Below are 57,368 nucleotides of genomic sequence, written 5' to 3'. Positions count from 1 at the left end.
GCTACCACATTTCGGTAGCTGGCCTCTCTCCGACCTGGCCCATCACATGAGTGTTGCGGTTATTATCTGAATTCAGGCAATGACATGGCTTCTATTTTTATAAGTGCCTGCATCTCTACAGCTAAATCCATTCCGGAAGCGGCTATCTCAGAAAGGTGATCAGTGATTTCACTTCTATTAGCGGTGTGATCATTTTGAATAGATGACACAGGGTACGAAAGCACTTCTATTATGCGTAGATAGGATTCTCGGATACCACTAAATACAAAAAAACGTAATATAAGTCCATTTTCACGGCCCTGTTGGAATTTGAAAAGTCCCTTAAGGGTGAAACCAATTATCAAAGACAGGGCTAATACCATAAATATAAAAAGTATAAAGTACTGCCAGTAATCACGATAAAAAATCAAATGCGTAGGGGTGGGGAGCTCGAGTGACTGGAATAGCCCTAGAAAAGTAGGTGTTACTTTAAACTGGTAAATTAGGCTTATGATAAAGAAAATAAAGGTAACATACGCCAGGTAGATAGTGACTCTTTTGAACTGCAGGGGCTCAGATAAGTGTTGTAAAATGTCAATTTTACTATAAATAGCAAAAGCTTTTATTGCTTCGCCTTGGTCCTGAATAGCACCGATTTTGTTTAACAGGTTTCGGCTCAAACTCTTGCGGCTAATATCTTCTCCATATAGCCGACAACTGGATTCGTTTTCAATTCGAGAGATGCATTCAACAACAGACTCTTCAGCCTTAAGTGATCCTTTCGCTTTCCGGCAAATATAAGCAAATCTGTCCCATGTCATGTTATGAGCTTCCTTGATAGTGAAACGTAATCTTCTTGAGCCTATAGGGTTAATTATTCACCCAACGACCAGGTTGCAACTGATCAAACGCCTAATGCCAATGAGATTAGTTCAAATGCGCCTGGCGCGAAAGGTGCGCCCTTTAATTTTCCCTAACTTCAACTGTTCCAGCGCGTCGGCGGCTATACGGCGATGCACCGCGACATAGCAGGCGTGATCGGTGATATCGATCTTGCCAATCTGCTTACCATCTATGCCACCGGCACGTGTCAGGGCACCGAGTATATCACCTGCACGAAGTTTGTCTTTGCGTCCGCCGGCAATGCAGAGTGTGGCCATCTCGGCGGCGGCCGGGTTGTTATCCGGTGTGGCTGCTGGCAAGTCATCAATCGCTGTGATGGTCTGAGATTGCAGTTCTTCGATACGCTGTAATCTGTGCTTATCGCGCTCGCCGCACAGGCTGATGGCGATACCCTGGCGTCCGGCTCGCCCAGTGCGACCTACCCGATGGGTATAGACGGCCGGGTCTTGCGGCAGATCGGCATTGATCACCAGATCCACCGCATCGATATCCAGTCCGCGGGCAGCTACATCAGTTGCCAACAGGTAGCGGCTGCTGCCATTACTGAAACGGATCAGCACTTGATCGCGTTCGCGCTGTTCCAGGTCGCCATGCAGCGACAAAGACTTGAGATCATAGTCTCGCAGCGCATTGGCCATGTCGTTGCAGCCCTGTTTGGTATTACAGAAAATAATTGCCGCTTCCGGGGCAAAGTGTTGTAACACGGCCGCCACAGCCGCGGCTTTGTGTTTGCTGTCGCAGTACCAGACCTTCTGATCAATAGTAGAGTCATCATGCTGAGTATCGATGCTGACTCTGACAGGATCGTATTGATACGCCGCACTGATGGATTCGATCTGCTCCGGGTAGGTAGCCGAAAATAACAGGGTCTGACGCTTCGCGGGCGTCGCACCGATAATAAAGCGGATATCGTCTTCGAAGCCCATGTCGAGCATGCGATCAGCTTCATCCAGCACCAACATGGTCAGGCGATCCAGCTGCAGGGTTTCCTTACGCAGGTGGTCACGCAAACGCCCAGGTGTGCCCACAATAATGTGCGCGCCGTGTTCCAGTGAGCCGATTTGTGGGCCGATGGGCTGACCACCACACAGGGTAATGATTTTGATATTGTCGAGGTAGCGCGCCAGCTTGCGCAGTTCACCTGCAACCTGTCCAGCCAGTTCACGGGTAGGGCAGAGCACCAGCCCTTGTACAGCAAACAGACGGGGGTTGAGCTTTTCCAGCATGCCAATGCCAAACGCCGCAGTTTTACCGCTGCCGGTCTGAGCCTGGGCAATCAGGTCTCGACCCGACAGCACCAGGGGCAGGCTCTGTTGTTGAATCGGCGTCATCTGTTCATAGCCCATCTGGGATAGATTGGTCAGGGCAGCGGCTGGGAGGTTGAGATTATTGAACAGAGAGGTCGTCACGGGTCATCCACAGATCAAAAATAAAAATGCATTATAACATGGCTTGCGGTGGATAGGTTTGACAACTTATTCAACTGCCGCTAATCTGCGCGGACTCTTGGGGGAGTAATCGCCCGACTCAGGTCGGGGTATCAGCCAACATACTTGAGCCACATGCTCATGGTTGATACACCCTCTGCATGTAGATCTATTGCAGAGCGACTGATGAGACCTAAGGTATAGATGCACAGACCGGGGTGGGATGTGTGGCTATGCCTTTTGTATTTAACAGTCCTGCCCCGGAACACGTCAATGGATGCATTTTTCCTGTCAACGCTAGCGGTAACTATCGCTGAAATGGGCGATAAGACCCAACTCCTATCCTTACTCTTGGTAGCTAAATTTCGTCGGCCTTGGGCAATTACTTTTGGTGTGACCCTAGCTACACTACTGAATCATGGACTTACTGCTGCCCTGGGTGATTGGTTGGCGGATTATCTATCGGGCGATATATTCCAGTGGCTGCTGTCGCTAAGTTTCTTGGCAATGGCTGCCTGGGTATTAGTTCCAGATAGTGATGATAATCTGAACGGACGCCTGGTGAAGTACGGCGCTTTTGTCACCACACTGGTGCTGTTTTCTCTGGCTGAAATCGGTGACAAAACCCAAGTGGCCACACTGATGCTGGCGGTTAAGTTTGAGTCGCTGGTGTTGGTAACCCTGGGCACAACGCTGGGGATGCTACTGGCCAATGTGCCGGTCATTTTTGCCGGAGAGTGGGTGCTTAAACGTATCAATATGAATGTATTTCGCATCGCGGCGGCGGTGTTATTTGCTGGCTTTGGTCTATGGGGAATAGCGGATCTGCTAATATAAGTGGTTAATATTTCTTATACTCACAGTTCAATTGATTGAGGTGGTGTGATGAATCGGTGGCGGATGTTGGCGGGTGCCTTGTGGGTGGCGGTATTGTTGGTGGGGTGTGGCGACCAGGCCGAACCAGACAAGGGAGCAGAAGAGGCAGCATCCAAGGCTAAAGATGCGGTTGTGCTCGAAGATAAGGGTTCGGCTCAGGTGCTGTCAGTGAGAGATGTGTCTGAACTCGACGTTGCTGGTGCCAGTGCGCTGGTGGTGTCGTTTTCGGCGCCGCTCGATCCGGATCAGCGTTTTGATACCCTGTTGACTCTCGCTGATGCGCAGGGCAGTCGTCTCGAGGGCGGCTGGATGCTAGCCGACAACCTTCAGGAGCTACGCCGACAGCCAATCGAGCCCGAGCGTACACTCAGCCTGCAGATCTCGGCCGACATCCGCAGTGTGGCTGGGGTGCCGCTGGGTAAGGGTGAAACTCACCAGCTCACCACCCGCGCTCAACCGCCGTCGCTCGGGTTCGCCAGTCGTGGTTCGTTACTGCCGATGCGGCTGGCGGATGGCCTGCCGGTGATCGCTGTCAATGTCGATAAGGTTGATGTGGAGTTTTTCCGCATCCGACCGGAACGCCTGCACGGCTTTCTGTCCGAGTGGAACCGCCAGTCTGCGATGGATCTGTGGCAGCTCGAGGATATGCCCACTAACGCGCAACTGGTCCATACCGCACAGTTTGCGCTGAACCCGCCAGCCAATACGCGCGAACGCTTGATGTTACCGCTCGATGACATTGCCGCGCTGGCCGAGCCCGGGGTGTTTGTGGCGGTGATGCGTCCCAGCGGGACCTTTGCATACAGTCTGCCGGTGACGGTGTTCAGCCGTAGCGATATTGGTCTGAGCGTGCGCCGCAGTGCCACTGGGCTTGATGCCTTCGTGCAGTCACTGGATGAAGGATTGCCGCTCGCTGAGGTCAGGTTGGAACTGCTAGATGCGAAAGGTCTGACCCTCGCCGAGGGCCGCAGCGGCAGCGATGGTCATGTTCGCCTGCCAATGCATAAGGATGCCCGCTTGCTGCTCGCCACGCGTGAGCGCGCGACCACACTGTTGCGCCTGCAAGATGCTGCTCTGGATCTGGCCGAGTTTGCGGTCAGTGGGCCGCAGGCGGAGGCGCTCAATTTGTTCTCCTTTGGTCCGCGCGATCTCTATCGGCCCGGTGAGACTGTGCCAGTGAATGCGCTGTTGCGTGATGCTGATGGCCATGCTCAACCGCCGCAGCCGATTCCGACCCGCATCCTGCGGCCCGATGGCGAGGTGGTGCGCAGTTTTGTGTGGCAGGCCGATGCTGAGGGGCTGTATCAGTATCGCTACCCCCTGTCCGAGAGTGCCCAAACCGGGCGGTGGCGGATGCAGATGGATCTGGGGGGCGAGACTCCAGCGGTGTATGAGTTCCTGGTTGAGGATTTTCTGCCCGAGCGTCTTGCGCTTGAGATCTCACCAGATGCCACTGGACCTCTTGCACCACACGACGATGCACACTTTACCCTTGAGGGGCGCTATCTGTACGGCGCGCCTGCGGCGGGCAACCGCCTGATCGGGCAGCTGTTTGTTGAACCACTGCGCGAGGCGGTGCCTGATTTGCCTGGTTTCCAGTTCGGCGACACCACTGAGGCAGAGCCGAGTCGGGTGATTGAACTGAGTGAGAGCTGGCTGGACGATGCTGGCGTGGGCGAGTTGAGTGTGCCCAGCGAATGGGCAGAACGACGCTCACCGCTGGCGCTGACCCTGCAGGCGAGCGTGCAGGAATCCGGCGGTCGGCCGGTGACGCGGCGAGCGACACTGCCGATGTGGCCGGGCGAGCATCTGCCGGGTATCCGACCTCTATTCGCTGACGGGCGCGCCGATGCGTCGAGTGAGGCGCGTTTCGAGATCCTGGTGGCCGATCCGACTGGAACACGCTTGGCGGTGAACGGGCTGACTGTGCGTCTGGTGCAGGAGCGACGCGACTATTTCTGGCAGTTCTCGTCCAATGAGGGCTGGCGTAGCAGCTTCAACCAGAAGGATCTGGTCCTGTCGGTGCAGCGCCATGATATTGCCGCCGGAGAGCAGATCGAAGTGGGCGTGCCGACCGAGTGGGGTTGGTACCGTCTTGAAGCCGAAGACCCCGAAACCGGGCTGGTTTCCAGTGTCCGCTTCCACGCTGGCTATAGGTGGCAGGAGAATGCCGAAGAGGGCAACGTGCGCCCTGACAAGGTCCGCCTTACCCTGGATAAGCCGCGCTACCGCGCCGGCGAGGTGGCGAGCGTTGGAGTCGAGGCGCCAGCCGCCGGGCAGGGGTATCTGATGGTGGAATCAGCCGAAGGGCCCTTGTGGTGGCAGCCGATAGATGTGCCCGCCGAGGGTGCGCATTTCGAACTGCCGATTCCTGAATCCTGGGCGCGCCATGACCTCTACGTGAGCGCGCTGGTGGTGCGCCCCGGTGAACGCGCTGCCCATACCGTGCCGCGCCGCGCTGTCGGGCTGTTGCACCTGCCGCTCGATCGCGAGGATAGACGCCTCGCGATCGAGCTGGATGTACCCGAAAAAATGCGTCCTGGCCGTACACTGCCGGTGCGGCTCAGCCTGCCGGAACAGGCGGGTGAAACGGTGCGGGTGATTGTATCGGCGGTTGATGTCGGCATTCTCAATCTGACTCGCTTCGAGACCCCTGATCCCTTTGCGGCCTTTTTTGGTCGACGTGGCTACGGCATTGATCACCTTGATATCTATGGACAGCTGATCGAGGTGGGTGACACGCGCCGTGCTGAGCTCAATTTCGGTGGCGATCAGGACAGCGATCGGGGTGGTGTTGCACCGATTACCTCCATTGAACTGGTGGCCCTGCAATCGGCTCCGGTGACGGTGGCAGCCGACGGGTCGGCTGAAGTCAGTCTGGAGATTCCTGATTTTAACGGTGAACTGCGCATCATGGCGCAGGCATGGAGCGACAGTGCCTACGGCATGGGTGAGGCGCATACCATCGTTGCCGCACCGCTGGTCGCGACCCTTGCGGCGCCGCGTTTTCTGGCGGGCGGTGACCAAACCGAGGTGGCGATTGATCTGACCAACCTGACCGATCAGCCGCAGACGTTGCAAGCGCAATTAGAAGTGGGTGGCCTGTTGACGGCGTCCGGTACGTGGCCCGATAGTATTCAGCTGGCACCTGGTGCACGCACCACGCTGCGTATGCCTGTCGAAGCCGGTGCGGGTCTCGGCGAAGGCACGCTCAGCCTCGTGGTGGCTGGCCTTACCCTGCCGGATGAGACCTTTGCACCGCTTGAGCAGCATTGGCAGATCGGCGTGCGGCCCGCCTGGCCAGCGCAGACGGTGAGCTTCGTTGCGGCCCTTCAGCCCGACACTAGCGCCTGGTCACTGCTGCAATTAGCCCCTCAATATGATCAGTTGGATGCACGCAGCGTTGCGGTATCCCTGTCCGCTCGCCCGCCACTGGACCTGGCCGAGCATGTACGCGAGCTGTTCGCCTACCCCTATGGATGCGCCGAGCAGACTACCAGCGGGCTCTATCCATCTCTCTATGCGCGGCCGGAACTGCTTGCCAGTCTGGGTATTCGTGGGCAGGACGCGGAGACTCGCCGCGCCCGCATCGAGATCGGCATCGAACGCTTGCTCGGGATGCAGCGTTACAACGGCAGCTTTGCGCTCTGGAACAGCGATGGCGAGGAAGAGTTCTGGTTGACCGCCTACGTCGGGGACTTCCTCCTGCGTGCGGTGGAAGAGGGCTTCGCCGTACCCGAAGCGGCATTGGAGTCGCTGCGTAAGCGCCTGCTGGTGTATCTGCAAAACCCGGCCCAGATTGAAGCGCGTTATACTGACAATGCCGAACGCACCCGCTTCGCGGTACAGGCCTATGCCGCTTATGTGCTCACCCGCCATGGTCAGGCGCCGCTAGGCAGTCTGCGTCAGCTTGCTCAGCGTCGCGAACACGCGCCATCCGGACTGGCCCTGGCACAACTGGGCTTTGCATTGCAGCGCATGGGTGACGGTGACCGCAGCGACACCTTGCTCGATGCCGCCTTGCAGCACCAGCGCGACCCTGGTCGTCGCGGCTGGATTGGCGACTACGGCAGTCCTTTGCGCGATATGGCGCTGACTCTGGCCTTGTTCGAGGAGCACTCCCTGCAGGTGAGCGCGCGTGACCAATTGCACCTGATGCTTAGCGAGCAGTTGCGCGAGCGCCCGTGGTTATCGACTCAGGAGCGCAATGCCCTGTTCCTCGCCGGTCGTCATGGCCTGTCGCGTGCCGGTGAGACCTGGCAGGCACAAGTCACAGCGGCGGCGACCAATCGTGTCGAGGGCGATCGTCCGCGCGCGCTACGTTTTGGCGAAGCCGAGCTGGGGACAGATTTCCAACTGAGCAACCCGGGCACCTCGACGCTGTATCAACGCACCACCCTGACCGGCTATCCGCGCAACGCGCTGCCAGCGGATGAACACCAGATCGCAGTCAGTCGTCGTATGTTGCGACTCGATGGCAGCGACGTCACTGGGGAACTCGATAGCGGCGAGCTGGTACTGGTACATCTGACACTGCGTGCCCGTACCCGTGTGCATGACGCCCTGGTGGTTGATCTGCTTCCGGCCGGGCTGGAGCTTGAAAACCAGCGTCTGGACGGCTCCGCACGCCTGCCCAGCGCCAGTACTGAAATCAATGAGCTGCTGCAGCGCCGGGGTGAGCATACGCCCCGTCATGAGGCCTGGCTGGGTGATCGGTATGTTGCCGCGGTAGACCTTCGTGAGGGAGTGCGCACCGATCTGCTCTATCTCGCCCGCGCGGTCACGCCCGGTGTCTATCGCGTTCCGCCGCCGCTGGTTGAGTCGATGTACCGGCCATCGCTACAGGGCCGTGGAGCGACCCCGCCAGACCTGCGCGTGCTGGCGCGCTGAGTGGGCAGGTGGGCGCCAGCACGATAGTTAGGGATAGTGCGAGGGCCGGTCGGGGTAGCGAACACGGGCGCCGCCTGACCGTTGCTGCCCTGCTGGTGCTATTGCTGAGTGTGATGTTAGCCTGGGTGGCTGACCGCCTGTGGCCGCTGCCTCTCCCTGATGAGGACAGCGCCCGCATCGTGCTCGCGCAGGATGGTACGCCGCTATGGCGTTTTCCCGATGACCAGGGGGTGTGGCGCCATGCCGTGCGGCCTGACGAAGTGTCGCCCTTGTATCTCGAAGCCTTGCTCGCTTACGAGGATCGCTGGTTCTATAGCCATCCAGGTGTTAATCCGGTGGCTCTGGTACGGGCCGCGTGGCTCAATCTGCGCGCTGGGCGCATTGTTTCCGGCGGCAGTACCCTGTCGATGCAGGTTGCGCGCCTGCTCGACCCCCACCCGCGCACACTGCCTGGCAAACTCCGCCAACTGGCGCGCACGCTGCAGCTTGAGTGGCATCTGAGCAAGGACGAAATTCTTACCCTGTATCTCAATCGTGCACCCTTTGGTGGCACCCTCGAAGGGGTTGCGGCGGCAAGCTGGACGCTACTGGGTAAGCCCCCCGGCACCCTCACTCCAGCGGAGGCCGCTCTGCTGGTGGTGTTACCCCAGGCGCCCAGCCGTCTGCGCCCGGACCGTTACCCCGAGCGTGCAACCGCCGCACGCGATAAGGTGCTGATGCGCATGCGCGACGGCGAACGCTGGTCACAACAGCGGGTGGATGAGGCGCTACAGGAGGCTATCATGCTGGCGCCGCCCGATCCGCCTGGGTTGGCACCTCTGTTTGCGCGTCGGGTAGTGGGTGAGCGTAGTGGTGCACGCCTGCTCACCACGGTGGATGCCCGCTTGCAGCGCCGTCTTGAAGCGCTTGTGGAAGGCTGGCGCGGTCGCTTGCCGCCGCGCACCTCAGTAGCGGTTGTGGTGGTCGAACACGAAAGCATGGCGGTACGCGCCTATCTCGGTTCGGCTGATTTTAACGATAATCAGCGATTCGGCCATGTTGATATGGTGCGTGCGCTGCGTTCGCCCGGTTCGACCCTCAAGCCGTTCCTCACCGGCTTGGCCCTGGATGCGGGACTGGTCCATTCGGAGTCATTGCTGCAGGATGTGCCACGCGTCCATGCCAGTTATCGCCCCGGCAACTTCGCCAGCGGTTTTTCCGGCCCGGTATCAGTGGCTGAGGCGCTTGCGCGCTCGCTCAACCTGCCAGCGGTACAGTTGCTCGAAGCCTATGGAGCGCGGCGCTTTTACGCCGAGTTGGTGCAGGCGGGTGTGCCGATGGCATTGCCAGCTCACGCCGCCCCTAATCTGGCGGTGATCCTCGGGGGAACCGGCACCCGTCTGGAAGACTTGCTGGCTGGCTATCGTGCCTTTGCGCAGGGTGGGCGTGTTGCTCCTTTACGTTGGTTTGAGGATGACCCCTTGGTCGAGCGCCGGCTTATGTCTGAGGGGGCCGCTTGGATTGTGCGTCAGACTCTGCTGGGTCGGCGCGCGTCGGGCCAGCCGTTATCCATGGATGCCGCTACGCATCCGACCCTGGCATGGAAAACTGGCACCAGCTATGGCTTTCGTGATGCCTGGGCGATCGGGGTTGGGCCACGCTATTTGATCGGCGTGTGGATTGGTCGCCCCGATGGCACACCGGTGGCGGCGCAGTTCGGAGTGAGATCGGCGGCCCCTTTGCTGTTTCAGACCCATGATCTGGTGCGCGGGGGTGATCCCAACTGGCGCGAAGCCGCGCCTGCTGAGGTTGGAGTGCGTGACATCTGCTGGCCGGGAGGTCAGGTGCTAGCCTCAGATCACCCGGATTGCCGCCAGGTGCGACAAGCCTGGGTACTCGATGGCGTTGTGCCGCCCACGCTGCCATTGGCCGATCACCCGACCGGCGGTGCACAGCGCCTGGTCCACTGGCTGGATGGTGAGGGACAGCGGGTGGCACCCGACTGCGCCAACGCGCGTCGCGTCGAGAGCCTCTTGTGGCCAGCCGCGCTGGATGCCTGGTTGCCCCCGCAGGAGCAGCGTGCGCACCGCTTGCCACCGGTTTCGTCGATTTGCCCACCGCCACCCGATCCGCGTGCTAGTGCTCCACTGCAGATCATCGGTCTGCGCGATGGCGACATGATACGGAGGGTCGGTGGCCGCAAAGGGCCTGTGCCGGTCAGTCTTAGAGCCAGCGGCGGAGAGGGGCTGAGACGCTGGTTCCTGAGTGGCGAGCCGATCGGGAAGAGTGTCGGTGAAGCACCTTTGGCGCTGAGCCTCGACAGACCTGGCGAGCACCAGCTAAGCGTAATTGACGAAAGTGGTCAGGTTGGGCGGGTGACGATCCGGGTACTGGGGCGGTAAGTCTGGTAGCGCTGCAGGCCTCTATCCGAAATCATTAAGCTTTCGGGGGCTCAGCTGGGAGGGTCTATCTGGGCATTCAGGGAGTTATTCACTCGGAACCAACCGGCAATGCTGTATCTGTCCCGCTGGGTAGGCAGTACCTCATGTGGAAAGCGGTCACTCAGAAAAACCAGCAGCGTACCGGTTTCGGGCAAGACTTGTTCCAATAGATGATCGCCACTGTCATTGTAGAGCAGCAGTTCGCCGCCCTGATCCTTCTGCCAGTGATCATTCAAATAGAACACCGTGGTTAATACGCGGTTGGTGCGACCTTTAAAGGCATCCAGGTGTTGCTTGTAGAAGGCACCGGCCGGGTAATGGGCAAAATGACATTCATAGTCGAACAAGCCCATAAATAAACGTCGGTTAATCCCCTGACGCAGGCCGTCCATCCAGTCTAAATAGGCCGCTTCAGCGGTATTGCTGTGGCGTAACCAGCGGATCTTATCGCGGCGGACATCGCTGTTGAGCTGGTGATCCTGATCACGCCCTATACCCGCGCGTTGCAGGGCATCTTCCGCATCCAGCTGCAGTATACGTTGTTGCAGCGCAAGGATTGGCAAGTCTGGCAAGCTTGAGGTACTGTGATAGTAACCTTGATCAACGAGGGCATCGGCAATCGTGTCATAAAGCGCAGCGCAGGAGTCAGTCATGAAGGCCCTCAGATCAGGCAAGATTTTGTGCTTTATACACGGAACCGGGCACAGGGTCACGCAGATTTGTATAAGGCTCAGCGCCTATTTGGTTCACTCATTGCGTAACCCACTGTCTATTGCCTGACTGACCAGCCAACGGCGTAGACGTTGTATGCCGACTTCATTGCGGCGCGCCAGTTTCCAGGCAAAATAGAATTCATCGCCGGTGGTGAGTTGATGGCAGGGCAGGCGTACAAAATCATCATCATCATGCAGTGGATTAAGCATGTAATCGTTGGTCAGTGCAATGCCCTGATGAAAACGTGCCGCTTCCAGGGCTAAGAGCATATGGCTGAAATGTTGAACGCGTTGTTGCGTTGGCAAATTCATATTGGCCGCTTTGTACCAGGCTTCCCAGTCCCCAGCTGCACGATCGAAGATGCTATGTGTGGATAGCAGCGGGTAACTGGCCAGCAGTTTGGGGTCTAACTGGGTGGTAGAGGGTTCCAATTGCTGTTCCCGACAAATTTTTTGCCAGTATTCCTGGCTGCACACCGGAAACAGGCGTTCTGTGTAGAGCAAGTCATAGGCAAATGCTGCTGAGGTTTTGCGGATGGTGATAAAGCAGTCAGCAACCCGGTCTGATAGTTGTGGGTTTTCACCAGTCATCTCCAGGGATAGATCAAGCTGCGGGTGTTGTCGGCTGAGCTCTGGTAAGCGCGGCACCAGCCAGCGCACAGCAAAGGAGCTGAATACGGATAGTCGCAGACGTGCGGCTTCCTGCCCCAGTAGTTGCTCACTGGCGCGTTCTATCTGCAGCAAGGCAGAGCTGATCGCTTCCAGGTATTGGCGTCCCTCTTCGGTCAGGGATAAATAGCGGCCAGTGCGTTGAAACAAGGGCTCGCCTAAATAGGTTTCCAGTTGCTTGATCTGATGACTGACTGCGCTCTGACTGACCGCCAGCTCATTGGCAGCCAGCGAAAAGCTGTTTAGGCGTGCGACGGCTTCAAATACGGGCAGGGCTTTGAGTGGCGGCAGTTTCATTATCTAAATATCTAATAGTTAATTAATAAAGATCATTTTATCAGATAAATAACAGGGTTTAGACTCTGGGTCCGATTTTTAGTCAGTGTTTGAGTTATCAAGGTCGTTACATGTCAGGTAAAACAGTTAATAGCGCCATTTTTTTGCTGGTGATCGGTAATGCGATGGCGTTAATCTCGGATGTGTTTGTCAAACTGGCGGAGCCGGATGCGGCGGTGTTCCTGTTTGCATTTATGCGCAGTCTGATCACGCTGCTGCTATTGCTACCTTTTTGTATCAGCATTAAATCTGAAGGCTTTTTTAAGGGTGCTCGAGTGCACTTCCTGCGTGCGCATATTCATTTTGGCGGTATGGTGTGTATGGTGATTGCCTTGACGCACTTGCCCCTGGCGACGGCGAATGCGTTGTTTTATGCCGCACCGATTCTGGTGATGCTATTGTCGGCTGTGCTGTTTGGCGAGCGCCTGAAAAGCTTGAGTTTATTAGCTGTTTTCAGCGGATTTGCCGGTATCCTGGTTATTCTGCGCCCGGTGGAGTTTAACTGGGCGGCCTGGGCAGCCCTGGGCGCCGCTTTGGCATTAGCACTGGGGGCTCTGTTGGTTCGCAAGCTTCCAGAGCAACAGTCTACTGGGCATAAACTCCTGCTTAACTACCTGCTGCTTTTACCTGCTGCCGGGTTTATGGCCTGGTGGGAAGGTGCTGAGTGGACGACACAACTGCTGTTGAATGCGTTGGGATCGGCTGTATTTATCCTCGGGTACAATATCAGTGTGTTACTGGCTTATCGTCAGGTGGATGCCAGTCAGGTGACCAGCGCTGAATACACCGGGTTGATCTGGGCCGTGGTGCTGGGTTGGGTGATGTTTGCCGAGCAGCCGGATCTGTGGTTTTTGACCGGCAGTGCCATGATTGTGATTCCATTAGTGATGATTGGCGTGCAGCAGGGGCGTCAGAATCGACATAGAATCCGCATCTGAATCAGCTGCGGATCAGGTCTAACGGAAACTGCCGACCCTTGAGGTCATCCTCAATCAGTTGCATTACCAGGTCGCTTCTTAAGCGGCCCTGTTGCTGTAGTTGGGTGATTTCTGGCAGGGTTAGCCAATGGCAAGCGATGATATCGCTGTCTAACTGATCTGTAATCTGCTCCAGTGCCTCAGCTTTGAAACCAAAGCGGTAGTAGATTTTTTCGTTATGCTGCAGGTTTAGCAGATAGATGCCAATCAAGTGTTGTGGGCGGGCTTGCCAGCCGGTTTCTTCAAGGACTTCTCTGATACAGGCATCAAAGGGTGTTTCCCCGGCTTCGATATGACCGGCTGGCTGATTGAATACCGGATTCTCCGGATCGCCTTCTTCAACCAGCAGGTAACGGCCCTGGCGTTGGATTAAGGCGGCAACGGTAACGTGGGGGTGAAATGGCATGGGTATGGCTCCTGATCAGATCCTTTGTGAGTCTTTACGGTTCAGACTCACAAAGGGATGACAGGGATACTACTGGGGTCTGCCGTTTCAGGCAAACCCTCGCTACGCCTTTCAGGCCGCCAGGCTTTGCTCAGCACGTAGCTGTTGTGCGGCTAGCACCAGATTTTTCAGTGCCGGAGCCACTTCTTGCCATTGGCGGGTCTTGAGGCCACAGTCCGGGTTAACCCACAAACGCTCGGCTGGAATCCATTGACTGGCTTTACGCATCAGCGAAACCATCTGCTCCACGCTGGGCACATTGGGGCTGTGAATATCATACACACCCGGTCCTATCTCATTGGGGTAGGCAAACTTGGCGAATGCATCCAGTAGCTCCATATCTGAACGTGAGGTCTCGATGGTGATGACGTCGGCATCCATGTCTGCAATCGCATCCAGAATGCCATTGAATTCGGAATAACACATGTGGGTATGGATCTGGGTTGAATCCTGTACCCCGGAGCAGCTCAGGCGGAAGGCTTCAGCCGCTTGCTGCAGGTAGGTCTGCCAGTCGCAGCGGCGCAGCGGCATGCCCTCACGGAAGGCTGGTTCATCCACCTGAATCATCTGAATTCCAGCAGTTTCCAGGTCCTGAACTTCATCGCGCAGTGCCAGGGCTATCTGCAGAGCGGTCTGGTGGCGTGGCTGATCATCACGCACGAACGCCCACTGCAGCATGGTAACTGGTCCTGTCAGCATGCCCTTGACCCATTTTTGGGTCAGTGATTGGGCATAGACTGTCCAGTCAACGGTCATTGGGACTGGGCGTGAGACATCACCATAGATAATCGGTGGCTTAACACAGCGGCTGCCGTAGGATTGTACCCAGCCAAAGCGGGTAAACGCATACCCCTGTAACTGCTCACCAAAGTACTCAACCATGTCGTTGCGTTCAGCTTCACCATGTACTAATACATCCAGACCATAGTGTTCCTGTTCCTGGATGGCATAAGCAATCTGCTCGCGTATGGCGCTGACATAGTCATCTGTCGATAGCTGTTTCTGCTTGTACTTCAGACGTGTCTGGCGTATCTCCGCTGTCTGTGGGAAGGAGCCAATAGTGGTGGTCGGGTAGAGGGGTAAACGAAAACGCTCATGTTGCAGGGCCGCGCGTTGCGGGTAGCTTGACTGGCGTTGTAACTGATCCGGTTGAATACTGGCAAGGCGCTCTTGTACCGGGCGTTGAGTGACCTGCGCTGAACTGCGACGGCTTTCGATGGCGCGTGCGTTGGCTTCGAGCTCGGGCAGCACGGCATCACGTCCCTGTTCGAGTGCACGCCCAAGCAGTGCCAGTTCATCCAGCTTCTCACTGGCAAATGCCAGCCAGCTGCGTAGCTCTGGATTCAACTGATCTTCTTCGGTAAGTGACACAGGCACGTGTAACAAGGAGCAGGAGGGTGCCAGCCAGAGTTTATCGCCACGCGCCGCATACACCGGCCCCAGTTCATTCAGCAGGGCGTTAATATCGGTGCGCCAGATATTACGTCCATCAATCACACCCAGTGACAGTACTTTGTCTGCTGGCCAGTGCTCCAGTAGTTTGGGCAGTTCGGCTTTTCCTCTAACAGCATCAATATGGAGTCCGGCAACCGGTAAAGATACAGCGGTTTCCAGGTTGTCGAGCAGTGGGCCGAAGTAGCTGGTTAGCAGCAGATTGGGGCTGTGCCCAACCAGTTGGTCATATACACGGCTAAAGGCGGCTTTCCAAGAACTCTCCAGATCCAGTGCCAGAATCGGCTCATCCACCTGGACCCAGTCGATACCCTGGGCTTTCAGCTCGGCCAGGAGTTCAGCATACACCGGCACCAGACTTTGCAGCAGACTGAGCTTGTCCAGAGAGGCTTCTTTACACTTACCCAGCCAAAGGTAGGTGAGGGGGCCGAGTATCACTGGTTTTACGGCACAGCCGATTTGCTTGGCGCGTTCAATTTGAGCCAGGAGTTTTTCAGCGTGCAGGCTGAAGTGGGTATCGGTATCGAATTCAGGGACGATATAGTGGTAGTTAGTATCAAACCACTTGGTCATCTCGCCAGCACTGACCGGCTCGCCCTGGCGAGAGCGGCCACGGGCTACGCGAAAATACTGATCCAGCTCCGGGATAGGTTGGTCGGTATGAAAACGCTTGGGTAGATTACCCAGCAGGAAACTGGTATCAAGCACATGGTCATAGAGGCTGAAATCACCCACAGGTAACAGGCTCAGGCCACTGTTTTGTTGGTGTTGTAGCTGTGCATCGAGTAATTGGTTGGCTGTATCAGTCAGAGAGTCGGCATCCAGATCGCCATGCCAGTAAGCTTCTAAGGCAAACTTGAGTTCGCGCTTGGGTCCTACGCGGGGAAATCCCAGGTTGTGTAGTGTTATCATGAATATATCCCTATTTAATTAAACTTTTAATGAATTAAATTCAGGATAACTCTAGCAGTGATTTATTATTAGTAAAATTGATTTATTTTTATAAAATCATGAATTTTTTGCACCTTAAATGACGCCACTCCTGCGCATTCATGCGCTCGTGGCATATCGTACATCCTGTACATAAAAAAGCCCGCCAATAGGCGGGCTTAGGTCACTCAGAAAGTCAGGATCAAGTTTGGCTTAGGCGCCGAACTTGGCCTTGGCTTCGATACGACGACGATGCAATACCGGCTCAGTATAACCACTAGGCTGCTCGCGGCCTTTGAAGACTAGCTCACAGGCGGCCTGGAAGGCGACGCTGCCGTCAAAGTCTTCCGCCATGGGGCGATAGAGGGCATCGCCCGCATTCTGGCGGTCAACCACGGCGGCCATGCGTTTCATGGTTTCCATCACCTGTTCTTCCGAACAGACGCCATGATGCAGCCAGTTAGCGATGTGCTGGCTGGAAATACGCAGTGTAGCGCGGTCTTCCATCAGCCCTACGTCGTTAATGTCGGGTACTTTTGAGCAGCCGACACCCTGGTCTACCCAGCGCACCACGTAGCCGAGAATACCCTGCGCATTGTTGTCCAGCTCCTGACGTATCTCTTCAGCACTCCAGTTGGGGTTTTCGGCCACAGGAATAGTGAGGATGTCATCCAGACTGGCGCGTGGACGTGACTTGAGTTCGTCCTGACGGGCAAATACATCGACCTGGTGATAGTGCAACGCGTGTAGTGCAGCAGCTGTGGGTGAGGGCACCCAGGCGGTGTTAGCACCCGACATGGGATGAGCAATTTTCTGCTCCAGCATGGCGGCCATCAGTTCCGGCATGGCCCACATGCCTTTACCTATCTGCGCACGACCCTGCAGGCCACACATCAGACCGGTATCGACGTTCCAGTCTTCGTAGGCTTTGATCCAGGCGGTGGCTTTCATATCGCCTTTACGTAGCATCGGACCCGCTTCCATTGAGGTGTGCATTTCATCACCGGTACGATCAAGGAAACCGGTATTGATGAAGACCACACGCTCTTTGGCTGCGCGGATGCACTCTTTCAGGTTGACGGTAGTGCGGCGCTCTTCATCCATAATACCCATTTTCAGGGTGAAGCGCTCAAGCCCGAGGGCGTCTTCGATACGGGCAAACAGCTCATTGGCAAACGCCACTTCTTCCGGTCCGTGCATTTTCGGTTTTACGATATACATGGAGCCGGTGACACTGTTGCGGAAGTCACTGTTGCCTTTCAGATCATGAATGGAGATCAGTGAGGTGACCAGACCATCCAGCATGCCTTCAGGGATTTCGTTGCCATCTTTGTCCAGAATCGCATTGATGGTCATCAGATGACCGACATTGCGGACAAACATCAGGCTGCGGCCTTTCAGCGTAACCTTGCTGCCATCTGTACCGGTGTATTCACGATCCGGATTCATTTTACGGGTGAAAGCTCGGCCACCTTTAGTGATTTCCTCGGTCAGCGTGCCTTTCATCAGGCCCAGCCAGTTGCGGTAAACTACCACTTTATCATCCGCATCAACCGCGGCAATGGAGTCTTCACAGTCCATGATGGTAGACAGGGCGGCTTCCATCAGTACATCCTTGATGCCCGCCGCATCGGTTTTACCGATCAGACTGTCGCGATCAAACTGAATTTCGAAATGCAGGCCATTCTGCTTCAGGCAAACACTGGTCGGGTTATTGGCTTCACCGGTATAGCCAACCAGTTGTTGTGCATCGGCCAGGCCCACTTGGCTGCCATCTTGCAAACTGACCAGCAGTTTACCGTCAGTGACCGTATAAGCGGTGGCGTCTTTATGCGAACCCTGGCTTAAAGGTGCGGTGTCATTGAGGAAGTTACGTGCAAATTCGATGACTTTAGCACCACGTACCGGGTTGTAGCTGTTACCAACTTCGGCGCCGTCGGCGTCAGAGATGGCATCGGTACCATAGAGTGCGTCGTACAGGCTGCCCCAGCGTGCATTGGCTGCATTCAGCGCATAGCGAGCGTTCATCACTGGCACAACCAGCTGTGGCCCGGCCAGTTTGGCCATTTCAGGATCAACATTGGTGGTGGTGGCACTGAAATCTTCACCCTCGGGTAGGAGGTAGCCTATTTCCTGCAAAAACGCTTTGTAAGCGTTCATGTCCAACGGCTGACCTTTATGTTCAAGGTGCCATGCATCGATCTGAGCTTGAATCTGCTCACGCTTTTCCAGCAGTGCACGGTTACGCGGTGCAAGATCGTGGACGATTGCATCAAAATGTTGCCAGAAGCTCTGCTGATCGACATCGGTGCCGGGCAGGGCTTCCTGGTTAATGAAGTTGTATAAGTTTTCTGCGACCTGCAGGCCGCCTATCTGAACCCTCTGGCTCATGGTTATGCCTCAAGATTTTTATTGTCCCGAACTGGCACCAGGCAGCGCGCATCGGGTAACGGTTAATAACAAAAATGGAACAGTACCATACCGTAAAAAATCAGCCTTGTCCCTAGGCGAAGGGTCTAAGATAGACTGTCTTGGAATTGTCATCTTTGGGTGCAATCATTAGATGGACAATCTAGAATAATGCACCGCAACATGGATATGAAACAGATAAAAACAATGGATAGGCCTTTAGAGCAACGCCCGGTACTGGATGAGAGTTGGGTGCTCGCTTTGCAGAATGAACTTGAAATCTTTGATCCGGAGCAGGTCACGCTCTGTGATGAGCATCTGCGCGAATACTATGCCCATTATGGATTTGCCCGCTTGCCTGACGAGGTGGAGTACTCCGCAGGTACTGAATGGATAGCGGGTACTCGCTTGTTTTTACAGTATTTCCGTCGTCGTTTTTCACGAGGTACTGTGGTGTTGGTGCATGGTTACACGGATCATTCCGGGATGTATAGCGGACTGATTGATCACCTGCTGCGGCAGGGTTGGAATGTGCTAGCCTATGATCTGCCGGGTCATGGTTTATCGGCCGGTGAGCCCTTAGGCATTACTGGATTTGATCAGTATGTGCGCCAATTGCAGCAGGTGTTGAATAATTATACGCCGCTGTTTAAGGGGCCAGTGGTTATGATGGGGCAAAGTACCGGTGCTGCTATTATTCTGACATTGCTGATTCAATCGGATCTGGAACAGAAACAGCGTTGGTCTCATGTAGGCTCGGTATTTCTGGCGCCACTGATCCGGCCGGTAGATTATTACTATATCCGCAGTGTTTATAGTGCGATGCACTGGTGCTTGCGTCGGGTGCGTCGGCGCTTTAGCGACAATTCGCATGATGCCACCTTTTTAAGCTTTCGTGAACATCATGATCCATTGCAGCACCGCTATATGGCGATCAGTTGGATAGGTGCCATGCTCAAGTGGGTAGCCGATATTGAAAAGACGGGCCCCTGTGCTGATAGGTTAATGGTTATTCAGGGGACGGATGACAGAACTGTGAACTGGCGTTACAACGTGGGTGTGCTGGATCAACTCTGTCCGGCGGCTGACTTGCGTTTGGTGCGTGATGCCAGGCATCAGCTAGTGAATGAATCCGATGAATACCGTGTGAAGGTGTTTACCCATATTGATGAGTTTTTGGCATCACGTTTAGCGGAATAGAGTAGAGCCTTCAGCAGCCGTAATCTGACTGCTGAAGGGAGCTGTCCTTAAACAGCTATCAGAACAGACGACGGCAACGGATAGTGCCTTCAATGCTGGCGAGCTTGTCCAGTGCCAGAGCCGAATAATCAGCATTCACATCGATAACTACATAGCCAACACTTTCGTTAGTTTGCAGGTATTGACCCAATATGTTGATGTCGTTGTCCGAGAAAATACTGTTGATGCGTGACAAAACACCGGGGATGTTCTGGTGAACATGCAGCAGGCGGTGACTGTCTGGATGACCTGGAAGAGCCACTTCGGGGAAGTTGACCGAAGTGATTGATGAGCCATTGTCACTGTAAGTGATCAGCTTTTCGGAAACTTCATAACCAATATTTTCCTGAGCTTCCATGGTGGACCCACCCACATGTGGTGTCAGGATCACATTGTCGAAACGTCGCAGCGGGCTGATGAATTCATCATTATTGCTGCGAGGTTCAACTGGGAATACATCGACGGCTGCACCCAGCAGCTTGCCGGATTCCAATGCATCACACAGAGCGTCGATATCAACAACATTGCCGCGCGAAGCATTCATAAATATGCTGCCTTGCTTCATCTGTGCAAACTGGGCTGCAGCCATCATATTACGGGTTGATGGCAGCTCAGGAACATGCAGGGTGACGATGTCACTGATGGCAAGCAGCTCAAACAGCGAGCTGACCGGTTTGGCATTGCCAAGGGGGAGTTTGGTGATCACGTCATAAAAATAGACGTCCATCCCTAACCCTTCGGCCAGAATGCTCAACTGCGTACCTATACTGCCATAACCGACAATACCGAGCTTTTTACCACGTATCTCGTAAGAATTTTTTGCCGTTTTCTGCCATTCACCACGGTGTGCGCAAGCATTTTTTTCTGGCACACCACGCAACAACAGAATGGCTTCTGCCAGCACCAGCTCAGCAACGGAGCGGGTATTGGAGTAGGGTGCATTGAAAACAGCTATGCCGGACAGGGTTGCCGCTGTCAGATCCACCTGATTGGTGCCGATACAGAAGCAGCCAACAGCAACCAGCTTTTCAGCCGCTGCAAATACGTTTGCGGTTAACTGGGTACGAGAGCGGATACCGACAAAATGCACATCCCTGATGCGCTCGATCAGCTCATCTTCGGTTAGTGAACCACTGTGGGTTTCGATATTGGTATAGCCGTTGGCATGAAAGGTATCGATGGCAGACTGGTGCACACCTTCCAGTAGCAGAATTTTGATTTTGCTTTTGTCCAGAGACGTGGTCTTACTCATGTTGGCAACTCACAGAATTTTGCGAAAAAATATCGCCATTTAATGTCAGGCGACGCATATTATCACATCAGCGACAAAGTGTGGGTGTTGATCTGCTCTGTAAATCATCTAAATATTCATCGTATGTTGAATCTGACTGATACTGGCAGGGTAGAAAATCTCCCTGTCGAGTGTGATGTTTTTAGCTTTTTATGCGGCTATGCAGTAATCTGAAACTATTCGGGTTAGCTGAATAGAAACTACAGCCGGAGCTGACCCCGGAAGGAGTGAGCATGTTGACTGATATCAGTGCATTATGTCAGCGATTATCAGCCTGTCTGGTTGTGGCTGTGTTGCTGTTACCCTCATCACTGGTCGCGCAGGATAACCGCCTGATGCTGGTGTATGTCAGTGAAATGACTGAGATGGATAGCGAAGAAAAAGGCAGCTATCCGCGGTTAGCTGGCTTGCTCAATCACTACCGTGCGAAGCCTGTCCCGGTGTTGTTTATCTCTGGTGGCGGTGGGCTGGCACCCAGCGCCATGTCTTCCTTGGATATGGGCGCCCATATCATAGATCTACTCAATTCACTTGAACCTGTGGCGATGGTCGCCGGCAAACGAGAATTCAGCTTTGGTGAAGATGAGCTGTCTTTACGTGCTTATGAAGCGGCGTTTCCGGTGATCGCTTCCAATTTGCATGACCCTCTGACCGGTAATAATCTGGATGGCATCAGTAATTCCTTATTGATGCAGCAGCGTGGTACCCGATTGGGCTTTATTGCGGTGATACCGCCGATTACCCATGAAGAGTATAACTTGCAGCGGGTAGAGGTACTGAACCCAGTTCAGAGCATAATTATACGGGCCGAACAGTTACGAGCGGCAGGCGCCGACCGAGTGATTCTGACGTATTCCTGTTGCTACCGGGATTATCTGGATTATTTCACCGCGCTAGACCAACTCTTGCATGACGGTATTATCGATCTGGCACTGGGTAAGGATGAACACCTTCTGTTGGCTGAGCATCAATTGGATAGCATGCATCCAAACCATATCTGGGTGACAGAGGGTGATCAGGTCGCCTTGGTTGACCTGAATCTGGCCACAGCGTCGGGGCAGCCTTTGTCGGTGCAGTGGCGTGCCGAAAGTATGAATGGTTATACAGCTGATCCTTATGTGATGCAGCAGGTGGAGGATTACCATCAGCGTCTGGAATTATTGCTGAATGAAGAGATAGGGCAGGTGGTAACCTCCTTTGAAACCCATCAGGCAGATGTCAGAACAGCCGAAAATCCATTGGGTAATCTGCTGGCGGATGTGATCCGTGACCATACGGGTGCTGATATTGGCCTTATCAATGGCGGTTTTATTCGCGGTGAACGCCGTTATGAGGTTGGTGACCGCCTGACGCGCCGGGACATCATGCGTGAAGTGCCGTTTCGTGATCAGATCGTATTGATCGACGTGAGCGGTGCCACGTTGCTGGCCGCACTGGAAAATGGATTCAGTCAGATCGAGGAGATCAAAGGCCGTTTTCCACATGTATCCGGCATGCAGATAACCTATGATTCCGGTCGTCCAGTGGGGCAGCGTGTCCAACAGGTGCTGGTTGCCGGACAGCCACTGGCTATAAACCAGCAATACCGTTTGGCAACACGCGAATTTCTTGCTACCGGTGGTGATGGATTCGCAATGTTCATCGACCAGCCACGCTTACGCTATACCGGTCAGATGACCCGCCTAGTCGCTGATATTCTGATGGATTACGTGCAAAAAAACCATGTGCTGGCCCCCACCGTTGAAGGACGATTGGTGGACATTCAACAGCCATGAGTTTGCCTGTCATACGCCTTGGACACAGTATCGTAACCCGGTTAACAGCGGCATTATTGATTTTTTTGTTGCTGTTTCTGGTTATGGCGGCGATTGCGTTTTATCGATCGGCTACTTTTGAAAATCTCTTGACCAGTATCGTGGCTACGGCCTTACCTGAGATACGTCAGTCCGCCATGCTTGCGGCCCATGTCAAAGAGCTGCCTTATCTGACAGAGCAGCTGTCCAGGGCCGAAAGCCAGGCCATGCGGCGTTTGGCATATCGTGATATAGAACAGAAAAGCAGGGATATTCAGCTGTTGCTTAGCGAGCAGCAAAACCAACAGCTAGCGCTCAAGTTCGATGCCATTCAACGTGAACTGATACACCTGAATGAGTTGATCGAACAGCACCTGTATTATCAGCAGGCAATCAGCGATGTATTGCAGGAAATCTATCGCTTTTATGATCAGGCGGAAATCATTGCACGTGATTCACGTGCCTTCCCAGAGTGGGCGCTTAATTTTTCCAGTATCATCGTTCGTGCCGGACAGGTACAAAATGTGCAACAGCTTAACGACATGCGTCAATTGACTGAGTTGATCCGTGATGATCTGGATAAACAGCAGTTTCTGCTGGATACACTGGATGCTAGCCTGCGTACTAATGCGATGACGCTTCAAGACAGCTTATCCTTGCTGTTACTGGATGAAACCGGTTTGATCGCGTTACGTTCGGAGCAACTGCGTATTAATGGCCGGGTCACGGGACGAACTCGCTTTATCCGCAGCATGGTGCAGGATTTTGGTTCCGAAGCTGAATACGTCACCTTGCAGAAGCAAGCCGAGTTGATTCATGCTGTAGACGCCATGTCTGAAACGCTCAGTCGCCAGACTTATTGGGTCGGCGTACTGTCAATTCTGGCCTTAGTGTTTTTGATCGCCATGATTTGGTGTATAAAGATTCAGGTGATCAACCGCTTGCAGCGTCTGAAGACCCTGGTGATGGCTCAAGTTGGCAGTCAGCCGGAACAGATCCACATTGATGGGCACGATGAAATCACCGAGTTGGCTAAGGCTTTTAATTTCTATGCCAAGCAGGTCAGTGAGCAGAATAATCGTGTCGAAGCTTTGTCACGCACAGATGGCCTCACGGGCATCAGTAACCGTCGCGGTTTTGATCATCAGTTGGAGCGTCTGGTAAATTTGTGTCGTGACCGAAATCTGCCTTTGTGTGTGTTGATGATCGATGTAGATTTTTTCAAGAACTATAACGATTTATATGGACATCAGGCGGGTGATGAGTGTTTGCGGCAAGTGGCTGATTTGCTGCGTAGAGTGGCTGGTCGTAGTCAGGATTTTGTGGCACGTTACGGGGGGGAGGAGTTTGTCTGCATTTTGCCAGAAACGGATATTCCCGCAGCCCAGCTTCTGGCTTCGGAAATACTGACAGCAACCAGCGCACTGAATATTGAACATAAAGGTAGTTTGGTAGCTGAATACCTGACTCTAAGCATAGGTATTACAGGCTGCGATGGCGAAAATATGCCTGCGGCTGATATCCTGATAGGGTTAGCCGATGCTGCACTCTACGAGGCCAAAGCCAAAGGACGTAACTGTATGGTGGAAAAACAATGTGGCATAGATGCCTAGTGCAGAAGTGGATTGCTCTTTTATGTCTGAGTACCCTTGCTTTGCTGGGCAGTCAGTTACAGGCTCAGGTTAATCAACTGCCAGCCGAGTCGACTAGTCATGTTTACCGGATCGGCATGCCCTTGGTACATGACGGGGAAGTAACAGCCCGCCTTTGGCAGCCTTTGGTAGACTACCTTAATCAGCAGCAGTCTCCAGCACAGTCATTTGAGCTGGTCGTGCTGGATCTGCAGGCCTTGGATACAGCTCTGGATCAAGGGGAACTGGACTTTATTTTTACCAATCCATCGCTCTATGTGCTCTACAGTTACCGTTATGGCTTGTCATCGCCACTAGCTACTCTGTTGAATAAAGAACAGGGTCAGAGTGTCAGTCAGTTTGCCGGTATCATCTTCAGTCGTGCAGACCGTTCCGATTTACGTCAATTAGCTGATCTGAAAGGTAAGCGCATTGCCACTGTGTCGCGTCAATCCTTGGCAACTTTTCAGATGCAAGCCGTTGAGCTCAAGCGTCAAGGTATCAGTCCTACTGACGAGATTGAACTGCTGGAAACCGGGTTGCCGTTACGGTCCGTCATCGATGCGGTGATGTCGCGCGAGGCCGACGCCGGTTTTATGCGTGCGGGTGTGCTGGAGCAGCTTCAGGCTGAAGGTCTGCTTGAGGTTGGCAGCTATAAGCTGATTGGATCGCAACAGCAGCCTGGCTTTCCATTAATGACATCCACGAGTCTCTATCCGGAATGGCCATTCGCAGCATTACCTCATACTGCGCCGGATGTGGTGCGCCTGGTGACAGCCAGTTTACTCAGCCTGCCTGCTAACAGCGAGGTCGCTCAGCAGTTGGGGATTGCCGGTTTTACCATTCCGGGAGACTACCGTGGTATAGACCGGCTGCTACGTGACTTGCGGCTGCCGCCTTTTGATCAGCAAGCGATTTTCACGCTACAAGAGATCTGGGCGCAATGGCAGCTCTATTGGGTGCTGTTGTTAATCGGTGCCGCCGCTTTTCTGATAGCCAGTATTTTGATTCTTCGGCATAAAAACCGGCATCTGGCGGTGTCTCAGCAATGCAACCAGCAGATTACAGAGCAACTGCGTCAGAACGAGTTGCTGTTGAATCATGCGCAGCATGTCGCCTGTATCGGTAGTTGGGATTATGATCCTGAAACGGGACTTTTTAACTGTACCGAGCAAATGCGGTTGATGTTTGGTCTTTCAGAAGATCAACCGATTTGTCTTGATGATTTTATGGCACAGATTATTCCAGAAGATATAGATCATACCCAGCAGTCCTGGAATCAGGCTTTAGCCGGGCAGGAATATGAACTGGATTACCGCGTACGTTTGGGTAGTGATGTGCGTTGGTTACATGAAAAATTGCATATCATCCGCAACTCCCATGGCGAGATGGTGCGCTTGATGGGCACTGTCCAGGATGTGACCGATAAAGTCGAGTATGAGCAGCATATCGAGTCACTGGCTTTTAATGATGCACTGACTAAAATTCCTAACCGTGCCTGGTTGCAGGAGCAGTTACAGGATGTATTGCAGGACCGGGCTGAGCAACCCTATTCTGCATTGTTGATTTTATTGAATATAGATCGCTTTAAAACCATCAATAATGCCCGTGGCAGTCGCTTTGGTGATGCGTTGCTGATCGCGGTTGGGCAGCGCCTCAGTCAGTGTAAACTGTTTGGTGTTGAGGTAGAGGTTGCCCGAGTAGCGGGTGATGAGTTTGCCATCCTGGTGCAGTCTGATCGCTTAGCGGATATGCAGGTCACTGCGCTTGAAATCACCTTGGCTGACCATTGTAGCCAGACCTTTGACGCCCCGTTTCTAATTGATGACGAGCCCATCAGTATATCGATCAGTTCCGGTGTGACGCGTTTCCCGGAAGAAGATGACCTGATTACAGCCGAGCTGGTATTTCAGCGTGCCAGTATGGCGCTGACTCATTCGCGTTTGGAGGGTGGCGGCCAACTGACCTTTTTTGAATCGCCGATGAGTGAGGCGGCCGGTTACCGCTTTCGTCTGGAGCGTGACTTGAATCGTGCCCTGGAACAGAATCAGCTGCGCTTGTTCATGCAGCCACAATTCGATGGTCAGGGCTATAAACGTGCCGCTGAATTACTGCTGCGCTGGGAACATCCGGAACTGGGTATGATCTCACCGGCTGACTTTATTCCTATTGCTGAGTCATCCAATCTGATAGTGGATCTGGATATCTGGGTGATGGACCAGGCCTGCAGCTTGATGCAGCAGGCGAAGGTTATGGGAATAACCTTGCATCTGGCTGTGAATATCAGCCCTCGGCACTTCTGCAATCAGGCTTTTGTACCCTGGATGAAGGCCGTGCTGGAGCAACAGGGTGTGAATCCGGAACAACTGATGTTGGAGGTGACGGAGGGGTTGTTTCTGAATGACATAGATAGTGTATCTGCCAAAATGCAGGAGTTGAGGCAGTTAGGGCTGCGTTTCTCCATTGATGATTTTGGTACCGGTTACTCGTCGCTCGCTTATTTGAAGCGATTGCCGGTCAGCGAAATCAAAATAGATCGCAGTTTTGTCCAGGATGCGCCCAAAGAACCTGACGATGCTGCGTTAATTGAAGCGATTCTGGCTGTCGCTGACAAGATGCAATTGCAGGTGGTTGCTGAGGGTGTGGAAACACTTGAGCAGGCCGAGTTTCTCAAGGTCAGAAGCGAGACAATTCTATTTCAGGGCTACTTCTACGGTCGGCCCGCTCCGGTGCAGGATTGGTTGACACGATGGCAGGAAAACACTCTGCAATCCTGCACTTGAGCGGCTAGACAAGCATCAATCACGAATCTGATCGGCGAGAAACTCGATAAAAGTTTGATTGGCACGGGACAAATACCCGCCTTTGCGCCACGCCAGCGATAAGTCCAGCAGGACAGGTTGAGAAAACGGCCGAGCAACCAGTGCTGGTTCATCCCGAATAACCATTTGCAGGAGGGTCGAAATACCAAAGCCCTGTTTAACAATCTGTTTGATCAAGGGAATAAGGTTGGTTTCGAAACCGATATGTGGCTGTAAACCTGTCTCTAGCAACAGACGGTTGATTACTTCACGATGAAAGTAACCCTCTTTAAACAGTACCAGTTCCTGGGCAAAAAAATCTTCCGGTGTGATGCTCTTACAAGCCGCAAGCGGATGATCATCTGCCATCACTACCATCATTTCCTCATGTAAAAATGGGCAGAGTTCCAGCTCGTTGGTGGGTGAGTCTTCAACAATCACGCCTATATCGATTTCGCCACTGAGTAACATCTGCTGTAGCTTGCGGGTGCCTGCTTCAATGACAGAAATTTGCAGGTCTGGGTAACGGTGGCGAAAGGCCATCAGAATAGGGGGGAAATAATAAGATCCTAACATGCCGGGAATACCGATGCGCACTTCGCCACGCTTCAATCCACTCAGTTCCTGCATAGCCTGCTCGGCTTCATCTGCGGCCATCAAAACCCGTCGTGCGTGCATCAACAGCTCCCGGCCTTCGTCGGTTAGGCTGATTTGACGGTCATGGCGATGGAACAGTGAGATGGACAGGGTCTGCTCCAGTTTCTGGATGGCCATGCTGACAGCCGGTTGAGCCAGATTCAGTTGCTCAGCCGCCGCCGTAAAGCTGCTTAGTTCGGCTACTCGGACGAAATAGCGTAGGTGTTTTAGATTCATTATCAATTTCTCTTATCGTACTTATCATTAGTATATATTTTTATGATGCTTTTGCCACTGCTAAGCTAGCCTTAGGTTAATACAGGTAAGCAGCATGATCGAAACCACCAGCCCACAATTCTGGCGAGCCACTTTGGCTTTGTGTCTCGCCTCCTTTATCACCTTTGCCAATCTGCATGGTATGCAGCCGTTATTGCCGATGCTGGCCGACAGTCTTGATCGAACAGAGTTGGAGATTAGCCACGCCTATACTATTGCCACTTTGGTGCTTGGTCTGTCGTTACTGGTATATGGGCCAGTATCGGACGTACTCGGTCGACGTGGCATCTTGCTACTAACCCTGGCAGGTGTTGCGCTGACAACCCTGGGGCTGGGATTTGTCGATAACTATCATTCGTTGTTTTGGTTGCGTGCCTTGCAAGGTTTTTTTCTGGCTGGGGTGCCCGCCGTGGCCATTGCTTATATGGGCGATGAGTTCAGTCGTCCTGCACTAATGACGGCGGTTGGGCTTTACATTGCCAGTAATTCACTTGGGGGAGTGACCGGAAGGTTACTAGCCGGAGCCGTAGGTGATTGGTTGGGCTGGTCTGAAGTGTTTCTGTTATTGGGTGTATTCAGTACTCTGGGTTTGTTGTTGGTGATTCGATTGTTGCCGCCATCCAGTCACTTTAGTCCCGTGGCGTTCCGGCCGCAGCGCATGTTGCTGGATCTGTTGGGGCATCTTCGCAACCCGGTGTTGTTTATTGCCTATCTGATTGGTGGGCTGAACTTTCTGATCTTTTTGAATCAATATACCTATATTACCTTTGTGCTGGCGGCAGAGCCTTTTAACCTTTCGGCTACCTGGATCGGGTTGTTATTTATGACCTATCTGACGGGTACTTTTGGTTCGCTGATCTCCGGGCGTTTGAGTCGACGTTTTTCAGCACCCCTGTGCATGGCTCTCGGCATAGTTGTACTCATGCTGGGTACACTACTGACACTGGCTGGTACCTTACCTGCCATCATTTGCGGCTTCTTTATTAACAGTTTTGGTTTCTTTTTAACCCATTCTGTTGCCAGTAGCTGGGTCAGTCAGCATGCCGTCAAAGCACGGGCCAGTGCATCGGCACTGTATCTGGTGTTTTATTATGTCGGCGCCAGTGTTGGTGGCTTTTATCTGCATCCTTTCTGGCAACTGGCGGGATGGAGCGGCATTGTCGTTGGCTCACTATTGATCTTTTTGATCACCCTGAGTTGTGCGATGATACTGCTTTATTGGCAGCGTTCAGGGCGGGTTTCGGCTTTAGCTGGATGAAAAAATACTCAGGAGAATCCATGGATTATCAGCATCAGTTTATTGAAGGACACACTAATCTGCCAGTCGGTAAGGTGGTCTGTATAGGACGTAATTATGTCGAGCATGCCAAGGAGTTGAATAATCCAGTTCCGGATGAGCCACTGCTGTTTATTAAGCCCTCTACGGCAATTACTCCCTTGTCTCAGTCGATTGTCTTGCCGCAGGATCGAGGCGGTTTGCACTATGAAACAGAGTTGGCAATTCTGATTGGTGAACGATTAACGCGGGCCAGCGAAGCTGATGCTGTCAAGGCTATAGCCGGAGTGGGTTTGGCGCTGGACCTGACTCTGCGTGATTTGCAGTCGGCCCTCAAGGCGAAAGGCTTGCCCTGGGAAAAGGCCAAGGCATTTGATGGCAGCTGTAGCTTATCCCCCTTTGTGGTTCCAACGGGTCTCGATTTGACGCAGTTGGAGTTGTCCTTGTGGATTAATGACCAGTTGCGTCAGCAGGGAAATACAGCACAGATGTTACTGCCTGTTACTGCCTTGCTGGCTTATATCAGTGAGTGGTTTACGTTGTTGCCCGGCGATGTAGTCTTAACCGGAACACCAGCCGGAGTGGGAGAATTGCACGCGGGTGATAAGCTGTGCTTACAGTTAGGTCAGCTAGTCAAAGCTGAAACGCGGGTGGTTAAATAAACTAAACGACAAAACATTACTAATTGTATGGAAACAAAAGATTAACAGCTGCCTTTAAAACTGCTATGGTGCGTTTTAAAAATGCCGGAGTGGAACGTTGGGGCAGCTGAAAACAACGCATTTACAGCAAAAAATTGTACGCTTTGTAGCCGTTGGTATCCTGCTGACCGGTTTGTTGCTGAGTGCGGTCGCGGTGTTTCAGATCTATTACGAAACCCAACGTGTGACTGAGCAGTTGACCTCTGCCATTAGTGCCAGTTTGCCGCAAAATGTTCCCCTACCCAAAAGTGATCTAACCCTTTCTGCCTATCGGGTTCTGGCAAGTTCTATCATGATGACGCTAGCCATACTGGTGGCTGGGACCTGTTTAATCACCTACAAAATTCGTCCTCTACTGCGACAGCTGGATCAGTACAATCAACAGCAGCAGCTTTCCGAACAGCGTATTCATTACCTTGTACATCATGACCAACTGACGGGGCTGCCTAACTGGTCACAGCTTTACGACAGCCTGTGTGAGCGTATGAGTGAGGTGGCGCAACAACAAGATCAGCAATTGGCGGTTTTGTTCATTAATCTGAGTCGTTTCAAGGTGGTGAATGAAAGCCTGGGCCATGATGCAGGTAACCAGGTGTTGATGCTGATGGCTGACCGTCTTAAGCAGTTAGCGCGACCAGATGATTTGCTGGCGCGGGCTGGTGGTGATGAGTTCCTGCTGTGTGTCAAAGTCACTCAGAGCGAGCCACCGATAGAGGTATTAGCGCAGCAGATACTGGATAGCCTGAAACAGCCTTTTGAGCTGGAGGGCAAAACTATTTACTTGGAAGCCACCGTAGGTATCAGTCTATTTCCGGATAATGGTGTTCATGCTGATGCGCTGCTGCGTCATGCCGATGCCGCCCTGACACGTGCCCGACGTCTGGGGCAGGGTCGCTATCAGTTCTACGAAGCCGATATGAGTGAGCAAAATCGCGAAAAGTTTGAGTTGGAAACGGATCTGCGAGGTGCACTGGAGCGTGAAGAGTTCGAAGTCTACTATCAACCTCAGATTGATCTGCAAAGTCATTGTATTTCTGGTGCCGAAGCGCTGATCCGCTGGAATCACCCCACACGGGGGCGAGTCTCACCAGATCAGTTTATCCCTATAGCTGAAGAAACCGGGCTGATTCATGCCATAGGTCATTGGGTGCTCGAAGAATCATGCCGTCAGGCACGTATCTGGCAGGAGGAAGGGCACTTTTTGAAAGTATCCGTTAACCTGTCGGCACTGCAACTGAACAGTGGCGATATTGTTAATGTCGTTCGTACAGTGTTGGAACAGACTGGGCTGGAGTCGCGCTGGCTGGAGTTGGAGTTGACCGAGAGTTATCTGTTTGAGAATTTTATCCGCAGTGCGCGGGTATTGAAGCGCCTGCGTTTGTTAGGTGTGACTTTGGCATTGGATGATTTTGGTACCGGCTACTCTTCACTCAGTTACTTGCGTCGTTTAACCCTGCATCGTCTGAAAATTGACCGTAGCTTTGTTAAGGGTTTGCCGGGTGATCCGGGAGACCTTGCAATCGTTAATACCATTATTGCCATGTCGAAAAGCCTCGGACTGGAAGTGGTGGCTGAAGGGGTGGAAACCGCTGAACAACGTCAAAGTCTGGCAAAGCTGGGCTGTCATACTTATCAGGGTTACCTCTATGCAGCACCTGAGTCGGCTTTCGCCTTCCGTACCCGACTTTCTGATTTTAAACTTGCGAAGCAGTACTAAAGTACTGCTTTTTTGATGCTGATGCAGAATAGCCACATAGCAATCTGACCCGCTAGTATCAAGGCTTCTAAACGTGATTGCTTCAGTCACACCTATAAAAACAAGAGGCTCTATCATGATATACGCACAGCCTGGGCAGGAAGGTGCCCTTATCTCTGTAAAACCCCGCTATGAAAACTTTATTGGTGGCCAATGGGTGGCCCCAGTTAAGGGTCAGTACTTTAAAAACATTTCTCCTGTAACCGGGGAAGCCTTCTGCGAAATCCCTCGCTCTAGCGCAGAAGACATTGAATTAGCCCTGGATGCCGCACACGCCGCAAAAGCCGCGTGGGGAAAAACCTCAGTTACTGAACGTTCCAATATGCTGCTGAAGATTGCTGACCGTCTGGAGCAGAATCTTGAAAAGATTGCCGTGGCAGAAACCTGGGACAATGGTAAAGCCGTTCGTGAAACTCTGAATGCCGATGTACCCCTGGCCGTGGATCACTTTCGCTACTTTGCTGGCGCGATTCGTGCGCAGGAAGGCTCTATCGGTGAGATAGATCACAATACCGTCGCCTACCATTTCCACGAACCCCTGGGCGTAGTGGGACAGATTATCCCCTGGAATTTTCCGCTGTTGATGGCGGCCTGGAAACTCGCTCCGGCGCTTGCCAGTGGTAACTGTATTCTACTCAAACCCGCCGAGCAGACACCCTGGTCAATCCTGGTGGTGATGGAGCTGATTGCAGATCTGCTACCACCTGGGGTGCTGAATGTGGTCAATGGCTATGGTGCCGAAGCCGGTCAGGCGCTGGCTACCAGTAAGCGCATTGCCAAGATCGCCTTCACCGGCTCAACGCCAGTGGGCTCACATATTCTTAAGTGTGCAGCCGAAAACATTATTCCATCTACTGTTGAGCTGGGCGGCAAGTCACCCAATATCTTCTTTAAAGATGTGATGGATTTTGAAGACAATTATCTGAGCAAATGTATCGAAGGTGTTGTGCTGGCGTTCTTCAATCAGGGTGAGGTCTGTACCTGTCCATCACGCTTGTTGGTACAGGAAGATATTTACGATGAGTTCATCGCTAAAGTCATTGAACGCACCAAGATGATCAAACGCGGCAATCCATTGGATACTGATGTGATGGTGGGTGCACAAGCCTCGGAAGAGCAGTTTAAAAAGATCATGGGTTACTTTGATATTGGCCGTGAAGAAGGTGCTGAAATTCTGATCGGCGGTGATAAGGAACAACTGGACTCCAGTCTGAACCAAGGCTTCTATATCCAGCCAACCCTGATCAAGGGACATAACAAAATGCGCGTGTTCCAGGAGGAGATCTTTGGCCCGGTTGTGTCAGTGACCACCTTTAAAGATGAAGCGGAAGCTCTGGAGATAGCCAATGACTCGGAGTTCGGTCTAGGTGCTGGTCTGTGGACCCGTGATATGAACCGTGCTTACCGTATGGGACGGGGTATCGAAGCAGGTCGAGTATGGACCAACTGCTACCATCATTATCCAGCACATGCGGCCTTCGGTGGTTATAAAAAATCCGGAGTGGGGCGTGAAAACCACAAGATGATGCTTGATCATTATCAGCAGACCAAAAATATGCTGGTGAGTTATGATACCAATCCGATGGGATTTTTCTGATCTGAGATTTGTGTAAACCGCTATACTTACAGCGCCTGCCGGTTACCACCGCCAGGCGCTTTTGTTTACAGGAAGCCAGCTATGTTAGATCCGCTCGCAAAACTACCGGTATTGACTGCCATGTCAGATGCCACCGATGTCGTCCTCGCAGCTGAAACGCTAGCGGCGGCCTTGTGTCATGCTGAGCTGGAATGTGTGGTGTTTTTTTGCTCAGCCGAATATCCCTTGCCGGAATTGGCCATTGCTCTGAATAGTGCTTTTGGTGATACACCGCTGGTTGGTTGTACCACCGCCGGAGAGATTACCCCACGTGGTTATGACCGGGGCAGCATCGTCGCATTGGGTTTTGATCGTCGCTGGTTCAGTATCGAGACTGCATTGATCGAAGCTTTGGATGACTTCAGTTTGCTCCAGGCGCAGCAGCAAGTTGATCAGTTGATCAGCCACATACACCAGCGGCAAGGGGTGGTTCAACCGGGTCGTTTTTTTGCCATGACACTACTTGATGGCTTGTCGAGTCAGGAAGAGCTGGTATTAGTGGCACTGGATTCAGCGCTGGGGAGCATTGCGCATTTTGGAGGCTCAGCAGGTGATGATATCCAATTGGCCGGAACACATGTTTTTGTAAACGGGGCATTTCATACTCAGGCGGCGGCACTAACATTGGTGCGTACCTCGCTGGATTTTGAGGTATTCACCACCCATCATATGCAAAGCCTGGCGCATAAACTGGTGGTAACTGCCGCTGATCCAGATAGCCGCTGTGTCTATGAGCTGAACGCTGAACCTGCTGCACAGGTGTATGCTGATATGCTGGGCCTGCATCCGCAGCAGCTCAATCCGAATGTGTTTGCACTGCATCCGCTGGCGGTGAAGCTGGGGCATGAATATTACGTACGCTCGATCCAGAAGGTTAATCCAGACTTAAGCCTGACCTTCTATTGTGCGGTAGGTAATGGCATGGTGCTGACGGCGATGCAACCTCAGCCCATTCTGCCGGATCTGGAAAAACGTTTTGCTGCTATAGAAAGCCGTATTGGAAAACCACTGATCACACTGGGTTGTGATTGCTTTCTGCGCCGTCTTGAAACCGAGCATCTGGACAGTCTAGACGAGGCATCCAGCTTTTTCCGTCACCATCGTGTAATTGGTTTCAATACCTACGGTGAGCATTTTGATGGTGTGCATATTAATCAAACCTTCACTGGAGTCGTCATTGGCGAGGCAGAAAACTGATGGACGATAGCACACAGCCAGATCAGCATGAGCTACACAGCTTACGGCTTGAAAATCAGCGCCTGAGAAAAATTAATGCGGCACTGATTGAACGCGTAGAGGCTGGTAGTGCATTTAATGCAGCGCCTTATGCGGCTTTTGAGCATTCGGCTGCCCTGGCCGAGCAGGTGCGGGAGCGTACCGAAGCGCTTTCGGTGGCCATGGCTGAGCTGCGGCAAACTAATCAGGCACTCATGCAGGCTAATATTTCACGCACCAAGTTTTTGGCGGCCGTCAGTCATGATTTGTTACAGCCTCTGAATGCAGCTCGCCTGTTTACCGGTGCCTTGCTGGAGCGGCCTTTGTCCGAAGAACTGGAGCCTCTGGCAAATGCTATTCACCGTTCGCTGCAAGATGTCGATAGTCTGTTGGGCACACTAGTGGATATGTCTCGGCTGGATGCTGGTGTAATCAAACCGGATATCAGTGTATTTCCGTTATCTGATCTGCTGGACAATCTGGCAACAGAGTTTCACCAGATCTGTGAAGCCGAGGGGCTGTATTTTGACTATGTCAGGAGTTCGACGGTCGTTTCAACCGATCTGGTGCTGCTGGCACGGATACTGAGAAATTTTCTTACCAATGCGGTGCGCTATACCCCGGCAGGTGGTCGAGTATTGCTGGGGTGTCGCCGACGCGCCGGGGGCGTGCAAATACAAGTTGCAGATACAGGTTTTGGTATTCCGGCTAATAAATTGGATGAGATTTTTTTGGAGTTTCAGCGGATTAAACCCAATCCTGCGCTGCAGGATCGTGGTCTGGGTTTGGGACTGGCAATAGTAGACAAAATTGCCAGTATGCTCGAACACCCAGTGGCCGTCAGTTCTGAAGAAGGTAAAGGATCAGTGTTTGCTGTGTTACTGCCACTATCGCAGTTTGAGTACCAGCCGTATTTACCTGACCGGCACCAAAGCAGTGATCAGCAGGTGTTGCAGGGCAGTCGTATCTGGGTGCTGGATAACGATCCCGCTATCTGTACGGCAATGCAGTCTCTATTACAAGGCTGGGGTTGTCAGGTACAAACGGCCGAGAGCAGTGCTGTGTTGCAGAACTATTTCGCTTCAGAGCCGCAGGGGCCTGATTTGTTGATTGCGGACTACCATCTGAATGAGCCAGACTCAGGCCTCACATTGGTAGAGAAATTACTACAGCAGTATGTGGCCAGTTCGGCTGTACTGATGATTACGGCAAACCATACCAGTGTACTGCGTCAACATGTTCGCAATGCCGGCTATCGAATGTTGAATAAACCGGTTAAGCCATTGAAGCTGAAAGTTACTATTGCGCACCTGCTTAGACAGGCAATGGATGTCAGCGACGTATGATAGTTGAAAAATCCAGGTCGTTGGCCGCCAGAATAGCCTGTACGCGGTTGTTGACGCCCAGCTTTGCCAGAATTGCAGATACATGGGCCTTGACGGTGGTCTCAGCAATGTTCAGGTGAGTGGCTATCTGCTTATTGGATTCACCCTTGACCATGCGTTCTAATACTAACAGTTGTCGGCGGGTCAGACTGAATAGCAACTCCATCGACAGGCTTGGACGGGTTTGCGTGGTGGGTAACGGAGTTTCCTGAGTTTTGCGCATGATACTGGCTGGTAGATAAACTTCACCCTGAAGAATCTGCTGTAACGCCGTAGCCATCTCATCACGTGCCGCTGATTTGGCAATAAAACCCGCTGCACCCTGATTAAGTGCCTTCAGAACCGTTTGTTTGTCTTCCTCAGCCGAGATGATCACCACTGGAATAGTCGGTGCTTCACGACGTAGCGCTGATAATCCGTCCAGACCATGCATGCCGGGCATATTGATATCCAGCAGGATTAAATCCATATCTTCGTGTGCCTGGGCTAATACCAGTGCATCGTCCAGAGTGCCAGCTTCGATGATTTCCGGATTGGTTAGCGCCGCGCTTATGACATTGATCAGCGCTTCTCTGAACAAGGGATGATCATCTGCAATCAGTAGTTTAATCACGTACCGCATCCTTTTTTATGCAGTACTTTACACTAATTTCACTGTATGAGGCTAAAAAAATAGGAGAGGAATGGCTTGCCAGGTAAAGGCTGCGTAGCACCTATTGGCTGGTAAACTACGCAGTTGGGTGCATTAGGACATGGAGTAGAGTTCAGTGCTAAAGTCTGGATATCCCTGTTCTAAACGTTCAGCCAGTGCCGTACCGGCAGGCGTAATAAAAATACCCCGAGACTTACCGGCTGCTATTTTCAGATAGCCTTTGTCTTGCAACACCAGCATGTGTTGAAAAAACGCATTGTATTCCAGTTCACTGAACTGGTTTCTGAGTGTTAGCATCACCGGTGGAAAAACGCCGTTGCGTTTACCCAGTCGCTTCAGTGCAATCAGAATGTTCATTTCTATCGTGCTGATCATAGGTAATCACCCGTATAATTGATCAAAGTATAACCAATTATATACGACTTATGTTGCAGTGCAACATATTTTTGCCTTTTCTGACAAAAATACTCGGATAAGAAGGGGTTTAGACTTTAGTTGGGTATTGTAACGTGTTTTTAATCGGAGTTTTACCCCTTCTCTGATTGTTGAGGGTAGAATAAATAGCAATATTAAATGTTGATAAAAGGCATATTGATGATTTTTTTATGGATTAAGCTGTTACATATTGTGGCTATGACCAGTTGGATGGCAGGTATTTTTTATTTGCCACGCATCTATGTGCATTATGTAGAGGGACGTGTTGTTGGTCAGGATGTTGCGCGGCTGGAAATTATGGCCCGTAAGTTGTTTGGCTTTATGACGCTGATGGCGTTGCTGACACTGATTTTTGGTTTATGGCTGTGGTTGGGTTATGGTTTTCGTGGTGGCTGGGTGCATGCAAAACTCCTGTTTGTTGGTTTTTTGATTGGATACCATGGGTGGTGTTTCAGTTATCTTAAGCGCATGCAGGCGGGTAAGCTGACCCAGAGTGGTCGCTATTTCCGTTTATTCAATGAGCTGCCGTTGTTGATATTTATACCGATTCTTTATTTTGTGTTGATGAAGCCATTCTAGAGCCAGGGTCTGGATGCTGTCGGATGATCCGGTTGCGTCCGGAAGCTTTTGCCAGGTAGAGGCGTTCATCAGCCAGCAGTAACAGGCGATCCGGGCGGGTTTCTCCTGGTATAGGGATTTCTGAGGCTACTCCGATACTGAGTGTAATCCACTCACTGCAACTGGAATAGGCATGTGGTAGTTGAAGTTTGGCAATATTTTCCTGCAGTCGGCATGCCAGTTTGTAGGCTCCTTGCAAATCTGTTCCTGGAAGAATGCAGACAAATTCCTCACCGCCATAGCGCGCTACCAGGTCATCTGGTCTGGTTACAGTTGTCAGCATAGTGCTGGCAACCTGCTGCAAGCACTCATCCCCCGCGGCATGACCATAGTTATCATTAAAGGGTTTGAAAAAATCGATATCCATAAAAATCAATGCCACTGGCTGTTGTTGTTCTAGTGCCTCTTGCCATAGTTGTTCCAGTTGGGTGTCGAAGTGACGACGGTTTGCCAAGCCGGTTAGTCCATCAATGCTTGATAGTGTATGCAGGTGATCACGTTGATCCAGGCCTGTTTGAAAGGCTTTCAACAGGTTATCAAGTCCTTTGACCAGATGGTCTAGTTCATCGCCTTTATTGTATTTCAGATATGGCCTATGCCATTTGCCGGGCTTTTCCGGATTGATGGTTTGCAGAGCATTGTAAACGCGTAGTAATGGGCCAGTGATTAAAAAGGCGAAAACCCAGACTACTAATAATACAATACCCAGGGTCTTCAGCAGGCTGAGTGTAAAGATCAACAGGCTGCGTTGAGTAAAGTTCTGACCTAATGTCTGCAGGGCAAGTGTCAGTTCCAGTTCTCCTACCAGTCGCCCTGCATCACCCGATTGGACACGATACTCAAGAGCTTGTTGGTAGCTAAGGATGTCTCCAAATAGATATTTGTAGAGAGGATTTGCTATCTCTTCAGCTTCGCCAAGGCTGTACATAACCCGGCCAAAATCATCTCGTAGCTCTACTTTGGCTAGAGTTTCACCGGAGTACAGGCCGGTAACTACCTGTTCGGCCAGCTCCGGATTCAGCTGAAAGGCCGCTTCAGCAGCAGTAGCCTCTACCAACTTGAGCATTTGTCGGGTTTGATTCTGTACTTCGCCGCGCATGCTGCGTGTATCTATGATCAGCTCAATGGAGCCAGCAATGAAACTGAGCGTTAGCCCTGCCAATAGTGTAGCCAGTGCCTGTTTCGTGGTCAGGCTGCGACGACGGGATACGCCCCTTGGGCGCTTGTAAGGCTGTTCATCCTTGAGGCTCACTCACTTATCTCTCTGTTCTGGGTTGGCGTTAGTAGTTCACCTTGCTCTTTCAGGATTGTTTCCAGGGTAGTTTGTATGCGTTGCTGTAGCCGAGGTGGGAGTGACTTATGGCAGGCCAGGTAGAGGGGGACTTCATTAAACACAAATAACCTCTTCAGTGCAGTCCCTTGCCGCTCGGCCAAGTAGTTAGCCGAGGCGACACCTGTGATCCAGACATCAATCAGATCAGTGTTCAGGCGGTCCAGGTTTTCACTATCTGTGGTTGCTAGAATCAAGTTGTGACCTTGGTTTTGAACATACTCCCCTACGGCATCCTCACGAAAACTACCGATACGTAATCCGGTCAGGTCATCCAGATTACTTGCTTCAAGGGGAGAGGAGGCCAATGAGAAAGCACCCCACTGGTTGCTTAATAAGGGCCCAATCCAGGCAAACTGGGCTTCTCGTTCGGGGGTGCGCGTGGTTGAGTAGACGCAGGTATTTTCAAGCATCTGGGCTTCGGTCAGTGAGCGAGCCCAAGGTAATAACTGAAACTCGGCCACAAACCCGCTACGTTGCAATAGGTGTCTAAGCAGTTGAGTTGCTGTACCCCGGATTTCGCCCTGCTCGTTGATGTAGTTATAGGGCGGGTACTCTTCCGTGACCAGCCTGAGTCGTGGCAGTTCTCCTTTGGCTTCGTCCACGGCGGCTTGCAGTTGAGCTGTCAGGCTAGGGTCTGTATCAATATTAAGGGCAAAATACAGAGAGGCCTCACTAAGGGTATAAACCGCTTCAAACGCTTGGCGTTCGTAACCCTGAGTATCCATCAGCCAAAAAGCAACATCTTCACCGTAAGCCCAGAGGTCGACACGATCGGCGTCGAGCATCGCCAGTGCGCTGGTATTGCTAATCGCTGTGTGGATGCGAGCCGGATCTACGCCCAGTTCCTGCAATCGTTGAGCGCCGATGTCTTCATGTATGACGGCAATTCGCAGGTCAGACTGATTCAGTGCATCAATACTATCAATTTGAATGGCTTTGGCTTTGCGTGCCATCAGTACTACACGGGCAGCCGAAATGGGGCCTACCCATTGAAACAACGTTTCGCGCGCATCTGTACGGGTGGTAGAGAAAAGTACGCTATTGGGTGTGTTGAGCACAGTTTCATAGCCGCGAGCCCAGGGCAGCAGTTCTATGCTGTTTCGGTCCAGTTGCCTGTCATCGAGTTCGAATGCTCGCTCCAGAAGTTCTACAGCAATGCCATGTAGCTTGCCGTTTTCAGCATAGTTGTAGGGAGGGTACTCTTCCGTTATGAATCTGAGTTGATCCAAGCCAGCTTGTGCGTATGCTGGCAGAGCATGCATCAGAACCAGTAGAAACAACCAGTTGCGCATAGGCTATCCATACCTGTGTCAATGAACCTAGTTATAAATGGCGTAATTGTTGTCGTTACGGCGGCGTTTTAGTGTGTAGGTATTGTTTAGAAAATACACAATGATGCTCAGATATACAAGCACTTCTGTTAGGTGGGACGGATAGATTTTGTTTAAATCAGCGGTGATGGCGGAGCGCGTTAATCCGTGCCTCAAGGCGTTCGGTGGCATCGCGCAGTTGGTCAACGGCTTCAAGAAAACCCTCTATCTCAGCACGAGGCGGTAAGATGCCCAACTCTTCTTGGAGGTATTCTACACTGTTGGCTGTCAGGCTGTGTTGGATGTTGCTAGCCTGCTGTTTTTGGTTACGAATAAAGCTCGCCAAAGGCTGAGCAAAGGTGTCGCCAACTAGGTCGCCGAGCCAGGCTTCCCAGTCAATACTGAAATTTTTCAATAAGTTACTGAACTCTGTTGCCAGGCCTGTATCACCACTGATCGAGATGCCCTTTCCAAAGAGTTTATCGCTAGAGTTTTTAGCGCTAGCCATCTGGATAAAATCCTGGGCTTTGCCTGTTAGGGTGAGATCGGCAGGACCCTCGCTATGCAAAAAAAGATCAAGGCCAGCGGTGCCAGGAAACAGCGTTATTGTCAGGGTTGGCTGGTTGATCTCCAGGCGTATTGCTTTGCCTGACAGTGCAGCAAGGCGCCTTAGGGTTCTGGGGTCCTGTTGCAGTAGCTGATTAAGGCTGGTTTCAGCGCTACCCAACAGGGCAGCAGACAACATCTGCACAGACATAGGTGCTCCCTCAGGGTTTGATGCCGGTATGCAGGGCAACTACACCGCCGGTCATATTCTCGTAGCGACAATTGACCAATCCTGCGGCCTCCATCATCGTCTTCAGGGTTTCCTGATCCGGATGCATGCGGATGGACTCTGCCAGGTAGCGATAACTGTCAGCATCGTTAGCAATTATTTTGCCCATTTGCGGCAGAATATTGAACGAGTAAAAATCATACAGCTTGGTCAGGGCCGGGTTCTGTGTTTTGGAAAATTCCAGCACCATCAGCTTGCCGCCAGGCTTCAATACCCGCTGCATAGAGCGCAGGGCGGCATCTTTGTCGGTGACATTACGCAGGCCAAAGGCGATGGTGATAATATCAAAGGTGTTGTCGGCAAATGGCAGGGCCTCGGCATTGGCCTGGATGTATTCTACATTACCGGCTGTTCCGCTATTGATCAGCTTATCCCGCCCCACCTTTAGCATGGAGTCATTGATGTCGGCCAGCACAACCTTCCCGCTTGGGCCGGTGATTCGAGAGAATTTTTTCGTCAGGTCGCCAGTGCCGCCAGCTATGTCGAGGATGCAGTGACCGGTACGCGCACCACTACGTTCAATGGTGATACGTTTCCACAACCTGTGTACACCACCTGACATCAGGTCATTCATGAGATCGTATTTTCCAGCTACAGAATGAAAAACATCGGCAACCTGGCGCACTTTTTCCTCAGCCGGTATTTGCCGAAAACCGAAATCGGTGGTGTTGTGCTGATTTTTCTCGTTCATGCTGTCTCTGCCTGTTGAGTGAAGTTGGCATTGTAGCGCTGACAAACGGGTTTGTCCTGTTATTAACTGTGGGGTATTAACCACGGGAGCTTTAACTGCGGGCAATCAGTCCGCCATCACGTGAGCCACCGCTTTCCGCCAGCTTGGTCAAATAGCGCTGCCAGTAATCAGCGTGATTATGCGCCAGATCATGCAGGTATTCCCAGGTATACAAGCCCGAGTCATGACCATCGTCAAAAACTATTTTCAGAGCGTAATTACCGCTGGGCTGAACAGAGCGGATAGCGACCAGTTTTTTGCCAGTTTGCAGCGTTTCCTGTCCTATGCCATGTCCACGTACTTCGGCAGAGGGGGAGTGTACCCGCAGGTACTCGGCTGTTAGTTCGAAGGTGCCGTCTTCGTAGACCAGTTCCAGTGTTCTGGATTTAAGGTGCAAGCGGACATCTTTGGGTAGTGGAATCTGAATCATAACCGCTCCATTAGGCTTGTAATTCGGGCGGCAGAGCCGCACGGGGTCTTACAGGATGTAGTGGCTGAGGTCTTCATTGTGGCTGAGTTCGGCCAGTTGCAGATCCACATAAGCCGCATCAATCAGAATATTGTCACCAGAGCGATCCGAGGCAGCATAAGACAGTTCGTCGAGGAGTCGCTCCATCATCGTATGCAGGCGGCGGGCACCGATATTTTCAGTTTTTTCGTTCACCTCGTAAGCCAGTTCAGCAATACGGCTGATGCCATCCTCAGAAAATTCGATTTGTACACCCTCCGTAGCCAGCAGTGCTTTGTACTGCTCGGTCAGTGAGGCGGTAGGCTCGGTGAGTATGCGACGGAAATCGTCCGGCGTGAGTGCTTTTAGCTCTACGCGGATGGGTAGACGTCCCTGGAGTTCAGGAATAAGGTCTGAGGGTTTGGCCAGATGAAACGCACCGGAGGCGATAAACAGGATATGATCAGTTTTCACCATGCCATATTTGGTGGTGACCGTGCAGCCTTCAATCAGTGGCAGCAGGTCGCGCTGAACACCTTCACGGGACACATCGGCTCCGCCGGACTCACCCCGTTTACAGACTTTATCTATCTCATCCAAAAAGACTATACCGTTCTGCTCAACCTTGTAGACAGCTTGTTGCTTGATGTCATCTTCTTTGATCAGCCTGGCGGCTTCTTCATCGGTCAGCAATTTTAACGCTTCTTTTACCTTGATGCGGCGTGATTGTTTACGCTGCTGGCCCATGCTGGAGAACATGCTCTGCAATTGGCTGGTCATCTCTTCCATGCCGGGAGGCGCCATGATTTCCACACCGACTTTAGGCTGGGCGACTTCAATGTCGATCTCTTTATCATCCAGTTGCCCTTCCCGTAGCTTTTTGCGGAAAATCTGACGGGTGGCGCTATCCGTGCGGGACTCATCGTAGGGCTGGGGCTGGCTGTCACGTGCTTGAGGTAGCAGAGCATCCAGAATACGATCTTCGGCCAGGTCTTCGGCTTTGATGCGTACCTTGCCCATGGCTTCTTCACGGACCATTTTTACGGCCATCTCCACCAGGTCGCGGACAATGGTTTCAACATCACGGCCAACATAACCGACTTCAGTGAACTTGGTGGCTTCGACCTTGATAAAGGGGGCATTCGCCAGGCGCGCCAGGCGTCGGGCAATTTCAGTTTTACCCACACCGGTCGGGCCGATCATCAGGATGTTCTTGGGGGTGACTTCTGGACGCAATACTTCATCCAGTTGCATACGACGCCAGCGGTTACGCAGCGCAATGGCTACGGAGCGTTTTGCCTGTTCCTGGCCGACAATATGACGGTTCAGTTCGTGGACGATTTCACGGGGTGTCATGTCAGACATCAGGCTGTTCCTCCAGCGATAGATTCCAGCTGTTCAATAGTCAGATTATTGTTGGTGAATACACAGATGTCGGCGGCAATATGCAGGCTTTTCTCTACAATTTCTCGCGCGTCCATCTCGGTGTTGTTCATCAGTGCTTTGGCGGCGGCTAGTGCATAATTGCCACCGGAGCCTATGGCTACAACGCCGTCTTCCGGTTCAATCACATCACCATTACCGGAAATCAGAAAGGTTTTGTCCTTGTTAGCAACCAGCATCAGGGCTTCCAGTCGCCGTAGTACACGGTCACTTCGCCACTCACGTGCCAGATAAATCACTGCATTGACAATGTTACCCTGATGTTTGTCGAGCTGTTGCTCAAACAGATCCCTGAGAGTAATGGCATCGGCCGTACCACCAGCAAATCCAGTGATAACCTGGTGTTTTGCCAGGACGCTGACTTTACGTGCTGTGCCTTTCATGACGGTGTTGCCCAGTGAAACCTGGCCATCACCCCCAACGACCACCTGATTACCTCGGCGGACAGAAACAATAGTTGTCATAGTAAATCCATTCCCTAGTGCGTTAATCTTGTTGATATGGATGCGCAGACGGGTATTTCAAGTGAGAAACACCACCCGCCTACAGAATTTTCCACTCGCGAAGGCTTAATCCAGTGGTATGGGTAGGGGAGTGATCCCCAGGCTGGTTAACTGGTTGCGAGCTCGGTTTAGCTCGGTTCGATTATTGAATGGACCGGTTCTGACGCGATACCAGATGCCATTGTCACCCTCAACGCGGGAGGTGTGCACATTGGGCAAGCCACTTAACAACAGTTCTGCACGCATGCGTTCGGCATCGGCTTCGGCTCGAAATGAGCCGGCTTGAAGCAAGTGCCGAGATTGTGCCTCAGGGGCATCACGCGGGGTCGAGTGGTAAACATTCTGGGGCCCTTGTACTTCAGATCGCGGTAAGATGTCGTAGAAATCAAACCGGGCCTCTGGTGCTTCTGGCGGTGGAGGCATCTCGGGTGTCTCTACGCTAGGCACTACCACAGCAGGTTCTGTCGGTAGGACGGGTGTAACCTGTACAGGCTCTGCTGGCCGCGTGGGGGCAGGTTGACGCACGGGCTGGGTATCTGTACTGGTCGGCCCTTGAGGTCCGGACGCTATGAGTGTTTTTAGCAAATAAATGAGCCCAATCAGCGCCGCTGCGGCCAGTAGTGCTCGAGGCCACCAGGGTTTGCGTCGAACCGGTGGCTTCGTCGGTTGGCGTTTGGGAGCAGAGCGGCTTGCGGAGGTGCCTCGGCGCCGCTTCTGGGCGTAATCCTGTCGGGCCATGGATTACATTTGCTCCGGTGCGGAGGTGCCGAGCAGTTCCAGCGCGTTGGCAAGTACCTGACGTACCGCCACACTAAGGGTTAACCGAGCGTTGCGCAGTTCGGCTTCATCGATCAGCATTTTATGACCGTTGTACCAGGTGTGATAGTCGCCAGCCAGTTCGCGCAGGTAATTGGCCAGCAGGTGCGGCTCATAATTCAACGCGGCGTTCTGCAGCACTTCTGGATAGAGTGATAGCTTGGTGATCAGGTCTTTTTCAGCTTCGCTGTCCAGGCGCTTGAGTTCCATCAGGCCCTGCTGCTGATCCCATTGCAGTCCTTCGGCTTCCAGCTTGCGCAGGACTGAGCAAACACGGGCATGCGCATACTGAATATAGTAAATGGGGTTGTCTTTGGATTCTGACTTGGCCAGCTCCAGATCAAAGTCCATATGCTGCTCGGCCTTACGGGTGACGTAGAAGAAACGGCAGGCATCTTTACCTACTTCGTCACGCAATTCACGCAGAGTGACAAAAGAACCGGAGCGGGTGGACATCTGTACACGCTCAGTACCACGGTACAGGATGGCAAACTGCACCAGTTTTACAATCAGGCGTTCAGGATCATGACCCAGTGCGGAGATGGCGGCCTTGACGCGGGTAATATAGCCATGATGGTCGGCACCCCAGATATTGATGACCTGATCAAAGCCCCGGTCAAACTTGTTCATGTGGTAGGCAATATCCGATGCGAAGTAGGTCGTCTGACCATTGGCACGGCGCACTACCCGGTCTTTGTCGTCACCGAAAGCGGTGGAGCGAAACCATAGATTGCCTTCTGCTTCATACAGATGGCCCTTCTCCTGAAGAATATTCAGGGCAGTATCGACATCGCCGCTGTGAGTCAGAGAGCGCTCAGAGAACCAAACCTGATAATCCACACCAAATTCGCTTAGATCCTGGCGGATATCACCGAGAATGGCATCCAGGCCAGCGTTGAAAATCAGGGTGTAATCATCACCGAGCAGCTGTTGCGCACGTTCAATCAAGGCATCAATATACTGATCCTTGTCGCCACCCTGAGGTTCATCGGCGGGAAGGTCTGCAAATACCAGTTCAGTCGGTTGCAAGAAGCGCGAACCATGTTCCTGTAGCAGGCGGTGGGCGATATCACGCACATAATGCCCTTGGTAGCCATTGCTAGGAAAGCTTAGCTCGGCTTCGAGCTCTTCCAGGTAACGCAGCCAGACGCTGGCGGCGAGAATGCTCATCTGCCGGCCGGCATCGTTTACATAATATTCTCGTTCAACTTCCAGACCGGCTGCTTCGAGTAGATCGGCGACGGTGGCGCCATAAGCCGCTCCGCGGCCATGACCTACATGCAAGGGACCGGTGGGATTGGCTGACACAAATTCCACCTGCACGCGAGGGCCGGAGTTGGGCTTGGCGCGGCCAAAGGCTTTACCCTGACTGAGAATGTCGCCGACTACGGTGTAAATAGCATCTGGATTGATAAAAAAGTTAATGAAACCAGGGCCTGCAATTTCAGTTTTGACCACCTGATCAGACGCCGGGAGTGCAGCACAGATTTGTTCGGCCAATTGCCGAGGGTTGCATCGAGCGGCTTTTGCCAGCGTCATCGCCAGATTACTGGCCAGATCACCATGGGCTTTGTCACGGGTATTTTCTATATGAATATCCGCTTGGGCATCTGGCGGCAGAGTGCCCGCCTGAATCAGTGACTGAATCGCTTGGTTAAGCAGGTCGGCTAAATGTGCTTTCATGAGTCTTCCGTTGGGTGGCAGTGTTCCGTACCGGACAGCGGTCGGATTGGACTAATCCGACATTATAATTCGTCCGGTGGTCTGAATGCCAATCTCTGAGCGCATCCTGTTATCAGAATGAGGATATATCCAGCTTCAGAATCAATAACTGTCCAATGGGTCTACATCAATTGACCAGCGCACCTTCTTACGCGCTTTGTGCTGAGTTAAAAACGTTAGTACGCGCATGAGCAACTGATGCAGGTCGCTGCGCTGGCGGCTCTGAATCAGTAGTTGCGCCCGATACAGCCCGGCACGCTTTTCCATTGGCGACGGGAAAGGGCCGGACCAGTGGCTGCCAGCCGGTGCGGCCAGTTGCTCTTCCATCATTTCACGTATGTCGCGCAGAAAGCCCTCTGCCCAGCCCTGGCGTGTCGCCTCGGCACGAATCAGCGCATGAAAACTGAAGGGGGGTAAGCCCGCGGCTTTACGCATCTGCAGTTCAGAGGCGGCAAAGGTGCTGTAGCCTTCACGAATCAGGGCGTTCAACATGGGGTGATCTGGGTGTCGGGTCTGCATCACGACTTCACCTGGGTGGTCGGCGCGCCCGGCGCGTCCGGCGACCTGTAAGACTAACTGTGCAGTTTTTTCCATGCCACGAAAATCGGCACTGAATAAACCACTGTCGGCATCCAGCACGGCTACCAGGGTAACACGGGGGAAATGATGACCCTTGGCCAGCATTTGCGTGCCAATCATAATGCACGGCTTACCCGTATGGATCTGAGCCATGAGTTGGCTCATAGCATCCTTACGTGCGGTGCTGTCGCGGTCAATTCGCAATACCGGGGTTTTGGGAAAACGATGGCATAAAAAGTCTTCAGTGCGCTCTGTGCCTGCACCTGAGGGGCGCAGGTCTTCGCTACCGCATTGATTGCAGCGTAAGGGTATGGGGGTTTGGCGGTCACAGTGATGGCAGTGCATGTGCGGTGGCGAGCGGTGCAGTGTCATGCGGGCATCACAACGGGTGCACTCATTCACGGCGCCACAATTATGGCAAATTAATGACGGTGAAAATCCACGGCGGTTGAGAAAAATCAGTACCTGCGTGCCCCCTGCCAGGTGAGTTTCGATGCGCTGTGTGAGGCTGTCAGACAGACCGCAATTGAGCGTTTCACCTCGAATATCCAGGAGCTCAAAGGCGGGTGGCATCGCCTTGCCTGCCCGGGTGGTTAATAGATTGTGACGGTAACGACCACTGAACGCATTTTGCAGGCTTTCGAGGGAGGGCGTGGCGCTGCCCATTACCAGCGGAATAGCCTCGTGTTTGGCGCGTAGCACGGCTAGATCGCGGGCTGAGTAACGAAAACCGTCCTGTTGTTTGAAAGATTGATCATGTTCTTCATCAACAATGATCAATCCTGGATAGCGCATCGGCGTAAAAATGGCAGAGCGGGTGCCGATGAGGATGCGGGCAGTGCCTTCGCGTGCCATCAACCAGGCATCCAGGCGTTGTCGATCTGTCAGCCCTGAGTGAAGGGCGACCACCGGTACTTGAAAGCGGGCTTTAAAGCGTGCCAGTGTCTGCGGTGTCAGCCCGATCTCAGGGACCAGAATCAGGGCTTGCTTACCCTCTTTGAGTACCTGCTGGATGGCTTGCAGGTACACTTCGGTTTTGCCTGAGCCGGTGATGCCTTCCAATAACAGGGTGTTAAATCCTGACCCAGCCGCAATGTCCTGTAGTGCCGTGTGTTGTTCGGCATTCAGTGTTAGCGGGGCTTCTTTTAATATGTCGCCTTCTTCACGCTCATCGGCATGCAGAGGGGTAGGATGATGGATAAAGGCTTCAGCCAGATCTTTGTCTTTTAGGGTTTTCAATAAGGGTACTGGCAGAGACTCAACCCGCAGCAGGTCTGTACTGACGCCTTGGGGGTTGCGTAGCAGTAGGGCCAGTAGTTCACGCTGTCGCGTAGCTGATTTTGATAGCGCATCGAGACTGGCGCCCTGTGTTGCTCGCCAGAGGGTTTCATGCGCAAATTCGGCGGGTTCACCTTTGCGTAGCAGTGCGGGTAGCGCTTGCGACAGGGCATCGCCTTCCGGGTAGGCATAATAACTGGCGGCCCAACGGGCTAAATAAAACTGCAGGCTGTCGAGTACGGGTGCGGCGTCCAGAATGGCGTTTGCCGGTTTGAGCTTATCCAGCGGCAGTTCAGATTGCTCGGGCAGTTCCGTGATGATGCCAATCACCTCACGTTGGCCAAACGGCACGCTGACACGGCATCCAACCTGCGGCTTCAGGGTGCCGGAAACGGGTGGCCGGTAGTCAAATAGCCGGTGCAAGGGGGTGGGGATGGCAACTCTAAGAATCAATCAGGGCTCTCATTTTGGCTGAAGGTTGGACGCTAACAGTCTAAATTCTTTTTGCTGGCGATAAAATAGCCTTTTTAGGTTGCGGGATGTACAGCCTGGCCGTATAATTTCCGCCCTTGTAATTGTACGGGTGGGTGTGCCCTTTTCAGCGGAGCGTAAAATCTCAGCGGAGCGTAAACCTGTCCAACCCTTGTTAGTGCGGTGCCTGGCAATTTGAAGCAAATAGTTCCTTCCGATCAGGTGGCGGCACATCAATAACTCCATTGAGGTTCAAAATGAAAGCTGGTATCCATCCTAAATATTCTGACATTACGATCACCTGTTCTTGTGGTAACGTCATGCAGACCAAATCCACTCTGGGTGATGACTCTATGCTGGTTGACGTCTGCAGCAGCTGCCACCCTTTCTACACAGGTAAGCAGAAAGAAGCGACTACCGGTGGCCGTGTGGACCGTTTCAACAAGCGTTTTGGTGCCCGTTCACTGAAAAAGTAACGGTTACACTGGTAATAAAGTTTTACATAAGGCATCCCTCGTGGATGCTTTTTGCATTTTAAGCACAGTGACTGTGCAGGACAGGGTGGTTATGCACCCTTAAAGGGCGGTTGTTGTCAACATGGCTTTTGGTTATGATGCAAGACCGTTTAACTACAACCTTAGTTGGAATCTGCAACCATGTCTCAAGATTTTAAGCAAGCGGCTCTAGATTACCACGAGTTTCCTCGTCCCGGTAAAATCAGTGTTGAGCTATCAACGTCTGCAGAGACGGCTCATGATCTCGCATTGGCTTACTCACCCGGCGTAGCGGAGCCGGTACGTGAGATCGCCAAAGATCCTGAAGCGGCCTATCGTTATACAGCGAAGGGTAACCTGGTTGCCGTAATTTCCAATGGGACAGCCATTCTGGGCCTGGGTGATCTGGGTCCACTGGCTTCTAAACCTGTCATGGAAGGCAAGGCACTGTTATTCAAGCGTTTTGCCAATATCGATTCAATCGATATTGAAGTAGACGCTGAAAGTCCACAGGCGTTCATCGATACGGTCGCCCGTATTGCTGAAACCTTTGGTGGCATCAACCTGGAAGACATTAAAGCGCCGGAATGCTTTGAGATAGAGCGTACGCTGATTGAGCGTTGCAATATCCCGGTATTCCACGATGATCAGCACGGTACCGCTATCGTTACAGCGGCTGGCATGATCAATGCGTTGGAGCTGGCTGGCAAAAAGCTGGGTGAAGCGTCGATTGTCTGTCTGGGTGCGGGTGCTGCTGCCAGTGCTTGTATGAAGCTGCTCATTAACATGGGCGCGAAAGTCGAGAATGTATATATGATCGACCGCAAGGGTGTGATCCACTCTGGTCGAGATGACCTGACTGCCGAAAAAGCGGCATTCGCAACTGAAACAGATAAGCGCACCCTGGATGATGCCATCGAGGGAGCTGATGTATTTTTAGGTCTGTCTGGTCCGGACCTGCTGTCACCTGAACAGCTTAAGAAAATGGCGGATAACCCCGTTGTCTTCGCCTGTGCTAACCCTGATCCTGAGATTCGGCCGGAAGTTGCTAACGCCGCCCGTCCTGATGTGATCATGGCCACAGGGCGTTCTGACTTCCCCAATCAGGTTAATAATGTACTGGGCTTTCCTTTCATTTTCCGTGGAGCACTCGATGTGCGGGCTTCTACGATCAATGAAGCGATGAAAGCTGCTGCGGTGAAGGCACTGGCCGAGTTGGCTCGTGAACCTGTCACCCAGGAAGTGCTGATAGCTTACGGTTTGCAGTCTCTGGAATTCGGCCGTGATTACATTCTGCCAAAAGCAACTGATTCACGCCTGCTGGGTCGCATTTCTTATGCGGTAGCACAGGCTGCAATCGATAGTGGTGTAGCGCGTTTGCCTATGCCGGAACACTACCCGATTCGTTGTGAATCTGAGTTGTATTGAGCAGGAAGCTTAGGATAGGAGACTCTTAACAAGAGTCATAAAAAAACCGCTAGGGGTGATTAAACGCCGTTAGCGGTTTTTTATTGGCGGATACAACCGTTAAAACACCAGCGCATCAGCGTTTCTGTACAATAGGAAGCACTGTGTATTGTGTGGGTTGTTCCACATCATGCAGTGCTCGAATGGTCAGATTATTGGGAGTGTCTTTGTGCTGTGGCAATAGACGACTGCCATCAGGATCCAGGCCAACATCTTTGAGCAGGCGTGCATCCAAATGCGCAATACTTTGCCGAGTAACTGCACGGGTAAAACAGCTTTGTAATTGGTGTAACAGCTTCAGTGGGAACATCTCTATCTCCTTTCAAAAAGGGCCGGAGATATCTTCTGAGTCTGGGGTGGGGAACTTGCACCGGAGGCCGCGAAGATATCGCGGCCGGTAAATAAATCAGATCACAGCACGCGAGACACGAGAAAACGCCATCAGCCATCGATTGGCGACGGAAATTCGGGTGCTCGGTTGTTTGTGAGTCTGAGTCATGTTGGTGTCTCAATGTAATAAAGGTCTGAATGATTTCAGACCTTCTTTTTCTAACATTACAGCGTTGCTGTCAACCAGTTAATTGTCGTGAGGACACTTAACGCCATGGACGGCGTGTATGCAGAAAACGCAGGAGCAGTTTTCTGCTAATGCCATGGGCTAGCAGTTTTCTGCTAGCGTTGCAGCAACGGCTTCAGGAAGCGACCGGTATGTGAGGCTTTCACCTCGGCCACCGCTTCAGGTGTACCCGTGGCAATAATCTCGCCGCCACCCGTACCCCCTTCGGGACCCAGGTCGATAACCCAATCAGCGGTTTTGATCACATCCAGGTTGTGTTCAATCACCACAATGGTATTGCCATGGTCGCGTAAGCGATAGAGTACGTTCAATAATTGCTGAATATCATAGAAATGCAGACCGGTAGTCGGTTCATCAAGAATATACAGCGTTTTGCCGGTATCGCGCTTGGACAACTCGCGTGACAGCTTCACCCTTTGGGCTTCACCACCTGACAGGGTTGTCGCGCTTTGGCCTAAGCGAATATAGCTGAGCCCTACATCAATCAGGGTTTGCAGCTTGCGTGCCAGTGCCGGAATGGCGTCAAAAAATTCACGCGCATCTTCCACGGTCATGCTCAGCACTTCATCAATGGTTTTGCCTTTGTAACGGACTTCCAGTGTCTCACGGTTATAACGTTTGCCGTGGCAAACGTCACAAGGTACAAAAATATCCGGAAGGAAATGCATTTCCACCTTGATGACACCATCTCCCTGACAGGCTTCACAACGACCACCCTTGACATTAAAACTGAAGCGCCCTGGTTTGTAGCCACGTGAGCGGGCTTCCTGGGTGCCGGCAAAGAGTTCACGCACCGGGGTGAAAATGCCGGTGTAGGTGGCTGGGTTAGAACGGGGTGTGCGTCCTATCGGGCTTTGATCTATATCGATGACTTTATCGAAATGATGCATCCCCTCGATGCGATCATATTCTGAGGCATCCAGGGTGGTAGCGTGGTTCAGTTCCGTGGCAGCAATCGGATAGAGGGTGCTGTTAATCAGCGTGGATTTGCCCGAGCCGGACACCCCGGTAACACAGGTAAGCAGGCCAACAGGAATTTCCAGGGTAACATCCTTCAGGTTGTTACCACGTGCACCGATCAGGCGGAGAAATTTATCAGGGTCAACCGGGTAGCGTTGTGCGGGCACTTCAATACGGCGTACCCCTGAGAGGTACTGGCCGGTGATCGAGGCAGGATTGTCCATGACCTCCTGTGGCGTGCCTGCGGCGATCACTTTACCGCCATGCACACCCGCTCCAGGACCAATATCGATAACATGATCGGCTAAGCGTATGGCATCTTCATCATGTTCTACCACGATCACGGTATTACCCAGATCGCGCAAGTGGCGCAGCGTTTCCAGCAGGCGGTCATTATCGCGCTGATGCAAACCTATGGAGGGCTCATCCAGAATATACATTACCCCGACCAGACCGGCGCCTATCTGACTGGCCAAGCGTATACGCTGGGCTTCACCGCCAGACAGAGACTCAGCGCTGCGCTCCAGCGATAAATAGTCCAGTCCAACATTGACCAGGAAAGACAGGCGCTGACGAATCTCTTTAAGGATTTTGTCAGCAATTTCGCCCTGTTTACCGCTCAGTTCCAATTGATCAAAATAGGCTTTGCTGTCGCCTATGGCCATGCGTACGATTTCAGGCAGGGTGCGACCATCAATATACACATGCCGTGCTTCACGACGCAGCCGCGTACCATGACAAGAGGGGCAGGGCTGCATGTTCAAGTATTTGGCCAGGTCTTCACGGACCATATCGGATTCAGTTTCTTTATAGCGCCGTTCCAGATTGTTCAGCACCCCCTCAAAAGGATGGTGCTTGCTGACACGGGTGCCGCGATCATTGGTATAGCTAAACTCTATCTGTTCTGTGCCACTACCCTGCAGGATCACTTTCTGCTGCGCCTGGGTCAGATCACGGAAGGGAGTGTCCATATCAAAGCCGTAATGATCCGCCACCGCTTTCAGTTGTTGGAAATAGTACAGACTGCGTCTGTCCCAGCCGCGAATGGCACCTTCTGACAGAGTTAGTGAAGGGTCATGCACCACCTTGACCGGATCAAAGTACTGTTTGACGCCTAGTCCATCGCAAGTAGAGCAGGCGCCGTGCGGATTGTTAAATGAAAACATCCGCGGTTCCAGTTCCTGAATGCTGTGACCACAGACAGGGCAGGCAAATCGGGCTGAGAAAATCAGATCATCCTTGCCCTCCTCCTCCATCCAGGCGACCCGGGCGATGCCATCGGTCAGATTCAGGGCGGTTTCAAAGGATTCGGCCAGGCGTATCTGCAGATCGTCACGTACCTTGAAGCGATCAATCACAACTTCAATGGAGTGTTTCTTGTTCTTATCCAGCGCAGGCGCGCTGTCCAGATCAACAATAATGTCATTGATGCGTGCGCGAACAAATCCCTGTGAACGCAGCTCACTGATGGTATGTAAGTGCTCACCTTTACGGCCCTGAACCACCGGTGCCAGTAGCATCATTTTGCTGCCTTCCGGCAAAGTCAGTACCTGATCCACCATCTGCGACACTGTTTGTGCGGCCAGGGGCAAGTCATGGTCAGGGCAGCGTGGCTCACCCGCGCGGGCATAGAGTAAGCGCAGGTAGTCATAAATTTCGGTGATGGTGCCGACAGTCGAGCGCGGGTTATGCGAGGTGGATTTCTGTTCAATGGAAATGGCCGGAGACAGCCCTTCAATATGGTCTACATCCGGTTTTTCCATCATCGATAGAAACTGACGGGCATAGGTGGATAGCGATTCTACATAGCGACGCTGTCCTTCGGCATAGAGGGTATCAAATGCCAGCGAGGATTTGCCGGAACCTGACAAGCCGGTGATGACGATCAGCTTGTCCCGGGGAATATCCAGGTCGATATTTTTCAGGTTGTGGGTGCGCGCACCCCGTACCATTATTTTATCCATTACCGCTCCGGTGACAGTGCAAAAACGAGCATTATAAGCCTTTAGTACATAATTTACATGAACGCTCTGTGTTCAATGGCGTGATGTGCCTGTATCTAATGACAGTTCTTAGTCAAAGGGTCATCTATCTAATTGTGTTTGTATTTCCAATTTGTTGATGAGTGCATCATAAAAGTCTTTGGCGATGCCAGACAAAGGGCTCAAATTAGAGGTTAGCACCTCTAAGGGCTCTACAATGCTGGGCGAAAAAGGTCTTATGACAACATTTGGCAATTGAAACACTTTATGAAAGTAACGATAGTTTAGAATATCAACTAAGGTGGCTCCCATACCCAGGTTAACAAAGGACAAACCGTGGATTGTTGTGTGTACTTCCAGGGTTCGATTGAATGGCAGCCCACTGTTAGCGTAAATGCGCTTCAAGGTTTTTGTGGTGGCATTCTCTGAATCGAGTGTGATCCAGTTGAGATCGACTAGATCATGTGGCTGGATGATTTCTAATTGTGCGGCTGGGTGGTCTTTGGGTACGGCGCAATAACAGGGTAAGTCAAACGCTACCGAGTCATGTTTTGACGAACTTTGAGCCTTATCGACTAGTCCTATTTGATATTGTCCTGAGGCGATGCCTTGTCGGATGGCTGAACAGCCAGATAGATGTAAGCTGACATCGACACCTGGGTTGTTGTTCATATATTCAGCGATGAGCTCGGGTAAAAATTGGTACGACGGGCCAAAGATCGTACAAATACGCAGCCTTCCAGTTTTGTTATTCTTTGCGCCCTTTATGCTGTCCTGCAGATGATTAATACCTTGTAATATGCCATAGACTTCTTCGTGCAAATACAGGGCTTCATCGGTAGGAATAAGTTTGCCGTTATTGCGTACAAACAGCTTGTAGCCTATTTCCTCCTCAAAATTTGTGAGCATCTTGCTAACCGCTGGCTGGCTAACATAGCTACGTTCTGCTGCACGAGTAATGCTTCCCGTGACGAATACTTCGTGAAATATACGCAATTTATTGATGTTCATAGGCATAACCTAAAGTTATCAGACTATTTGAAATATTCAGTGTGATTATAAATAATCTTCACATAAGATCCTAATAGTTAGTTTTTTTGACCTGCATCATGGCAAATCAAAAAAAGTCACTAAAATGGTGCGGTGGAGAGAGTTATAACCCAATTTGGTGCATTCAATAAGTCGAAAGGGGCGAGACCCAAAGGTATTATTGATAATAACTCTGGTTGAGTAATATTTATAACAAAATCAACAGTATATGAAGAGAGTAAACAATGAATAAATTTTCTATTGCGATAGCGGCAGCCAGTCTGTTTTTAGCGGCAAATAGCCATGCAAATGACAGCACATCAACCTTGAGTGCAGTAAAGGAGCGCGGTTATATCAATTGTGTTATTGGTAACTCCTTTCCAGGTTTTTACAGTTTAGATAAAGACGGTGAGTGGCAGGGAATGGATATTGATATATGCCGCGGTGTAGCAGCGGCTGTGTTTGGTGATTCCTCTAAGGTGACTTTTTTACCCGTACAGTGGGCACAAAGTTTTACCTCTATGAAAAGTGGTGCAGGTGATATTTTATCGAAAGGTATGACCTGGACGCTGTCCCGTGATGCCGGGCAAGGTCTGGATTTCTTAGATACCTATTTCTACGATGGCCAAGGCTTCATGGTGCATAAAGATTTGGGAGTTACATCTGTCAAAGAGTTACAAGGTGCGACCGTCTGTGTATTGACTGGTACATCGAGTGAATTGAATATCGCGGACTATAGTCGCGCCAACAATTTAGACATCAAGACTGTAGTGTTTGATGATTCGTCTGTGCGTAACACAGCCTTTTTTAATCACAATTGTGATGCATTAACTAACGATCGATCCGGTTTGGCGGCACAGCGTTCTGCAGCTCCAAATCCGAGCGATTATATTATTTTGCCTGAGACCATTTCCAAAGAAGCTTTGTCATTTATGGTGAGACAAAACGATAGTGAATGGGCCAATGTTGTGAAATGGACCTTCGCCGCCATGGTAGCGGCCGAAGAGCTTGGTGTGACCTCTGAAAACGTAGAAACAATGCGTGCCGAAAGCCAAAACCCAGTGGTGCGCCGTTTGCTGGGTGTGGAAGGTGATCTTCACAGAGGTTTAGGCTTGGCCGATGATTGGGCCTATCAAGTCATTAAACACGTAGGTAATTACGGTGAAATATACGAGCGCAACGTAGGCCCCAATAGCGTATTAGGTCTTGAACGTGAGAATACCCTAAATGCGTTATGGACCGAGGGCGGCATGATGTACGCTAAATCCTTCCGATAACACCTAGTCAAGGCAATAGATAGGTTTTGGCCTATCTATTGCGATTTCGTTTTTCTCCTTCGTGCGGTGCATCAATATGACCCAGTCTTCTGTAACCAAACAGCTCAAAAATGCGTCCAGGGGAACCAGATCATCAAAATTTTTGGCCAGAAGTGGCGCTGCTTTTCTGAATACCCATTCAAGTATAGCCGTTGTTCTGCAATCTATTGTGTTAGCAAGTGTTTTATTTTTTCTATGGTTTTTATTTGCCAATGCCAGTGCAAATTTAAACCTGAATTCAGATAATAACCGCAACACTCATGTGATGGGCCAGGTCGGAGAGAGGCCAGCTACCGAAATGTGGTAGC

Annotated in this window: 43 protein-coding genes; 19 read left to right on the top strand and 24 right to left on the bottom strand. The window is 52.2% G+C overall.

Annotated elements, in window-relative coordinates; translation table 11 throughout:
* Window positions 1–62: 62 nt before the first annotated feature.
* Both ACN0R1_RS15105 and dbpA read right to left on the bottom strand, forming a co-directional pair.
* Window positions 63–800, bottom strand: a complete 738-nt coding sequence (locus ACN0R1_RS15105) for a hypothetical protein (protein ID WP_417584315.1) — start codon at window positions 798–800, stop codon at window positions 63–65.
* A 111-nt stretch (window positions 801–911) separates the two neighbouring features.
* Window positions 912–2,291: an ATP-dependent RNA helicase DbpA gene (gene dbpA, locus ACN0R1_RS15100; protein WP_417584313.1), complete on the bottom strand. Its 1,380-nt coding sequence runs from the start codon at window positions 2,289–2,291 to the stop codon at window positions 912–914.
* Between the two features lie 291 nt (window positions 2,292–2,582).
* Between dbpA and ACN0R1_RS15095 the strand changes: the two genes are divergently transcribed.
* Genes ACN0R1_RS15095 through pbpC form a run of 3 tightly spaced genes read left to right on the top strand, consistent with a single transcriptional unit; the run spans window position 2,583 to window position 10,456 of the window.
* Window positions 2,583–3,146, top strand: coding sequence for a TMEM165/GDT1 family protein (locus ACN0R1_RS15095; RefSeq protein WP_417584311.1), 564 nt, complete (start codon window positions 2,583–2,585; stop codon window positions 3,144–3,146).
* A 48-nt stretch (window positions 3,147–3,194) separates the two neighbouring features.
* The gene (locus ACN0R1_RS15090) at window positions 3,195–8,075 is read left to right on the top strand and encodes an alpha-2-macroglobulin family protein (protein WP_417584309.1); all 4,881 of its coding nucleotides are present in this window, start codon (window positions 3,195–3,197) and stop codon (window positions 8,073–8,075) included.
* Between the two features lie 8 nt (window positions 8,076–8,083).
* On the top strand, window positions 8,084–10,456 hold the full coding sequence (gene pbpC, locus ACN0R1_RS15085) for a peptidoglycan glycosyltransferase PbpC (protein WP_417584307.1): 2,373 nt from the start codon (window positions 8,084–8,086) through the stop codon (window positions 10,454–10,456).
* A 50-nt stretch (window positions 10,457–10,506) separates the two neighbouring features.
* On the opposite strand, the gene ACN0R1_RS15080 is transcribed toward pbpC, so the two are convergent.
* A complete protein-coding gene (locus tag ACN0R1_RS15080) occupies window positions 10,507–11,148 on the bottom strand; it encodes a 2OG-Fe(II) oxygenase (protein ID WP_417584305.1) in 642 nt (213 codons plus the stop codon).
* Window positions 11,149–11,241: 93 nt separating this feature from the next.
* Complete coding sequence (locus tag ACN0R1_RS15075; RefSeq protein WP_417584303.1) at window positions 11,242–12,174, bottom strand: LysR family transcriptional regulator; 933 nt, start codon at window positions 12,172–12,174, stop codon at window positions 11,242–11,244.
* A gap of 110 nt (window positions 12,175–12,284) precedes the next feature.
* Between ACN0R1_RS15075 and ACN0R1_RS15070 the strand changes: the two genes are divergently transcribed.
* The gene (locus tag ACN0R1_RS15070) at window positions 12,285–13,151 is read left to right on the top strand and encodes a DMT family transporter (RefSeq protein ID WP_417584301.1); all 867 of its coding nucleotides are present in this window, start codon (window positions 12,285–12,287) and stop codon (window positions 13,149–13,151) included.
* A 1-nt stretch (window position 13,152) separates the two neighbouring features.
* Here ACN0R1_RS15070 and ACN0R1_RS15065 read toward each other — a convergent pair whose 3' ends face one another.
* From ACN0R1_RS15065 to ACN0R1_RS15055, 3 genes are all read right to left on the bottom strand, one after another.
* Window positions 13,153–13,596, bottom strand: coding sequence for an NUDIX hydrolase (locus tag ACN0R1_RS15065; protein WP_417584299.1), 444 nt, complete (start codon window positions 13,594–13,596; stop codon window positions 13,153–13,155).
* 111 nt (window positions 13,597–13,707) lie between these two features.
* Window positions 13,708–15,999 carry a 5-methyltetrahydropteroyltriglutamate--homocysteine S-methyltransferase gene (gene metE, locus ACN0R1_RS15060; protein ID WP_417584297.1) on the bottom strand — a complete coding sequence of 764 codons (2,292 nt, stop codon included), beginning with the start codon at window positions 15,997–15,999 and terminating at the stop codon, window positions 13,708–13,710.
* A 231-nt stretch (window positions 16,000–16,230) separates the two neighbouring features.
* Window positions 16,231–18,408 (bottom strand): malate synthase G, encoded by a 2,178-nt coding sequence (locus ACN0R1_RS15055; protein WP_417584295.1) that lies wholly within the window; start codon window positions 18,406–18,408, stop codon window positions 16,231–16,233.
* 225 nt (window positions 18,409–18,633) lie between these two features.
* On the opposite strand from ACN0R1_RS15055, the gene ACN0R1_RS15050 reads away from it, so the two are divergent.
* A complete protein-coding gene (locus ACN0R1_RS15050) occupies window positions 18,634–19,626 on the top strand; it encodes an alpha/beta hydrolase (protein WP_417584293.1) in 993 nt (330 codons plus the stop codon).
* 58 nt (window positions 19,627–19,684) lie between these two features.
* Here the strand turns inward: ACN0R1_RS15050 and serA are convergent, their stop codons facing one another.
* Window positions 19,685–20,917 (bottom strand): phosphoglycerate dehydrogenase, encoded by a 1,233-nt coding sequence (gene serA, locus ACN0R1_RS15045; protein WP_417584291.1) that lies wholly within the window; start codon window positions 20,915–20,917, stop codon window positions 19,685–19,687.
* A 272-nt stretch (window positions 20,918–21,189) separates the two neighbouring features.
* Between serA and ACN0R1_RS15040 the strand changes: the two genes are divergently transcribed.
* The 3 genes from ACN0R1_RS15040 to ACN0R1_RS15030 are packed head-to-tail and all read left to right on the top strand — an operon-like array spanning window position 21,190 to window position 27,163.
* Window positions 21,190–22,731: a bifunctional metallophosphatase/5'-nucleotidase gene (locus ACN0R1_RS15040; RefSeq protein WP_417584289.1), complete on the top strand. Its 1,542-nt coding sequence runs from the start codon at window positions 21,190–21,192 to the stop codon at window positions 22,729–22,731.
* Window positions 22,728–24,362, top strand: a complete 1,635-nt coding sequence (locus ACN0R1_RS15035; RefSeq protein ID WP_417584287.1) for a diguanylate cyclase — start codon at window positions 22,728–22,730, stop codon at window positions 24,360–24,362. Before ACN0R1_RS15040 ends, ACN0R1_RS15035 begins: the two co-directional genes overlap by 4 nt.
* The gene (locus ACN0R1_RS15030) at window positions 24,362–27,163 is read left to right on the top strand and encodes an EAL domain-containing protein (RefSeq protein ID WP_417584285.1); all 2,802 of its coding nucleotides are present in this window, start codon (window positions 24,362–24,364) and stop codon (window positions 27,161–27,163) included. The genes ACN0R1_RS15035 and ACN0R1_RS15030 overlap by 1 nt, the downstream gene beginning before the upstream one ends.
* Before the next feature lie 15 nt (window positions 27,164–27,178).
* Here the strand turns inward: ACN0R1_RS15030 and ACN0R1_RS15025 are convergent, their stop codons facing one another.
* Complete coding sequence (locus ACN0R1_RS15025) at window positions 27,179–28,054, bottom strand: LysR family transcriptional regulator (protein ID WP_417584283.1); 876 nt, start codon at window positions 28,052–28,054, stop codon at window positions 27,179–27,181.
* 94 nt (window positions 28,055–28,148) lie between these two features.
* On the opposite strand from ACN0R1_RS15025, the gene ACN0R1_RS15020 reads away from it, so the two are divergent.
* The 6 genes from ACN0R1_RS15020 to ACN0R1_RS14995 all read left to right on the top strand — a co-directional run bounded on the left by ACN0R1_RS15020 (window position 28,149) and on the right by ACN0R1_RS14995 (window position 36,023).
* The gene (locus ACN0R1_RS15020; RefSeq protein WP_417584281.1) at window positions 28,149–29,351 is read left to right on the top strand and encodes an MFS transporter; all 1,203 of its coding nucleotides are present in this window, start codon (window positions 28,149–28,151) and stop codon (window positions 29,349–29,351) included.
* Window positions 29,352–29,371: 20 nt separating this feature from the next.
* Window positions 29,372–30,031, top strand: coding sequence for a fumarylacetoacetate hydrolase family protein (locus ACN0R1_RS15015; RefSeq protein ID WP_417584279.1), 660 nt, complete (start codon window positions 29,372–29,374; stop codon window positions 30,029–30,031).
* A 97-nt stretch (window positions 30,032–30,128) separates the two neighbouring features.
* On the top strand, window positions 30,129–31,787 hold the full coding sequence (locus ACN0R1_RS15010; protein ID WP_417584277.1) for a putative bifunctional diguanylate cyclase/phosphodiesterase: 1,659 nt from the start codon (window positions 30,129–30,131) through the stop codon (window positions 31,785–31,787).
* A 115-nt stretch (window positions 31,788–31,902) separates the two neighbouring features.
* Window positions 31,903–33,423: an aldehyde dehydrogenase family protein gene (locus ACN0R1_RS15005; RefSeq protein WP_417584275.1), complete on the top strand. Its 1,521-nt coding sequence runs from the start codon at window positions 31,903–31,905 to the stop codon at window positions 33,421–33,423.
* A gap of 81 nt (window positions 33,424–33,504) precedes the next feature.
* The gene (gene nosP, locus ACN0R1_RS15000) at window positions 33,505–34,659 is read left to right on the top strand and encodes a nitric oxide-sensing protein NosP (protein ID WP_417584273.1); all 1,155 of its coding nucleotides are present in this window, start codon (window positions 33,505–33,507) and stop codon (window positions 34,657–34,659) included.
* Window positions 34,659–36,023 (top strand): NahK/ErcS family hybrid sensor histidine kinase/response regulator, encoded by a 1,365-nt coding sequence (locus ACN0R1_RS14995; RefSeq protein WP_417584271.1) that lies wholly within the window; start codon window positions 34,659–34,661, stop codon window positions 36,021–36,023. The genes nosP and ACN0R1_RS14995 overlap by 1 nt, the downstream gene beginning before the upstream one ends.
* Here ACN0R1_RS14995 and ACN0R1_RS14990 read toward each other — a convergent pair.
* Window positions 36,010–36,675 carry a response regulator gene (locus ACN0R1_RS14990; protein WP_417584269.1) on the bottom strand — a complete coding sequence of 222 codons (666 nt, stop codon included), beginning with the start codon at window positions 36,673–36,675 and terminating at the stop codon, window positions 36,010–36,012. The two genes, ACN0R1_RS14995 and ACN0R1_RS14990, sit on opposite strands and share 14 nt — an antisense overlap.
* Window positions 36,676–36,807: 132 nt before the next feature.
* Complete coding sequence (locus ACN0R1_RS14985; RefSeq protein ID WP_417584267.1) at window positions 36,808–37,089, bottom strand: hypothetical protein; 282 nt, start codon at window positions 37,087–37,089, stop codon at window positions 36,808–36,810.
* 198 nt (window positions 37,090–37,287) lie between these two features.
* Here ACN0R1_RS14985 and ACN0R1_RS14980 point away from each other — a divergent pair, with 198 nt between their 5' ends.
* Window positions 37,288–37,728 (top strand): CopD family protein, encoded by a 441-nt coding sequence (locus tag ACN0R1_RS14980; RefSeq protein WP_417584265.1) that lies wholly within the window; start codon window positions 37,288–37,290, stop codon window positions 37,726–37,728.
* Here ACN0R1_RS14980 and ACN0R1_RS14975 read toward each other — a convergent pair.
* The 10 genes from ACN0R1_RS14975 to ACN0R1_RS14930 form a co-directional block, all read right to left on the bottom strand.
* Complete coding sequence (locus ACN0R1_RS14975; RefSeq protein ID WP_417584263.1) at window positions 37,688–39,019, bottom strand: diguanylate cyclase domain-containing protein; 1,332 nt, start codon at window positions 39,017–39,019, stop codon at window positions 37,688–37,690. The genes ACN0R1_RS14980 and ACN0R1_RS14975 overlap by 41 nt on opposite strands.
* Window positions 39,016–40,392, bottom strand: coding sequence for a substrate-binding periplasmic protein (locus tag ACN0R1_RS14970; protein ID WP_417584261.1), 1,377 nt, complete (start codon window positions 40,390–40,392; stop codon window positions 39,016–39,018). The genes ACN0R1_RS14975 and ACN0R1_RS14970 overlap by 4 nt, the downstream gene beginning before the upstream one ends.
* Window positions 40,393–40,549: 157 nt before the next feature.
* Complete coding sequence (gene ubiT, locus ACN0R1_RS14965) at window positions 40,550–41,167, bottom strand: ubiquinone anaerobic biosynthesis accessory factor UbiT (RefSeq protein WP_417584259.1); 618 nt, start codon at window positions 41,165–41,167, stop codon at window positions 40,550–40,552.
* A gap of 10 nt (window positions 41,168–41,177) precedes the next feature.
* Window positions 41,178–41,936, bottom strand: a complete 759-nt coding sequence (ubiE, locus tag ACN0R1_RS14960; RefSeq protein ID WP_417584257.1) for a bifunctional demethylmenaquinone methyltransferase/2-methoxy-6-polyprenyl-1,4-benzoquinol methylase UbiE — start codon at window positions 41,934–41,936, stop codon at window positions 41,178–41,180.
* Window positions 41,937–42,027: 91 nt separating this feature from the next.
* Window positions 42,028–42,405 (bottom strand): gamma-butyrobetaine hydroxylase-like domain-containing protein, encoded by a 378-nt coding sequence (locus tag ACN0R1_RS14955; protein ID WP_417584255.1) that lies wholly within the window; start codon window positions 42,403–42,405, stop codon window positions 42,028–42,030.
* A gap of 48 nt (window positions 42,406–42,453) precedes the next feature.
* Window positions 42,454–43,788, bottom strand: a complete 1,335-nt coding sequence (hslU, locus tag ACN0R1_RS14950) for an ATP-dependent protease ATPase subunit HslU (RefSeq protein WP_417584253.1) — start codon at window positions 43,786–43,788, stop codon at window positions 42,454–42,456.
* Window positions 43,788–44,330, bottom strand: coding sequence for an ATP-dependent protease subunit HslV (gene hslV / locus ACN0R1_RS14945; RefSeq protein ID WP_417584251.1), 543 nt, complete (start codon window positions 44,328–44,330; stop codon window positions 43,788–43,790). Before hslV ends, hslU begins: the two co-directional genes overlap by 1 nt.
* A 105-nt stretch (window positions 44,331–44,435) precedes the next feature.
* On the bottom strand, window positions 44,436–45,107 hold the full coding sequence (locus ACN0R1_RS14940; RefSeq protein ID WP_417584249.1) for an SPOR domain-containing protein: 672 nt from the start codon (window positions 45,105–45,107) through the stop codon (window positions 44,436–44,438).
* Between the two features lie 3 nt (window positions 45,108–45,110).
* Complete coding sequence (gene argS / locus ACN0R1_RS14935) at window positions 45,111–46,868, bottom strand: arginine--tRNA ligase (RefSeq protein ID WP_417584247.1); 1,758 nt, start codon at window positions 46,866–46,868, stop codon at window positions 45,111–45,113.
* Window positions 46,869–47,009: 141 nt separating this feature from the next.
* Window positions 47,010–49,217 (bottom strand): primosomal protein N', encoded by a 2,208-nt coding sequence (locus tag ACN0R1_RS14930; protein WP_417584245.1) that lies wholly within the window; start codon window positions 49,215–49,217, stop codon window positions 47,010–47,012.
* 275 nt (window positions 49,218–49,492) lie between these two features.
* On the opposite strand from ACN0R1_RS14930, the gene rpmE reads away from it, so the two are divergent.
* Both rpmE and ACN0R1_RS14920 read left to right on the top strand, forming a co-directional pair.
* Complete coding sequence (gene rpmE / locus ACN0R1_RS14925; RefSeq protein WP_417584243.1) at window positions 49,493–49,711, top strand: 50S ribosomal protein L31; 219 nt, start codon at window positions 49,493–49,495, stop codon at window positions 49,709–49,711.
* Window positions 49,712–49,891: 180 nt separating this feature from the next.
* Complete coding sequence (locus tag ACN0R1_RS14920) at window positions 49,892–51,157, top strand: malic enzyme-like NAD(P)-binding protein (RefSeq protein WP_417584241.1); 1,266 nt, start codon at window positions 49,892–49,894, stop codon at window positions 51,155–51,157.
* Between the two features lie 115 nt (window positions 51,158–51,272).
* Here the strand turns inward: ACN0R1_RS14920 and ACN0R1_RS14915 are convergent, their stop codons facing one another.
* From ACN0R1_RS14915 to ACN0R1_RS14905, 3 genes are all read right to left on the bottom strand, one after another.
* A complete protein-coding gene (locus tag ACN0R1_RS14915; protein WP_417584239.1) occupies window positions 51,273–51,506 on the bottom strand; it encodes a hypothetical protein in 234 nt (77 codons plus the stop codon).
* A 362-nt stretch (window positions 51,507–51,868) separates the two neighbouring features.
* Window positions 51,869–54,697, bottom strand: coding sequence for an excinuclease ABC subunit UvrA (gene uvrA / locus ACN0R1_RS14910; protein WP_417584237.1), 2,829 nt, complete (start codon window positions 54,695–54,697; stop codon window positions 51,869–51,871).
* 120 nt (window positions 54,698–54,817) lie between these two features.
* Window positions 54,818–55,726: a LysR family transcriptional regulator gene (locus tag ACN0R1_RS14905; protein WP_417584235.1), complete on the bottom strand. Its 909-nt coding sequence runs from the start codon at window positions 55,724–55,726 to the stop codon at window positions 54,818–54,820.
* Window positions 55,727–55,989: 263 nt separating this feature from the next.
* Between ACN0R1_RS14905 and ACN0R1_RS14900 the strand changes: the two genes are divergently transcribed.
* Both ACN0R1_RS14900 and ACN0R1_RS14895 read left to right on the top strand, forming a co-directional pair.
* Entirely contained in the window at window positions 55,990–57,021 is a 1,032-nt protein-coding gene (locus ACN0R1_RS14900; protein WP_417584233.1) for an amino acid ABC transporter substrate-binding protein, read from the top strand.
* 76 nt (window positions 57,022–57,097) lie between these two features.
* Complete coding sequence (locus ACN0R1_RS14895) at window positions 57,098–57,367, top strand: hypothetical protein (protein WP_417584231.1); 270 nt, start codon at window positions 57,098–57,100, stop codon at window positions 57,365–57,367.
* Window position 57,368: the final 1 nt, after the last annotated feature.

The sequence above is a fragment of the Nitrincola sp. genome, from assembly GCF_048264025.1.
In the GTDB taxonomy this organism is placed as follows: domain Bacteria; phylum Pseudomonadota; class Gammaproteobacteria; order Pseudomonadales; family Balneatricaceae; genus Nitrincola.
The sequence above is the reverse complement of the archived record's forward strand: the minus strand, read 5'-3'. Positions and strand labels throughout refer to the sequence as shown.

What these genes read in the sequence shown, in the direction of transcription:
- ACN0R1_RS15105 (WP_417584315.1), bottom strand. Translation starts at nt 800, where the DNA reads ATGACATGGGACAGATTTGCTTATATTTGCCGGAAAGCGAAAGGATCA.
- ACN0R1_RS15095 (WP_417584311.1), top strand. Translation starts at nt 2,583, where the DNA reads ATGGATGCATTTTTCCTGTCAACGCTAGCGGTAACTATCGCTGAAATG.
- ACN0R1_RS15090 (WP_417584309.1), top strand. Translation starts at nt 3,195, where the DNA reads ATGAATCGGTGGCGGATGTTGGCGGGTGCCTTGTGGGTGGCGGTATTG.
- ACN0R1_RS15080 (WP_417584305.1), bottom strand. Translation starts at nt 11,148, where the DNA reads ATGACTGACTCCTGCGCTGCGCTTTATGACACGATTGCCGATGCCCTC.
- ACN0R1_RS15075 (WP_417584303.1), bottom strand. Translation starts at nt 12,174, where the DNA reads ATGAAACTGCCGCCACTCAAAGCCCTGCCCGTATTTGAAGCCGTCGCA.
- ACN0R1_RS15070 (WP_417584301.1), top strand. Translation starts at nt 12,285, where the DNA reads ATGTCAGGTAAAACAGTTAATAGCGCCATTTTTTTGCTGGTGATCGGT.
- ACN0R1_RS15065 (WP_417584299.1), bottom strand. Translation starts at nt 13,596, where the DNA reads ATGCCATTTCACCCCCACGTTACCGTTGCCGCCTTAATCCAACGCCAG.
- metE (WP_417584297.1), bottom strand. Translation starts at nt 15,999, where the DNA reads ATGATAACACTACACAACCTGGGATTTCCCCGCGTAGGACCCAAGCGC.
- ACN0R1_RS15055 (WP_417584295.1), bottom strand. Translation starts at nt 18,408, where the DNA reads ATGAGCCAGAGGGTTCAGATAGGCGGCCTGCAGGTCGCAGAAAACTTA.
- ACN0R1_RS15050 (WP_417584293.1), top strand. Translation starts at nt 18,634, where the DNA reads ATGGATAGGCCTTTAGAGCAACGCCCGGTACTGGATGAGAGTTGGGTG.
- serA (WP_417584291.1), bottom strand. Translation starts at nt 20,917, where the DNA reads ATGAGTAAGACCACGTCTCTGGACAAAAGCAAAATCAAAATTCTGCTA.
- ACN0R1_RS15040 (WP_417584289.1), top strand. Translation starts at nt 21,190, where the DNA reads ATGTTGACTGATATCAGTGCATTATGTCAGCGATTATCAGCCTGTCTG.
- ACN0R1_RS15035 (WP_417584287.1), top strand. Translation starts at nt 22,728, where the DNA reads ATGAGTTTGCCTGTCATACGCCTTGGACACAGTATCGTAACCCGGTTA.
- ACN0R1_RS15025 (WP_417584283.1), bottom strand. Translation starts at nt 28,054, where the DNA reads ATGAATCTAAAACACCTACGCTATTTCGTCCGAGTAGCCGAACTAAGC.
- ACN0R1_RS15020 (WP_417584281.1), top strand. Translation starts at nt 28,149, where the DNA reads ATGATCGAAACCACCAGCCCACAATTCTGGCGAGCCACTTTGGCTTTG.
- ACN0R1_RS15015 (WP_417584279.1), top strand. Translation starts at nt 29,372, where the DNA reads ATGGATTATCAGCATCAGTTTATTGAAGGACACACTAATCTGCCAGTC.
- ACN0R1_RS15005 (WP_417584275.1), top strand. Translation starts at nt 31,903, where the DNA reads ATGATATACGCACAGCCTGGGCAGGAAGGTGCCCTTATCTCTGTAAAA.
- nosP (WP_417584273.1), top strand. Translation starts at nt 33,505, where the DNA reads ATGTTAGATCCGCTCGCAAAACTACCGGTATTGACTGCCATGTCAGAT.
- ACN0R1_RS14995 (WP_417584271.1), top strand. Translation starts at nt 34,659, where the DNA reads ATGGACGATAGCACACAGCCAGATCAGCATGAGCTACACAGCTTACGG.
- ACN0R1_RS14985 (WP_417584267.1), bottom strand. Translation starts at nt 37,089, where the DNA reads ATGATCAGCACGATAGAAATGAACATTCTGATTGCACTGAAGCGACTG.
- ACN0R1_RS14980 (WP_417584265.1), top strand. Translation starts at nt 37,288, where the DNA reads ATGTTGATAAAAGGCATATTGATGATTTTTTTATGGATTAAGCTGTTA.
- ACN0R1_RS14970 (WP_417584261.1), bottom strand. Translation starts at nt 40,392, where the DNA reads ATGCGCAACTGGTTGTTTCTACTGGTTCTGATGCATGCTCTGCCAGCA.
- ubiT (WP_417584259.1), bottom strand. Translation starts at nt 41,167, where the DNA reads ATGTCTGTGCAGATGTTGTCTGCTGCCCTGTTGGGTAGCGCTGAAACC.
- ubiE (WP_417584257.1), bottom strand. Translation starts at nt 41,936, where the DNA reads ATGAACGAGAAAAATCAGCACAACACCACCGATTTCGGTTTTCGGCAA.
- ACN0R1_RS14955 (WP_417584255.1), bottom strand. Translation starts at nt 42,405, where the DNA reads ATGATTCAGATTCCACTACCCAAAGATGTCCGCTTGCACCTTAAATCC.
- hslU (WP_417584253.1), bottom strand. Translation starts at nt 43,788, where the DNA reads ATGTCTGACATGACACCCCGTGAAATCGTCCACGAACTGAACCGTCAT.
- hslV (WP_417584251.1), bottom strand. Translation starts at nt 44,330, where the DNA reads ATGACAACTATTGTTTCTGTCCGCCGAGGTAATCAGGTGGTCGTTGGG.
- ACN0R1_RS14940 (WP_417584249.1), bottom strand. Translation starts at nt 45,107, where the DNA reads ATGGCCCGACAGGATTACGCCCAGAAGCGGCGCCGAGGCACCTCCGCA.
- argS (WP_417584247.1), bottom strand. Translation starts at nt 46,868, where the DNA reads ATGAAAGCACATTTAGCCGACCTGCTTAACCAAGCGATTCAGTCACTG.
- rpmE (WP_417584243.1), top strand. Translation starts at nt 49,493, where the DNA reads ATGAAAGCTGGTATCCATCCTAAATATTCTGACATTACGATCACCTGT.
- ACN0R1_RS14920 (WP_417584241.1), top strand. Translation starts at nt 49,892, where the DNA reads ATGTCTCAAGATTTTAAGCAAGCGGCTCTAGATTACCACGAGTTTCCT.
- ACN0R1_RS14915 (WP_417584239.1), bottom strand. Translation starts at nt 51,506, where the DNA reads ATGTTCCCACTGAAGCTGTTACACCAATTACAAAGCTGTTTTACCCGT.
- uvrA (WP_417584237.1), bottom strand. Translation starts at nt 54,697, where the DNA reads ATGGATAAAATAATGGTACGGGGTGCGCGCACCCACAACCTGAAAAAT.
- ACN0R1_RS14905 (WP_417584235.1), bottom strand. Translation starts at nt 55,726, where the DNA reads ATGAACATCAATAAATTGCGTATATTTCACGAAGTATTCGTCACGGGA.
- ACN0R1_RS14900 (WP_417584233.1), top strand. Translation starts at nt 55,990, where the DNA reads ATGAATAAATTTTCTATTGCGATAGCGGCAGCCAGTCTGTTTTTAGCG.
- ACN0R1_RS14895 (WP_417584231.1), top strand. Translation starts at nt 57,098, where the DNA reads ATGACCCAGTCTTCTGTAACCAAACAGCTCAAAAATGCGTCCAGGGGA.